46 protein-coding genes and 1 pseudogene (1 of these 47 cut by a window edge) are annotated in these 57,084 nt (G+C 75.3%); 19 read left to right on the plus strand and 28 right to left on the minus strand.

Translation table 11 applies throughout. The features are described from left to right. Positions 1-636: 636 nt before the first annotated feature. Entirely contained in the window at positions 637-2,415 is a 1,779-nt protein-coding gene (locus ABZ452_RS06655) for a hypothetical protein (RefSeq protein WP_357939639.1), read from the minus strand. 45 nt (positions 2,416-2,460) lie between these two features. On the opposite strand from ABZ452_RS06655, the gene mptB (ABZ452_RS06660) reads away from it, so the two are divergent. The 4 genes from mptB (ABZ452_RS06660) (at position 2,461) to ABZ452_RS06675 (ending at position 6,278) form a co-directional block, all read left to right on the plus strand. Then, a complete protein-coding gene (gene mptB / locus ABZ452_RS06660; RefSeq protein WP_357939641.1) occupies positions 2,461-3,876 on the plus strand; it encodes a polyprenol phosphomannose-dependent alpha 1,6 mannosyltransferase MptB in 1,416 nt (471 codons plus the stop codon). Between the two features lie 11 nt (positions 3,877-3,887). Beyond that, positions 3,888-5,378: a polyprenol phosphomannose-dependent alpha 1,6 mannosyltransferase MptB gene (mptB, locus tag ABZ452_RS06665; protein ID WP_357939643.1), complete on the plus strand. Its 1,491-nt coding sequence runs from the start codon at positions 3,888-3,890 to the stop codon at positions 5,376-5,378. A 76-nt stretch (positions 5,379-5,454) separates the two neighbouring features. After that, on the plus strand, positions 5,455-5,799 hold the full coding sequence (locus ABZ452_RS06670; RefSeq protein WP_357939645.1) for a metalloregulator ArsR/SmtB family transcription factor: 345 nt from the start codon (positions 5,455-5,457) through the stop codon (positions 5,797-5,799). A 14-nt stretch (positions 5,800-5,813) separates the two neighbouring features. Beyond that, positions 5,814-6,278, plus strand: a complete 465-nt coding sequence (locus tag ABZ452_RS06675) for an SRPBCC domain-containing protein (RefSeq protein WP_357939647.1) — start codon at positions 5,814-5,816, stop codon at positions 6,276-6,278. 86 nt (positions 6,279-6,364) lie between these two features. Here ABZ452_RS06675 and glnA read toward each other — a convergent pair whose 3' ends face one another. Continuing rightward, entirely contained in the window at positions 6,365-7,789 is a 1,425-nt protein-coding gene (gene glnA, locus ABZ452_RS06680) for a type I glutamate--ammonia ligase (protein ID WP_357939649.1), read from the minus strand. A gap of 324 nt (positions 7,790-8,113) precedes the next feature. Here glnA and ABZ452_RS06685 point away from each other — a divergent pair, with 324 nt between their 5' ends. Then, positions 8,114-8,500: an RDD family protein gene (locus ABZ452_RS06685; RefSeq protein WP_357940054.1), complete on the plus strand. Its 387-nt coding sequence runs from the start codon at positions 8,114-8,116 to the stop codon at positions 8,498-8,500. 66 nt (positions 8,501-8,566) lie between these two features. Here the strand turns inward: ABZ452_RS06685 and ABZ452_RS06690 are convergent, their stop codons facing one another. Further along, entirely contained in the window at positions 8,567-9,256 is a 690-nt protein-coding gene (locus ABZ452_RS06690; protein WP_151460953.1) for a DUF4191 domain-containing protein, read from the minus strand. Between the two features lie 214 nt (positions 9,257-9,470). Between ABZ452_RS06690 and ABZ452_RS06695 the strand changes: the two genes are divergently transcribed. Both ABZ452_RS06695 and ABZ452_RS06700 read left to right on the plus strand, forming a co-directional pair. Further along, on the plus strand, positions 9,471-9,641 hold the full coding sequence (locus tag ABZ452_RS06695; RefSeq protein WP_357939651.1) for a hypothetical protein: 171 nt from the start codon (positions 9,471-9,473) through the stop codon (positions 9,639-9,641). Positions 9,642-9,958: 317 nt separating this feature from the next. Continuing rightward, positions 9,959-12,919, plus strand: a complete 2,961-nt coding sequence (locus ABZ452_RS06700; RefSeq protein ID WP_357939653.1) for an AAA family ATPase — start codon at positions 9,959-9,961, stop codon at positions 12,917-12,919. Between the two features lie 82 nt (positions 12,920-13,001). Here the strand turns inward: ABZ452_RS06700 and ABZ452_RS06705 are convergent, their stop codons facing one another. Both ABZ452_RS06705 and lipA read right to left on the minus strand, forming a co-directional pair. After that, positions 13,002-14,948 (minus strand): DUF423 domain-containing protein, encoded by a 1,947-nt coding sequence (locus ABZ452_RS06705; protein ID WP_357939655.1) that lies wholly within the window; start codon positions 14,946-14,948, stop codon positions 13,002-13,004. A gap of 60 nt (positions 14,949-15,008) precedes the next feature. Then, positions 15,009-16,055 carry a lipoyl synthase gene (lipA, locus tag ABZ452_RS06710; RefSeq protein ID WP_357939657.1) on the minus strand — a complete coding sequence of 349 codons (1,047 nt, stop codon included), beginning with the start codon at positions 16,053-16,055 and terminating at the stop codon, positions 15,009-15,011. 357 nt (positions 16,056-16,412) lie between these two features. On the opposite strand from lipA, the gene aspS reads away from it, so the two are divergent. Both aspS and ABZ452_RS06720 read left to right on the plus strand, forming a co-directional pair. Further along, complete coding sequence (aspS, locus tag ABZ452_RS06715; protein ID WP_357939660.1) at positions 16,413-17,699, plus strand: aspartate--tRNA(Asn) ligase; 1,287 nt, start codon at positions 16,413-16,415, stop codon at positions 17,697-17,699. A 65-nt stretch (positions 17,700-17,764) separates the two neighbouring features. Beyond that, positions 17,765-18,805: an FUSC family protein gene (locus ABZ452_RS06720; protein WP_357939662.1), complete on the plus strand. Its 1,041-nt coding sequence runs from the start codon at positions 17,765-17,767 to the stop codon at positions 18,803-18,805. Here ABZ452_RS06720 and nadE read toward each other — a convergent pair. From nadE to ABZ452_RS06745, 5 genes are all read right to left on the minus strand, one after another. Then, entirely contained in the window at positions 18,802-19,626 is an 825-nt protein-coding gene (gene nadE / locus ABZ452_RS06725) for an ammonia-dependent NAD(+) synthetase (protein WP_357939664.1), read from the minus strand. The two genes, ABZ452_RS06720 and nadE, sit on opposite strands and share 4 nt — an antisense overlap. Positions 19,627-19,643: 17 nt before the next feature. Next, positions 19,644-20,036: a VOC family protein gene (locus ABZ452_RS06730; RefSeq protein ID WP_357939666.1), complete on the minus strand. Its 393-nt coding sequence runs from the start codon at positions 20,034-20,036 to the stop codon at positions 19,644-19,646. Positions 20,037-20,040: 4 nt separating this feature from the next. Next, entirely contained in the window at positions 20,041-20,688 is a 648-nt protein-coding gene (gene lipB, locus ABZ452_RS06735) for a lipoyl(octanoyl) transferase LipB (protein ID WP_357939668.1), read from the minus strand. 28 nt (positions 20,689-20,716) lie between these two features. After that, positions 20,717-21,949 carry a hypothetical protein gene (locus tag ABZ452_RS06740; protein WP_357939670.1) on the minus strand — a complete coding sequence of 411 codons (1,233 nt, stop codon included), beginning with the start codon at positions 21,947-21,949 and terminating at the stop codon, positions 20,717-20,719. Between the two features lie 61 nt (positions 21,950-22,010). Next, a complete protein-coding gene (locus ABZ452_RS06745) occupies positions 22,011-23,822 on the minus strand; it encodes a DUF2079 domain-containing protein (RefSeq protein WP_357939672.1) in 1,812 nt (603 codons plus the stop codon). 187 nt (positions 23,823-24,009) lie between these two features. On the opposite strand from ABZ452_RS06745, the gene ABZ452_RS06750 reads away from it, so the two are divergent. Then, entirely contained in the window at positions 24,010-25,227 is a 1,218-nt protein-coding gene (locus tag ABZ452_RS06750) for a PHB depolymerase family esterase (protein WP_357939674.1), read from the plus strand. 25 nt (positions 25,228-25,252) lie between these two features. On the opposite strand, the gene ABZ452_RS06755 is transcribed toward ABZ452_RS06750, so the two are convergent. The 3 genes from ABZ452_RS06755 to ABZ452_RS06765 form a co-directional block, all read right to left on the minus strand. After that, positions 25,253-26,152, minus strand: a complete 900-nt coding sequence (locus tag ABZ452_RS06755) for a TIGR01777 family oxidoreductase (protein WP_357939676.1) — start codon at positions 26,150-26,152, stop codon at positions 25,253-25,255. A gap of 116 nt (positions 26,153-26,268) precedes the next feature. Continuing rightward, positions 26,269-26,775 carry a DinB family protein gene (locus ABZ452_RS06760; protein WP_357939678.1) on the minus strand — a complete coding sequence of 169 codons (507 nt, stop codon included), beginning with the start codon at positions 26,773-26,775 and terminating at the stop codon, positions 26,269-26,271. A gap of 49 nt (positions 26,776-26,824) precedes the next feature. Further along, positions 26,825-27,610, minus strand: coding sequence for an alpha/beta hydrolase (locus ABZ452_RS06765; protein ID WP_357939680.1), 786 nt, complete (start codon positions 27,608-27,610; stop codon positions 26,825-26,827). Between the two features lie 72 nt (positions 27,611-27,682). On the opposite strand from ABZ452_RS06765, the gene ABZ452_RS06770 reads away from it, so the two are divergent. After that, on the plus strand, positions 27,683-28,207 hold the full coding sequence (locus ABZ452_RS06770; protein ID WP_357939682.1) for a PadR family transcriptional regulator: 525 nt from the start codon (positions 27,683-27,685) through the stop codon (positions 28,205-28,207). A 23-nt stretch (positions 28,208-28,230) separates the two neighbouring features. Here the strand turns inward: ABZ452_RS06770 and ABZ452_RS06775 are convergent, their stop codons facing one another. The 5 genes and pseudogenes from ABZ452_RS06775 to ABZ452_RS06795 all read right to left on the minus strand — a co-directional run. Then, positions 28,231-29,154: an LLM class flavin-dependent oxidoreductase gene (locus tag ABZ452_RS06775; protein WP_357939684.1), complete on the minus strand. Its 924-nt coding sequence runs from the start codon at positions 29,152-29,154 to the stop codon at positions 28,231-28,233. Positions 29,155-29,241: 87 nt separating this feature from the next. Further along, on the minus strand, positions 29,242-30,135 hold the full coding sequence (locus ABZ452_RS06780) for an oxidoreductase (RefSeq protein WP_357939686.1): 894 nt from the start codon (positions 30,133-30,135) through the stop codon (positions 29,242-29,244). After that, entirely contained in the window at positions 30,132-30,647 is a 516-nt protein-coding gene (locus ABZ452_RS06785) for a hemerythrin domain-containing protein (protein WP_357939688.1), read from the minus strand. The genes ABZ452_RS06780 and ABZ452_RS06785 overlap by 4 nt, the downstream gene beginning before the upstream one ends. A 166-nt stretch (positions 30,648-30,813) precedes the next feature. Continuing rightward, entirely contained in the window at positions 30,814-31,284 is a 471-nt protein-coding gene (locus ABZ452_RS06790; protein ID WP_357939690.1) for a low temperature requirement protein A, read from the minus strand. A 73-nt stretch (positions 31,285-31,357) separates the two neighbouring features. Continuing rightward, positions 31,358-32,146: pseudogene (locus tag ABZ452_RS06795) on the minus strand (low temperature requirement protein A); the annotation flags it as partial. Between the two features lie 139 nt (positions 32,147-32,285). On the opposite strand from ABZ452_RS06795, the gene ABZ452_RS06800 reads away from it, so the two are divergent. Next, complete coding sequence (locus ABZ452_RS06800; RefSeq protein ID WP_357939692.1) at positions 32,286-33,233, plus strand: SDR family NAD(P)-dependent oxidoreductase; 948 nt, start codon at positions 32,286-32,288, stop codon at positions 33,231-33,233. A 60-nt stretch (positions 33,234-33,293) separates the two neighbouring features. Here ABZ452_RS06800 and sucB read toward each other — a convergent pair whose 3' ends face one another. Continuing rightward, positions 33,294-35,096 (minus strand): 2-oxoglutarate dehydrogenase, E2 component, dihydrolipoamide succinyltransferase, encoded by a 1,803-nt coding sequence (gene sucB, locus ABZ452_RS06805; RefSeq protein WP_357939694.1) that lies wholly within the window; start codon positions 35,094-35,096, stop codon positions 33,294-33,296. A gap of 66 nt (positions 35,097-35,162) precedes the next feature. Further along, on the minus strand, positions 35,163-36,554 hold the full coding sequence (lpdA, locus tag ABZ452_RS06810) for a dihydrolipoyl dehydrogenase (RefSeq protein WP_357939696.1): 1,392 nt from the start codon (positions 36,552-36,554) through the stop codon (positions 35,163-35,165). Positions 36,555-36,732: 178 nt separating this feature from the next. On the opposite strand from lpdA, the gene ABZ452_RS06815 reads away from it, so the two are divergent. After that, entirely contained in the window at positions 36,733-37,062 is a 330-nt protein-coding gene (locus ABZ452_RS06815) for a hypothetical protein (RefSeq protein ID WP_357939698.1), read from the plus strand. Positions 37,063-37,126: 64 nt separating this feature from the next. On the opposite strand, the gene ABZ452_RS06820 is transcribed toward ABZ452_RS06815, so the two are convergent. After that, positions 37,127-38,695, minus strand: a complete 1,569-nt coding sequence (locus ABZ452_RS06820) for a leucyl aminopeptidase (protein WP_357939700.1) — start codon at positions 38,693-38,695, stop codon at positions 37,127-37,129. Positions 38,696-38,891: 196 nt separating this feature from the next. Here ABZ452_RS06820 and gcvT point away from each other — a divergent pair, with 196 nt between their 5' ends. Further along, positions 38,892-40,022, plus strand: a complete 1,131-nt coding sequence (gene gcvT / locus ABZ452_RS06825) for a glycine cleavage system aminomethyltransferase GcvT (protein ID WP_357939702.1) — start codon at positions 38,892-38,894, stop codon at positions 40,020-40,022. Between the two features lie 85 nt (positions 40,023-40,107). Here gcvT and ABZ452_RS06830 read toward each other — a convergent pair whose 3' ends face one another. The 4 genes from ABZ452_RS06830 to ABZ452_RS06845 all read right to left on the minus strand — a co-directional run bounded on the left by ABZ452_RS06830 (position 40,108) and on the right by ABZ452_RS06845 (position 46,554). Next, the gene (locus tag ABZ452_RS06830; protein WP_357939704.1) at positions 40,108-41,397 is read right to left on the minus strand and encodes a DUF2314 domain-containing protein; all 1,290 of its coding nucleotides are present in this window, start codon (positions 41,395-41,397) and stop codon (positions 40,108-40,110) included. Between the two features lie 65 nt (positions 41,398-41,462). Continuing rightward, a complete protein-coding gene (locus ABZ452_RS06835) occupies positions 41,463-42,236 on the minus strand; it encodes an adenosylcobinamide-GDP ribazoletransferase (RefSeq protein WP_357939706.1) in 774 nt (257 codons plus the stop codon). Then, on the minus strand, positions 42,226-44,340 hold the full coding sequence (locus ABZ452_RS06840; RefSeq protein WP_357939708.1) for a bifunctional adenosylcobinamide kinase/adenosylcobinamide-phosphate guanylyltransferase: 2,115 nt from the start codon (positions 44,338-44,340) through the stop codon (positions 42,226-42,228). Before ABZ452_RS06840 ends, ABZ452_RS06835 begins: the two co-directional genes overlap by 11 nt. A 48-nt stretch (positions 44,341-44,388) precedes the next feature. Then, complete coding sequence (locus ABZ452_RS06845; RefSeq protein ID WP_357939710.1) at positions 44,389-46,554, minus strand: protein kinase; 2,166 nt, start codon at positions 46,552-46,554, stop codon at positions 44,389-44,391. A gap of 124 nt (positions 46,555-46,678) precedes the next feature. Between ABZ452_RS06845 and ABZ452_RS06850 the strand changes: the two genes are divergently transcribed. Beyond that, positions 46,679-46,879: a hypothetical protein gene (locus ABZ452_RS06850; RefSeq protein ID WP_357939713.1), complete on the plus strand. Its 201-nt coding sequence runs from the start codon at positions 46,679-46,681 to the stop codon at positions 46,877-46,879. Beyond that, positions 46,876-47,673 carry a site-2 protease family protein gene (locus tag ABZ452_RS06855; RefSeq protein ID WP_357939715.1) on the plus strand — a complete coding sequence of 266 codons (798 nt, stop codon included), beginning with the start codon at positions 46,876-46,878 and terminating at the stop codon, positions 47,671-47,673. The genes ABZ452_RS06850 and ABZ452_RS06855 overlap by 4 nt, the downstream gene beginning before the upstream one ends. A gap of 105 nt (positions 47,674-47,778) precedes the next feature. Here ABZ452_RS06855 and ABZ452_RS06860 read toward each other — a convergent pair whose 3' ends face one another. The 3 genes from ABZ452_RS06860 to ABZ452_RS06870 form a co-directional block, all read right to left on the minus strand. Then, positions 47,779-48,777 carry an aldo/keto reductase family protein gene (locus ABZ452_RS06860; RefSeq protein WP_357939717.1) on the minus strand — a complete coding sequence of 333 codons (999 nt, stop codon included), beginning with the start codon at positions 48,775-48,777 and terminating at the stop codon, positions 47,779-47,781. A 77-nt stretch (positions 48,778-48,854) separates the two neighbouring features. Further along, positions 48,855-50,651 (minus strand): WG repeat-containing protein, encoded by a 1,797-nt coding sequence (locus ABZ452_RS06865; RefSeq protein WP_357940056.1) that lies wholly within the window; start codon positions 50,649-50,651, stop codon positions 48,855-48,857. A 1,000-nt stretch (positions 50,652-51,651) separates the two neighbouring features. Further along, entirely contained in the window at positions 51,652-52,911 is a 1,260-nt protein-coding gene (locus tag ABZ452_RS06870) for a pentapeptide repeat-containing protein (protein WP_357940058.1), read from the minus strand. Positions 52,912-55,141: 2,230 nt separating this feature from the next. Here ABZ452_RS06870 and ABZ452_RS06875 point away from each other — a divergent pair. The 3 genes in view from ABZ452_RS06875 to ABZ452_RS06885 are tightly spaced (each overlapping or abutting the next) and all read left to right on the plus strand, a layout consistent with a single transcriptional unit that may run on beyond the window. Next, positions 55,142-55,870, plus strand: a complete 729-nt coding sequence (locus tag ABZ452_RS06875; RefSeq protein ID WP_357939719.1) for an ABC-2 family transporter protein — start codon at positions 55,142-55,144, stop codon at positions 55,868-55,870. Beyond that, a complete protein-coding gene (locus tag ABZ452_RS06880; RefSeq protein ID WP_357939721.1) occupies positions 55,863-56,672 on the plus strand; it encodes an ABC-2 family transporter protein in 810 nt (269 codons plus the stop codon). Before ABZ452_RS06875 ends, ABZ452_RS06880 begins: the two co-directional genes overlap by 8 nt. Beyond that, positions 56,669-57,084, plus strand: the start of a protein-coding gene (locus ABZ452_RS06885) for an ATP-binding cassette domain-containing protein (protein ID WP_357939723.1). 553 nt of this gene lie beyond the right edge of the window; only the first 416 of its 969 coding nucleotides appear in the window; the start codon lies at positions 56,669-56,671; its stop codon lies off the right edge, out of view. The genes ABZ452_RS06880 and ABZ452_RS06885 overlap by 4 nt, the downstream gene beginning before the upstream one ends.

The raw sequence follows: 57,084 nt of genomic DNA on the forward strand, positions 1-57,084 counted from the left end.
CGGTCGGCGGTGAGTGGTCGGCGACGTCAGCTCGAAGGGCGCTTCCACGGCCTGGGCGGGTCGTCTGCTTCCTCGCCGGCGCCTACGAGCTTGATGACGTGGGTGGGTCAGTCGCGTGCCCGTCGGCCCTGTGGGGCGGTCGGCGGTGAGTGGTCGGCGACGTCAGCTCGAAGGGCGCTTCCACGGCCTGGGCGGGTCGTCTGCTTCCTCGCCGGCGCCTACGAGCTTGATGACCTAGGTGGGTCAGTCGCGTGCCCGTCGGCCCTGTGGTCGGTCGGCGGTGAACCGTCGGCGGCATCAGCTCGAAGCGTGCTCTCCACGGCCTGGGCGGGTCTCCGCTTCCCCGCCGGCGCCTACAAACTTGATGACGTGGACGACTCAGTCCGGGCAGGCACCCGACCCAGGCGCGAGTGATCCACCTACGTCATCAAGTTTGTAGCGGCTCGCGGCTCTTCAGCGGCCGGCCGGTGTGGGTGCGCGTGATGGCGTGCGGCGTGGTCAGGGGCGTCCACGTCATCACGGTCGTAGCGGCTCGCGACCCTTCGCCGGCCGGCGGGGGTGTGCCTGGTGGCGTGCCGGGGCGGTCGGGGGCGTCCACGTCGTCGCGGTCGTAGCGGCGCGCGGGCCCCGAGCCGGTCAGCCGCCGACGGTGTACGTGCCGGCGTGCGGGACGGTCACGGTCGTCCACTCGCCGGAGGGGGCGAGCGTGGCGCCGCCGGAGACGGTCAGCCAGCGATCGTGGCGTACCCGCAGCGGCACCGGGCCGGGGCCGGGCGCGCGGAAGGTCACCGTGGCGGCGTCCTGACGGATCAGCTCGCCGGGCGCGCCGACCAGCGGGGTCGGGTCGGCCACCGCGTAGAGCCGCCAGTGCGGGTCCGACCAGACCTCGGTGAGGTACGGCAGGCCGGCCCGGACCAGTTCCGCCTCGGGCCGCCCCACCCAGGACAGCTCGACGCCGGGTACGGCGACGTACTGCACCGCGTTCTCCGCCAGCCAGGCGCGGTAGGTGTCCGCCGTCAGCGGGACCCCGGTGCCGGGTGCGCCGGGAACGGTAGTGAAGAAGAGCGGGTTGCGGGCGATGTCGGCCTGGCGCAGCCAGCCCCGTGCCAGCGGCACCTCGCCGAGGTGGGCGGCCTCCCAGTAGTTGCGGGTCGGCGGCACCTCCACCCGCCCGGTGAGCCCGCGCCGGTCCAGCTCGGCCCGCAGCGGCGCGAAGTACGCCGGCTCGGCCGTGGGATCGTCCGCGCTGGTCAGGTCGGCGGTGACCACGGGCGGCTGCCATACGCAGACCGCCGCCAGCAGCGCGGCCAGCCCCACCGCCGCCGCCGTCCGCCGCCACCGTGCCGGCACCGCCGGCGTCGGTCCGCTCGTCGGCGCCGCCAGCGTCGGTCCGCCCGCCGGCACTGCCGGGGTCGGTCCGCTCGTCGGCGTCGCCGGTGTCGGTCCGCTCGTCGGCACTGCGGGCGTCGGTGCGCCCGCCGCCGGTGTCGGCTCGGTGGCGGGCGTCGGCTCACCCGCTGGGCCGGCGTGGTTACGTCCGGCCCGCCGGTTCGTCAGGCGGCGGGGGAGCGTCGCGGCGGCGGCCAGCACGGGCAGCGCGAACATCACCACGAGGCGGGTGGCGTTCAACCCGACCGGGGTGTGCAGGAGCGCCGCGGCCAGCACCCCGGCCGCCGACAGCAGCGCGCCCACCCGCACCGGCCGGTACGCCACCAGCGCGGCCACCACCAGGCTCGTCACCACGGCGTGCACGGTGTCGGTGCGGCTGATGTTCATCCAGCCGCCCTCGCCGAAGAACAGCCCGGTCACGGCCAGGGGCGCGGCGGCGGGCACGGCGAGCAGCAGGCCGTCGGCGTACCGGCGGGTGAACAGCAGCGCGACACCGGCCAGGCCGACGAAGAGCCCGGCCACCGGGCTGGCCGCCGAGGCGAGCAGGGCGGCCAGGCCGGCCAGCACGGGACGCCACCACCGGGCGCGGGCGGCGCCCCCGGTGGGCAGGGTCAGCGCGAGCAGCGCGGCCAGGCCGAAGGCGACCCCGAGGGCGTACGTGACCCGGCCCGAGACCAGGTTGCCGGCGATCGTGAGCACCCCGACGAGGCTGCCCAGCAGCGGCCGGGGCACCCGGGTCCGGACCAGCAGGGCGGCGAACGCGGTGGCCGAGGCGAGCAGGGCGAGCGCGCCGGTGGGGCGGACCCCGAGCAGAGCCATCAGCGGCGGCGAGACGAGGCTGTAGCCCCACGGGTGAACCCCGCCGTACCAGCGCAGGTCGATCAGTGCGGGCCCGTGTGCGGCGAAGAAGCCGGCCCGCGCCACCTGGGCCGACAGGTCCGAGCCGGTGGCCGGCAGGGTGAGATACAGCACGGCGAGGACCAGCGCGGACGCGGCGGACACCGCCACCACACGACCGCCCCGCATGCCCACCTCCTGATCGCGACCCACCGTACTGGCAGCATGTCCGGCGTGCCTCACCACCTCTCGCGCTGGATCGGCCTGGCGGGCTCGGTGCTGCTCGCCGTGGCCGCGTATCTCGGCGGCGCGCTGCCGCACGGAGAGCTGCGCCCCACCCCGGTCAGCATCTGGCAGGGCCCGAACGGGCCCCTGATCATCGCGCTCTGGCTGGTCGGCACCGCCCTGCTGGCCGGGGCCTGGTGGTCGCTGCGCGACCAGGCGCCGTCGACCCGCTGGGTGCTCGTCACGGTCGCTCTCTGGCTGCTGCCGATGCTGTTCACCCCGCCGCTGGGCAGCCGGGACGCGTACGCCTACGCCTGCCAGGGTGCCAGTTACTCGGCCGGGATCAACCCGTACGAGCAGGGCGTGTCGGCGCTGCCCTGCCCCTGGCTGGACACCATCTCCTACATCTGGCGGGACACTCCGGCGCCCTACGGGCCGCTGTTCGTGGTGCTCTCCGGGGCCGTGGTGTCGGCGGCCGGGTCGCTGGCCGGCAGCGTGGCGCTGTTCCGGCTGCTCGCGGTGGCCGGGGTGGCGCTGACCGCGTGGGCGCTGCCGGTGCTGGCCCGCCGCTGCGGGGTGCCGCCGCAGCGGGCGCTCTGGCTGGCGCTGGCCTGCCCGCTGGTCCCCGTGCACCTGGTCTCCGGGGCGCACAACGACGCGCTCATGGTGGGCCTGCTCGTCGCCGGGCTGGCCGTGGTGGCGGCCCGGCCGGGCCGGCCGCTGCCGCTGCTCGCCGGTGGGCTGCTCCTGGGCCTGGCCGCCGCCGTCAAGGTCACCGCGCTGGTCGTGGTGCCGTTCGCCGCGCTGGCCGCGATCGTCGGGCCGTACCGGATCCGGGCGCTGGTCCGCGACGGGGCGTGGGTGGTCGGCGCGGCGGTGGCCACGGTGGTCGCCGTGACCCTTGCCGCGGGCCTGAACTTCGGCTTCATCAGCGGCCTGGAACAGGGCGGGCTCGTGGTGGCCTGGACCTCGCCGCCCACCGCGGTCGGGCAGACCGCCGGGTACGTGGCGGCGCTCTTCGGCGCGCACATCGACGCCCTCCCGGTCACCCGGGGGATCGCCGTGGTGGTGCTGGTGGCGGTGCTGGTCTGGCTCTGGTTCCGGGCGCTGCGCCGCGGGGAACCGTTCTGGCACGCCGGCCTGGCGCTGGCCGCGACAGTCGCGCTCTCCCCGCTGTTCCACCCCTGGTACTGGATGTGGCCCCTCACCGTGCTCGCCGCCACCGCCCGCCGGACCGGCTGGTTCGCGCTGGTGGCGCTCGTGTCGGCGTTCCTGGTCCTGGCCGACGGCACCGGCCTGCCCCGGTGGAGCAAGATGCCGGGCGCGCCCCTCATGACGCTGTTGGTGATCGTGGTGGTGGTCCGGTTGGTACGTTCGGCTCGGGCGGCCCGCCGGCCGGTCCCCGCCGACCGAGGAGCCGACTGAGAGAGGTGCCGGTGAGCGAGCCCGGCGCGCTGCCCGACGGACCGGTCCGGCCGGTGGCCGCCGCGCTCGCCCGGTACGCCGGACTCGCCGGCGCCGTGCTGCTGACCGCCGCCGGCTGGCTCGGCGGCGCGCTGCCCGACACCCCCGCCGTGACCAGCCTCGGCGACGCCTGGCGCGCCCCGCACGGGCCGGTGGTGCTCGGCTGGTGGCTGGTCGGCACGGTGCTGCTGGTCGGGGCCTGGTGGTCGCTGCGGTGGGGCGCCCCGTCGGGCCGGTGGGCGTACGTGACCGCCGGGCTCTGGCTGCTCCCGCTGCTGGCCGCGCCGCCGCTGGGCAGCCGGGACGTCTACTCGTACGCCTGCCAGGGCTGGTCCTGGTCGCACGGCGTGGATCCGTACCGGGTCGGCGTGGTGGCGGCCGGCTGCCCGTGGGCGGACAGCGTGTCGCCGATCTGGCGGGACACCCCGGCCCCGTACGGGCCGTTCTTCGTGCTGCTCGCCGGCCTGGCCGTGCTGCTGGGGGGCGGCCTGGTCGGCGCGATCGTGGTGCTGCGCGTGGTGGCCCTGGCCGGGGTGCTGCTGGTCGCGTTCTGCCTGCCCGGGCTGGCCCGGGCCGCGGGGGTGCCGACCCGGCGGGCGGCCTGGCTGGCGCTGGCCTGCCCGCTGGTCGGGGTGCACCTGGTGGCGGGCGCGCACAGCGACGCGGTGGGCCTCGGGCTGCTGCTGTTCGGCCTGCTGGTGCTCGTCCGCGGGCCCGACCGGCGGCGGGCGCTGGTCGTCGCCGGGGTGCTGCTCGGGCTGGCCGTGGCGGTGAAGGCGGTCGCCGTGGTGGTGCTCCCGTTCGCGGTGCTGGCCGCCGTGCTCGGCCGCTACACATGGCGGGCGCTGCTGCGCGACGGCGGTTGGCTGGCCGGTGGAGTGCTGGCCGCGCTGGTGGTCACCAGCCTCGCCACCGGCCTGGGCCTGGGGTGGGTACGCGGCCTGGCCCGCAGTGGCGACTCCGAGCAGTGGACGTCCCCGCCGACCGCCGTCGGGCAGGTGATCGACTACGCGGGCGCCCTGGCCGGCCGGGATCCGCAGGCCGTGCCGGTGATCCGGGCGGTCGCGCTCGCGGTGCTCGCGGTGCTGCTGGTGGTCCTCTGGTGGCGAGCGTGGGCGGCGCTGCGCCGGCTGGGCGACGCCCGGCAGCGCCCGGTTCACTCCGCCGCCGCCCGGCCGCGGGTGGCCCTGGTCGGAGCCGGCCTGGCGCTGGCCGCCACCGTGCTGCTCGCCCCGGTCTTCCACCCCTGGTACGCGATCTGGCCCCTCGCTCTGCTCGCGGTGGCGACGGTCGCGGTGGCCCGGACGGTGTGGTTCGTGGCGCCCTGCGCGGTGGCCTCGGTGCTCACCCTGCCGGACGGCACCAATCTGGCCCGGTTCACCAAGGCGCCGGGGGCCATCCTCATGACGCTGCTGGTGGTGGCGGTCGTGGTGGCCGCGGTCCGGGCCCGCCGCGCCCACTGAAATCCGCGAAGTGGTTGACGCCGCCCGTCCCGCCTCTATGTTCAACGCATCCGTTAATTAACGAGGTGGTTAAGCAGTGGCCGAGGACCGACTCAGCGTCATCTTCGCGGCGCTGGCCGACCCGACCCGCCGGGGGATCCTCGCCCGGCTGGCGGAGGGAGACGCCACCGTCTCGGAGCTCGCCGAGCCGTTCGCGATCAGCCTCCCGGCGATCTCCCGCCACCTGAAGGTGCTGGAGCACGCCGGTCTGATCACGCGCAGCCGGAGCGCGCAGTGGCGCTCCAGCAGCCTCAACCCGGAGCCGCTGCGGGAGGCGACGGCCTGGATGGAGCGCTACCGGCAGTTCTGGGACGCCAACTTCGACCGGCTCGACGCGCACCTCCGGCGGATCCAGGCGCAGACCGAACGGAAAGACCAATGAGAGAGGACAGCAGCATGACCGACACGCAGGCGACCCAGGAACTCGTCATGACCCGGGTCTTCGACGCCCCGCGGGAGCTGGTCTGGCGCGCCTTCACCGACCCGGACCAGTTCGCCGAGTGGTTCGCCCCGGTCGGCTGGTCCGTGCCGCGCGACACCGTCGACATGGACGTCCGGGTCGGCGGCCACCAGCGCTTCGTCATGGTCAACGACGAGGACCCGGCGATGACCTCGCCGGCCGACGGCACCTTCGGTGAGGTGGTGGAGCACGAGCTGCTGGTGGGTTACGAGGAGGCGCACGGTGTGCCGGGCGTGCCCGACGGCACCCGGTTCACGCTGCGGCTGGAGTTCCACGCCGAGCCCGGCGACCGGACCCGGCTGGTGCTGCGCCAGGGCCCGTTCGCGCCGGAGATGCGGTCCGGCGCCGAGCAGGGCTGGGGCAGCTCCTTCACCAAGCTGGACGCGCTGCTCGCCCGCTGACGGCGGACACACGAACCGGCCGGGCCGGCCCCGCTGTCGCGGAGCCGGGCCGGCCGGTGCTGTGGAGTGTGTCGCGCCGAGAAGGCTCAGCAGTCGAAGTACATGGCGAACTCGTGCGGGGTCGGGCGCAGGCGCACCGGGTCGACCTCGTTGGCCCGCTTCCAGGACACCCAGGTGGAGATGAGGTCGGGGGTGAACACGCCTCCGTCGAGCAGGTAGTCGTGGTCGGCTTCCAGGGCGTCGAGGACGGCGGGCAGCGAGCCCGGGACCTGCTTGACGTCGCCCCACTCCTCCGGGGGCAGGTCGTAGAGGTCCTTGTCGATCGGCGCCGGGGGCTCGATCTTGTTCTTGATGCCGTCGAGGCCGGCCATCATCATCGCCGAGAACGCGAGGTACGGGTTGCTGGACGGGTCCGGCACCCGGAACTCGACCCGCTTGGCCTTCGGGTTGCTGCCCGTGACCGGGATCCGCGTGCAGGCGGAGCGGTTGCGCTGCGAGTACACCAGGTTGACCGGCGCCTCGAAGCCCGGCACCAGCCGCCGGTAGGAGTTCACCGTCGGGTTGGTGAACGCGAGCAGGGACGGCGCGTGGTGCAGCAGGCCGCCGATGTACCAGCGGGCGGTGTCGGAGAGGCCGGCGTAGCCGGTCTCGTCGTAGAACAGCGGCTCACCGTTGAGCCACAGGCTCTGGTGGGTGTGCATGCCGGAGCCGTTGTCCCCGAACAGCGGCTTGGGCATGAACGTGGCGGTCTTCCCGGCGGCCCACGCCTCGTTCTTGATCAGGTATTTGAACAGCTGCAGCTGGTCGGCGGAGTGCAGCAGCGTGGAGAACTTGTAGTTGATCTCCGACTGGCCCGCGGTGCCGACCTCGTGGTGCGAGCGCTCGACGGTGAACCCGGCGTCGATGAGCCGGCGGACCATGCTGTCACGCAGGTCGGCGTAGTGGTCCACCGGCGGGACGGGGAAGTAGCCGCCCTTGTACGCGGTCTTGTAACCCCGGTTGCCGCCCTCCTCCTCGCGGCCGGAGTTCCAGGCGCCCTCGATCGAGTCGATGTAGTAGAACGACTGGTGGGCGGAGGTTTCGTGGCGGATGGAGTCGAAGATGTAGAACTCCGCCTCCGCCCCGAAGTAGGCGGTGTCGGCGATCCCGCTGGCCGCCAGGAACGCCTCGGCCTTCTTGGCCACGTTGCGCGGGTCGCGGGAGTACGCCTCGCGGGTGAACGGGTCGTGGATGAAGAAGTTCAACGCCAGGGTCTTCTGCGCCCGGAACGGGTCGATGAAGGCGCTCGCCACGTCGGGCAGCAGCAGCATGTCCGACTCGTGGATCGCCTGGAAGCCGCGGATCGACGAACCGTCGAAGGCGAGGCCGTCGGTGAAGACGCTGTCGTCGAATGACTCCACCGGCAGGTTGAAGTGCTGCATCACGCCGGGCAGGTCACAGAAACGAACGTCGACGAACTTCACGTCCTCGTTCTTGAGGTAACGCAGCAGTTCCTCGGGATTGGCGAACACAGGTCCTCCTGGCGGGTCCACTCCGGTCGCTGTCTACCTGGCGACGCTATGGCCGCGGGGTTGCCCGGCCGTGTCTCCTCTGTTTCCGCCGTGTTACGTCCCTCGCGGAGCGTCATCCTGGCCGCTCAACCGCCCCCGGCTCGCCGTTCGACCGTACCCGCTGCGCCGGTCTGGCGCTGTTTGATGGGTTTGGTCCCGTTCCCCGCTTCGTGTCGAACCGGCGTACCCGGGCAGTGACCGGCGCCCCTGACCGCCGCGGCGCTCCCGACCGCGGGCCGCGCGCTGGCTACCCTGGCCGCTGTGACCGATACCGCCGCCGCGCCGGTGCCGCCCGCCGCGGACCCGACCTTCACGCCCCCGAGCCTCGGCCGGCGCTTCGGCGCCCTGCTCATCGACTGGGTGCTGTGCCTGCTGATCGCCAACCTCTTCGCCGACCCGGTCCGGGACGGCTGGGCCCCGGTCCTGGTGCTGATCCTGGAGTACGGCTTCTTCCTCGGCCTCTTCGCCCAGACCCCCGGCATGTACGTCACCCGGATCCGCTGCGTGTCCTGGGCCGACGGCGGCCGGATCGGGCCGGTCCGGGCGCTGCTGCGCGGCGTGCTGCTGGCCCTCGTGGTGCCGGCCCTGATCATGGACGGGCACCGGCGCGGCCTGCACGACCGGCTGACCGGGTCGGTCATCGCCGACGCCCCGCGCCCGGCCCGCCGCTGACCCCGGCCCACACGACGAAGGAGCCGGCCCCGCACGGGACCGGCTCCTTCTCGCGTACGACGGGGGTCAGCGACCCCGGGTCTGGCGGAACGCGCCCCGCGGCGGCCGCATGTTCTTCGGGACCGCGCCCTTGGGCATCTGCGGGCGGGCGGTGAGCGCCTTGAGCCGCTTGTCGAGGGCGTTGACGTCCTTCGGGGCGAGGCTGCGGGGCAGCCGCATCAGCGTCATCCGCAGCTTGCGGATCGGCAGTTCGCCCTCGCCCTGGCCGATCACGTAGTCGTGCAGCGGCGCCGAGCCGATCACCTTGGCCAGCCGGCGCTTCTCCTGGCCGAGCAGGCCGCGCACCCGCTGCGGGTTGCCCTCGGCCAGCAGGATCACGCCCGGCCGGCCGATCACCAGGTGCACCATGTCCATCTGGGTGGTGGAGCTGACCGCCGGCGTGACCCGCCAGTCGCCGCGCATGCTCTCCATGATCTGGGCCGCCGCGCCGGGCTGCCCCTCGGCGGCGTTCATCATCGCCTTGTTGGACCGCAGGTTGAGCACGATCAGCACGGCGAGCAGGATGAACAGGATGCCGATCGGCAGCCAGATCCAGCCCCAGAGGAGCACCGCGACCACGGTGAGCGCGAGCGGAATCAGCACCGCCGCCGCGGTCAGCGGCGCGAACCACCGGTCCTGCTTGGCGGTGAACTGGAACACCATCCCGATCTGCTTCAGCCGCTGGCCGAACGAGACCTTCTCCTGGGGCTTTGCCATGCCGCAGAGTCTAGTGGTCGGCGCGCAGCCCGTTGATCCGTGGCCGCCCCTCCGCCGTGCGGCTGAGTACCTTACGTCGCGGCCGGGCCGCTGAGGCCCCCGAGTAAGGAGGCGGAGCGGCCGAAGATCAGGCGGCGAACCCATGCCCCGGGGGCACCTTCGCGCGGAAAGTCAGTGTCGACAGCGACAGACACCGCACGACAGGAGAACCGAGATGTTCGGCAACGACGCAGACCTGCTTCTCACCATCCACCGCAGCCACGCCTCCGAGCTGCAGGCCGAGGCGGCCCGCGACCGGCTCGCCCGGTCCCTGCCCCGCCGCCACCCGCGCGGCTGGCTGGGCCGCCGGCAGCACGCCGCCCGCGTCTCCGACGCCCGCCGGTGACCGCCCCGGCGCTGCCGGCGCGCCCGACCGCCGCGCCACCCGCCCCGGACCCGACCGGTCCACCCGGTCCGCCCGGGGCGGGACGCACGGACGCCGGCTCGAACAACGGCTCGAACGCCGGTCCGGCCGCCTCCGCCGGGGCTGGTGCGGCCGGGTTGGGTTCCGGGAACGTCGGTCCGGCCGCCTCCGCTGGGGCTGGTGCGGCCGGGTTGGGTTCCGGGAACGTCGGTCCGGCCGCCACGGGGGCGGCCGGGCCGGCGGGGAACCGGCCGGTCGGCCGGGACGGCGCCGGCGTACGCCATGGCATGCTCGACGGCGTGACCGCACGCGCCGCCAGCACCGTCCTCGTCGGGCGCCAGTCCGAGCTGACCGGGCTGCGCGAGGCCCTCGCCCGGGCCCGGGCCGGGGACCCGGCGACCGTCCTGGTGGGCGGCGAGGCCGGGGTCGGCAAGACCCGGCTGCTGGAGGAGTTCGGCGCGCACGCCACCGCGACCGGGGCGCGGCTGCTCGTCGGCCAGTGCCTGGAGCTCGGCGAGGCCGGCCTGCCCTTCGCGCCGTTCGCCGCCGCGCTGCGCGACGTGCTGCGCCACGACGGCCCGGCCGCCTTCGCCGGCTACGAGGCGGAGTTCGCCCGGCTGCTGCCCGAGCTGGCCCGGGTGCCGGCCGCGGCCGCCGCGCCGACCGGGCTGCCGGTCTCCGACACCCCACGTGGCTACCTGTTCGACCTGGTCGCCGACCTGTTCCGGCGGCTCGCCGAGGAGCGGCCGCTGGTGCTGTTGATCGAGGACCTGCACTGGGCGGACCGGTCCACCCGGGACCTGATCGACTTCCTGGTCCGGGCCGCCCGGTCCACCCGCCTGCTGCTGGTCTGCACCTACCGCACCGACGAGCTGCACCGCGGGCACCCGCTGCGCCCCTTCCTCGCCGAGCTGGACCGGGCCCGGGGCGTGGGCCGGGTCGAGCTGGGCCGGCTGGACCGCGACGGCACCGCCGCCATCCTCGGCGACCTGCTCGGCGCCGAGCCGGCGCCCCGCGCCGTCGACGACGTGCACGGGCGTACCCAGGGCAATCCGTTCTTCATCGAGGAGCTGGCCGCGGCCGGCGACCCGGTCGGCTGCGCGGTGCTGCCGGAGACGCTGCGGGACCTGCTGCTGGCCCGGGTGGACCGGCTGCCTGAGCCGGCCCAGCGGGTGCTGCGGATCGCCGCCGCCGGCGGCACCCGCTTCGCCCACCAGCTCCTCGCCGAGGTGGCCGGCCTTCCCGAGCACGAGCTGGAGGACGCGCTGCGCGCCGCCGTGGCCGGCCAGCTCGTCGTGGCCGACCCGGACGGCGACTACGAGTTCCGGCACGCGCTGTTCCGCGAGGCCGTCCACGACGACCTGCTCCCCGGCGAGCACGCCCGGCTGCACGCCCGGTACGCCGCCGCCATCGAGGCGCAGCCGCACCTGGTGGCCGCCGGCCGCGCCCCGGCCGAGATCGCCCACCACTGGTACGCCGCACACGACCACCCGCGCGCCCTGATCGCCGCCCGGGTGGCCGCCGGCGCCGCCGGTGACCGTTACGCGTACGCCGAGCAGAGCCGGCTGCTGGAACGGGTCCTCGAACTGTGGGAGCTGGTGCCCGACGCCGCCGACCGGCTCGACATGGACCACCTGCGGGTGCTGGAGGAAACCCTGGCCGCGGCGACCACGGCCGGCGACTACAAGCGGGCCCTCACCCTGACCCGGGCCGGGCTGGCCGAGGTGGACACCGCCGCCGAGCCGCTGCGCGCCGCCCACCTGCTCTACCGGCGCGGCCGGCTGCTCGCCCTGCTCGGCAAGAGCGACGGCACCGCCGAGGTACGCGAGGCGTACCGGCTGGCCGGGGAGGTGGCGGACGCGCCGGAGCGGGTGCGGCTGCTCGCCGACATCGCCGCGCACCTGGTCAAGATCGACCCCGAGCAGGCCGCCTCGGTGGCCGCCGAGGCGATGGCCGCGGCCGAGGTGGTCGGCGCGGACGTGGCCCTGCTGCCCACCCGGATCGCCCTGCTCGGCCGCACCGACAAGGCCCCCGACCTGGGGCTGGCCGAGCTGCGCCGGGCCGAGGCGCTGGCCCGGGCGACCGGCAACGCGCCGGCGCTGGTCAGCGCCCTCGTGCACCTCTCCGACGTGCTCTACGAGCTGGGCCGGTACGCCGAGTCCGAGGAGGCCGCCGCGTCGGGCGTGAGCGAGGCGCGCCGGGTGGGGATCAGCCGTTCCACCGGGGCGTACCTGCTGTCGAACCGGGCCGAGGCGCTGATCGCGCTGGGCCGCTGGGACGAGGCGGACGCGGCCTGCGCGGAGGCGGCCCGGATCGACCCGCCCGGCGTCTCCGGGCTGCTCCAGCTCCAGCTCCGGGCCGGGCTGCGGCTGGCCCGGGCGCACCCCGCGGCCGACGAGCTGGTCGGCCGGGCACTGGCCTTCCTGGCCCGGCCCTACCTCTGGCCGAACCACCGGCTGCCGCTGCGCGAACTGCGCATCGAGGCCGCCCTGGCCGCGGACGACAAGGTGGACGCGCTCGCCGCGAGCCGGGCCGCCCTGGCCGACGAACGGCTGGTCGACCTGCCCCGGGAGGGCTGGCCGGTGCTCAGCGCGGTGGCCCGCGCCGCCGCGCTGGTCGGCGACGCCGCGCTGGCCGCCGAGGCGTCCGCCGTGGCCGCCGTGCTGCCCGCGCGCTATCCGGCGGAGCACGCCCACGCCGCCCAGGTCACCGCGATCCTCACCGGCGTCGGTGCAGGTGGTGGCGCTCCCGTCGCGATCCAGCAGCACGACGTGCCGGCTGGTCGGGACGGCGCGGTGCTGCCGGCGTGGCGGGCGGCGGTCGTCGCGTGGCGGGCGGTCGGGCAGCCCTACCCGCTGGGCCGGGCGCTGCTCGCGCTGGCCGAGGCCGCCGCGGCGGCCGGCGAGCGGGACGAGGTCGCCGGCGCCGTTCGCGAGGCCGCGGACATCGCGACCCGGCTCGGCGCCGCCCCGCTGGGCGAGCAGGCCGCCACCCTGGCCCGCCGGGTCGGGCTGCGCGGGGCCGGCCGGCCCGGCCCGGACCTGCTGACCAGCCGGGAGCAGGAGGTGCTCCGGCTGGTCGCCGAGGGGCACAGCAACAGCCGGATCGCCGAGCGGCTCTTCATCTCCCCGAAGACGGCGAGCGTGCACGTGTCCCGGATCATCGCCAAGCTGGACGTGACGAACCGGGTGGAGGCCGCCGCACTGGCCCACCGCCTCGGCCTGCTCGACCCGGCGCCGCCGGCTCAGCGGCGGGGATAGCCGAGGCGGCGTCGGCGCAGCCGGCCGGCCCACGCGTGGCGTCGGCTCGTGGCGGGCGGGGAAGACGCGCCCGCCGGTCGGTTCAGCGCCGGGGCAGGTAGATCCGCCAGCCGGCGGCGGCGACCACGTCGAGCGCCCCCGGGTCGGGTCCGAGCCGCCCGTCCAGCCGCGCCGCCAGCGGCGATCCGGCCGGGGCCACCCAGGCCACGCTTGGGTCGGCGTCCACCGCCCGCCGGTACACCGGCAGCCGGTCGAACCCGGGGCGCAGCTCGTCGTCGACCACGGCGCAACGCACGTCCTCACCCGTGGCGAAGGTGAGCCGGTTGCACGTCCAGTAGCCGGCGCGCACGTGCCGCACGCCCAGCGCGCCGAGCGCGTCGACGAGCGCCCGGTGCCGGTCGGCCTCGGCGTGGGTGGCCGGCACCGCACCGACCGCCTCCGCCGTCGCGACCGCTCCGGTGCCGAGTATCCCCGCGAGGACGGCGACCGCCGCCACCCCGGCCACCCGGACCCGCCCCCGACCGCTCGCCGCGCGGTTGATCGACTCCGGCTCGCCGGCCTGGCGGTCTCCCGGCCGGTCGGATCCCGCCAGCTCCCCGAGGTGGTGACCGGGCCGGCCAGCCAGGTCGGCGGGCCGGTGGTCGGGCTGGCCGGGTTCCGTCAGGTCGGTGGGCTGGTGGTCGGGCTGGCCGGGTTCCGTCAGGTCGGCGGGGTGGTGGTCGGGCTCGTCGGGTTCCGTCAGGTCGGCGGGGTGGTGGGGCGGCCCGGAGGGCCGGGGCGGGGGCGGCCACAGGCCGGCCCGGCGGGCGGCGGACCGGAGCGGCCAGAGCAGGGCGGGCGTTGCGACCGCCAGGACGGACAGGTAGCGGGCGCTCTCGATCGGGCTCCGCCCGGCCGCGTTGCTCGCCGCGTAGGCCGCCAGCACGCCGGCGGCCCCGGCGAGCAGCGCCAGCCGCACGGCCGCCGACACCCTCCGGGCGTCGCCGGATCTTGGCGACCTACCGTTCACCTCGAACGGCAACTCGCCAAGATCTGCGCCCGAGGCGGGCGCGGAAGCCGGAGGAGCGGGCGCGGGGCGGAGGGTGCGCCAGGCGGTGGCCGTGGCGAGGGCGAGCAGGACGAGGAAGACCGGGGCCCACCAGAGTTGCCACCCGGCGCAGTGGCCGGGGGAGCAGAAGCCCATGGCCAGTGACGGGCCGAGCACCAGGCCGCCGGACAGCCGCTCGCCCCAGCTCGCCGCCGCGTCGGCGCCGCCGGCCGCCAGCACCGCCGCGAGCGGGTTGCGGCCGTGCCGGAGGCTGTCCAGCAGCATCGGCGCCGCGCCCAGCAGCACGGTGCCGGCCACGACCGGCCCCGCCCGGCCGGCCAGCTCGCGCCGGCGCCACGCGACCAGCACCGCGCCGGTCCCGAGGACGTACGGCAGCACCAGCGGGTCCACCCAGAGCATCAGCCCGGACACGAGCCCCCAGGCCGCCCAGCGGGGCAGCCGCGCGCCCGGCCCGGCCGCGCAGAGTCCCACGGTGAGCAGCGCCAGCGCCGCGGCGGCCGGGTTCAGCTCGGGGTAGCCGCCGCCGGCGATGAGCTGGTTCTTGACCACCCGGTCGGAGCCGAGCGCCAGGACGGCGACGACCAGCAGGGCGTACCAGCGGTCGCCGCCGAGGCGGCGGGTGAGCCGCCAGGACAGGGCGAGGAAGAGGGCGTACAGGGCCAGGGTGGGCAGCCGCAGGGCCAGCACCGACGGCCCGGCCAGGGCCACCAGCGGCGCGGCCAGGTACGCCTCCAGCGTGCCCATGTACGCCTGGCCGTAGAACCAGACCGGGAAGTCCTCGCCGCGGGCGATGTGCAGGGCGGCCAGCCCCATGGTCGCCTCGTCGCTGTTGGTGGGCGGCGCGTCGGCGAGCAGCAGCGCCAGCCGGTAGCCGACCCCGGCCAGCCCGACCAGCAGGGCGAGCAGCGCCGGCAGCCGGGGACGCCGGGGCGTGCGCGGGCGGGTGGCCTCGCGCGGCTCCTGGCGTACCCCGACGGTCATCCCTGGGATCATGGCATCCGGCGGGCGGCCGGCGGTGGGTGACGCGGTGGACGGCCGGCCTCAGCCGGCGGCCACGACCTCGTCGCGGGCGGCGAGCGCCTGCTGGTAGAGCCGCCCGGCCCGGTACGACGAGCGGACCAGCGGGCCGCTCATCACGCCGGCGAAGCCGATCTCCTCGGCCTCCTCGCGCAGCTCGACGAACTCCTCCGGCTTGACCCAGCGGGTGACCGGGTGGTGCCGGGGGGAGGGGCGCAGGTACTGCGTGATGGTGATCAGCTCGCAGCCGGCCTCGTGCAGGTCGCGCAGCGCCTGGGAGACCTCGGCCCGCTCCTCGCCCATGCCGAGGATCAGGTTGCTCTTGGTGACCAGGCCGTCGGCGCGGGCCTGGCGGATCACGTCGAGGGAGCGCTCGTAGCGGAACGCCGGGCGGATCCGCTTGAAGATCCGCGGCACGGTCTCGACGTTGTGCGCCAGCACCTCGGGCCGGGCCCCGAACACCTCGGCGAGCTGCTCGGGCACCGCGTTGAAGTCGGGGATCAGCAGCTCGACGCCGCAGCCGGACTGGAGGGCGTGGATCTGCCGGACCGTCTCGGCGTAGAGCCAGGCGCCGCCGTCGGGCAGGTCGTCGCGGGCCACGCCGGTGATGGTGGCGTAGCGCAGGCCCATGGCGGCGACGGACTCGGCGACCCGGCGGGGCTCGTCGGCGTCGAACTCGGCCGGCTTGCCGGTGTCGATCTGGCAGAAGTCGCAGCGCCGGGTGCACTGGTCGCCACCGATGAGGAAGGTGGCCTCCCGGTCCTCCCAGCACTCGTAGATGTTGGGGCAGCCGGCCTCCTGGCAGACGGTGTGCAGCCCCTCGCGCGAGACGAGCCCGCGCAGCTGGGTGTACTCCGGGCCCATCTTGGCCTTGACCTTGATCCACGGCGGCTTGCGCTCGATCGGCGTCTCGGCGTTGCGCGCCTCGATCCGCAGCATGCGCCGCCCCTCAGGTGCGACAGTCGCGGTTGGCGCTGCCTGCTCGGTCGTCGGCGCGGAGTGCTCGATCGTCACAAAACCGAGCCTACGCCGGTCGGTGGCGGTCGATGAACGGCGGGCGACGGCCGTCACGCCCGAATCGTTGTGACACCGGACACCAGTGGCGAAAAATCGGCGTCACACGGGCCGGGCCGGGGTGCTAGCGTGCCGGGCAGAGCTGCGACGGAGCCGAGTAGCGGGCCGATCCGCCAGCGCAGAGAGCCGCCGGTTGCTGGAAGGCGGTCTGGCGCCGGACCGCGAAGACCCTCCCGAGCTGCGGGAAGAACGGCGGCCTGGCCGCTCAGTAGACCCCGCCGGCTGGCCCCCGTCACGGGCGACGAACGAGGCCCCCCGCCGAGGCGGAGGGCGAAGGTGTGGTGGCACCGCGAGGTTCCCGCTCGCCCACACCTCCCGGGGATCGCGTTGCGATTGACCAAGGAGGTAACCGCCGTGCAACGCATCCTGTCCTCCCAGCTCACCCACCATGTCGGCGCGACCGTGCGGATCGCCGGCTGGGTGCACCGCCGCCGGCTGCTCAAGTCGGTGGCGTTCCTGATCGTCCGGGACGCCGCCGGCCTGGCCCAGGTGGTGGTCGCCGACGCCGCCGTGCGCGCGGCCGTCGAGTCGCTGCCCGAGGAGACCGTCGTCGAGGTCACCGGCACGGTGGTCGCGAACGCCACGGCGCCCGCCGGGGTCGAGCTGGCCGAGCCGGCGGTACGCCCGCTCGGGCCGCCCGCCGTCCCGCCGCCGTTCGACCTGTACCGGCCGGCGCTCACCGCCACCCTGCCCACCCAGCTCGACCACGCGCCGACCGCGCTGCGCCACCCGACCCGGTCGGCGGCGCTGCGGATCTCGGCGGCGGCGGTGGCCGGCTTCCGGGCCGCCCTGGACGCCCGCGCGTTCGTGGAGATCCACACCCCGAAGGTGGTCGCCTCGTCCACCGAGAGCGGGGCGAACGTGTTCGCGCTGGACTGGTTCGGCCGGCCCGCGTACCTGGCCCAGTCGCCGCAGTTCTACAAGCAGCTCATGGTCGGGGTCTTCGAGCGCGTGTACGAGGTCGGGCCGGTGTTCCGCGCCGAGCCGCACGACACCGTCCGGCACCTGGCGCAGTACACCTCGCTCGACGTCGAGCTGGGCTTCCTGACCGACCACCGCGACGTGATGGCCGTGCTGCGGGAGACCCTGGCCGGGATGCTGGCCGAGGTCGCGGCGCGGGCCGGCGGGCCACTCGCCACCCTCGGGCTCACCCTGCCCGAGGTGCCCGCCGAGATCCCGGCCGTGCACTTCACCGAGGCGCTGAAGATCGCCGGGGCGCCGGCCGACGAGCCGGACCTCGCCCCGGCGCACGAGCGGGCGCTGGGGGAGTGGGCGCTGCGCGAACACGGTTCGGACTTCCTGTTCGTCACCGGGTACCCGATGGCGAAGCGGCCGTTCTACACCCATCCGGACCCGGCGCGGCCGGCGTACTCCAACGGCTTCGACCTGCTCTTCCGGGGGATGGAGCTGGTCACCGGCGGGCAGCGGCTGCACCGGCACGAGGACTACCTGGCCGCCCTGGCGGCCCGCGGCGAGCCGGTCGAGCCGTACGCCGGGTACGTGGACGCGTTCCGCCACGGCATGCCGCCGCACGGTGGTTTCGCCATCGGGCTGGAACGCTTCGTCGCCCGGCTCACCGGCGCGGCCAACGTCCGGGAGGTGACCGCCTTCCCCCGGGACCTGCACCGGCTCACCCCCTGACCGGGGATCACGCCGCCGCGATCCGGGTACCCCGGGTCGCGGCGGCGACCGGAGGGTGAGGGCGGATGGGCGAGCAGGTACGGGCGACGCTGCGCGGCCTGCTGCACGTGCGGCCCGCGCCGGGCGCGCACCGGGTCGCGCTGCGGGCCGGCGTCAGTGTCCTCGTGCCGCTGCTCGCGGTGCTCGCCGCCGGCCGCCCGGCCTGGTCCGTGTACGCGGTCTTCGGCGCGTTCACCTCGCTCTACGGCCGCAACCACGTGCACCTGTCCCGGGCCGCCATGCAGGCCAGCGCCGGGGCGGCCCTCACCGGGACGGTCGTCCTCGGCGTGCTGGTCGGGGCGCTGCCGTCCCGGGCGTGGGTCGCGGTGCCGGTCGCGGCGGCCGTCGCGGCGCTGGGCGCGGTGCTGGCCGCCGCGCAGGACTGGCACCCGCCGGGGCCCCTGTTCCTGGTGTTCGCGTTCGGCGCGGTCGCCTCGGCGCCGCACGCGGTGTCGGACGTGCCGGTGGCCGCCGCGCTGGCCGGGTCGAGCGCGCTGTTCGCCCTGCTGGTCGGGAACGTGGGCAGCGTGCTGCGGCGGGAGCGGAGCCGGCCGGCCCGGCTCGCGCACGTGTGGACCTGGCAGCCGGTGCGCTACGCGCTGGCCGTGGTGCTGGCCGGCGGCGTGGCGACCGCGGTCGGGATCGGCCACCCGTACTGGGCGATGGTGGCGGCGGTCGCCCCGCTCAGCGCCGCCGGGGTCACCGCCCAGCTGGTCCGCGCCGCGCACCGGATCCTCGGCACGCTGCTCGGGCTGCTGACCAGCGCGGTGCTGCTCGCCCCGGCGCTGTCGCCGTACGCCACCGTGCTGGTGGTCGCGGTGCTGCAGATCGTCACCGAGCTGCTGGTGGGCCGCAACTACGGGCTGGCGCTGCTGTTCATCACCCCGATGGCGCTGCTCATGGGTCAGCTCGCGGTGGCCCGCCCGGCCGGGCAGCTGCTCTACGACCGGGGCGTGGAGACGGTGATCGGCGGCATCGTCGGTGGCGCGATCGTGCTCTGCGAGCCGTGGTTGCGGGCGCGGTTCGCCGCCGGCCCGCTCGACGACGGTGCCGGTCCCGACACCTAGGGCGCGATCGGGAGCTGGCGCTTGTGCTCGGTGGCGCGGTAGCGGGCCACCAGCGCCTCCTCCACCTCCGCCGGCACGGGCCGGCCCTCCAGGTAGTCGTCGATGTGCTCGTAGGCCAGGCCGAGCGCGTCCTCGTCGAGCTTGCCCGGGGCCAGGGTCTCCAGGTCGGCCGTGGGCGCCTTGCCGACCAGCTCGGCGGGGGCGCCGAGCGCCGCGGCCAGCGCCCGGACCCGCCGCTTGGTCAGCCCGGTCAGCGGGACCAGGTCCGCCGCCCCGTCGCCGTGCTTGGTGAAGAAACCGGTGACCGCCTCGGCGGCGTGGTCGGTGCCGACCACCAGCCCGCCCGCCGCGCCGGCCACCGCGTACTGGGCGATCATGCGCTGTCGGGCCTTGACGTTGCCGAGCACGAAGTCCTGCTGGGCGGCGTCGCGGAAGGTCAGCCCGCCGGCGACCAGCGCGTCCAGGGCGGCGTCGGCGGCCGGCTTGACGTCGACCGTGAGCACCCGGTCCGGGCGGATGAACTCCAGCGCGGCCTGGGCGTGGTGCTCGTCGGCCTGCACCCCGTAGGGCAGGCGCATGGCGACGAAGGTGGCCGGGTGGCCGGCGGCGCGGGCCCGTTCGGCGGCGAGCTGGCAGAGCCGGCCGGCGGTGGTCGAGTCGACGCCACCGCTGATGCCCAGGACCAGCGTGGTCAGGCCGGTGTCGACCAGGCGGTCGGCGAGGAAGACGACCCGGCGCTCGATCTCCTCGGCGGCGTCGAAGGTCGCGGGAATCCGCAGCTCCTCGGCGATCCGTTGCTGGGTCGACAGCACGTCGGTCATCGGGGGTTCTCTCCTCGTCAGGCGGGACCGAGCAGGTCCCAGGGGTTGCCGGCGAGGTCGCGGAACACGGCGACCCGCCCGTACGGCTCGGTGCGCGGGGGCTCCACGAACTCGACCTTCGCCTCGACCATCCGCCGGTAGGTGGCGTCGAAGTCGTCGACCTGGAGGAAGAAGCCGACCCGGCCGTGGGTCTGGTCGCCCACCGCCGCCGCCTGCCGCTCCCCGTCGGCGCGGGCCAGCAACAGCCCGGTCCCGCCGCCCGGCGGGCGGACCACCACCCAGCGCTTCGGCCGGCCGTCGTTCGTCAGCGAGGGCTTGTCCTCCACCAGCTCGAAGCCGAGCACCTCGGTGAAGAAGGCGATGGCCGGCTCGTAGTCGGCGACGACGAGGGTGACGAGGTCGATCCGCACCCGCTCAGCCCTGGACCGCGACCAGCGTGGGCAGGTGGCGCTCGACCACCGGCAGCACGTCGGCGACGGTGATCGGGCGGCCCAGCTCGGCGGTGAGCGAGGTGACCCCGGCGTCGCGGATGCCGCACGGCACGATCCGGTCGTAGTGGCCGAGGTCGCAGTCGCAGTTGATCGCGAAGCCGTGCAGGGTCACGCCCCGGGCCACCCGGATGCCGATGGCGGCGACCTTGCGGGCCGGCCCCCGGTCGTCCTCCGGCACCCAGACCCCGCTGCGCCCCTCGACCCGGCCGGCGGCCAGCCCGAACTCGGCGCACACGTCGATCAGCAGCTGCTCGGTGCGCCGGACGTACGCCACCACGTCGACCGGATCGGGCAGCGTGACGATCGGGTAGCCCACGAGCTGACCCGGACCGTGCCAGGTGATCTTGCCGCCGCGGTCCACGTCGACCACCGGGGTGCCGTCCATCGGCCGGTCCCACGGCTCGGTCCGCTTGCCGGCGGTGTAGACGCTGGGGTGCTCCAGGAGCAGCACGGTGTCGCCCTGCTCGCCGGCCACCACGGCCTCGTGCACCCGGCGCTGCTCGTCCCAGGCGGCCCGGTAGTCGATCAGGCCGGCACGGACGGCGGTCAGCCCGGAAGTCGTCACGCTCACCCGTCCAGCCTAGTCGTGCCCGGCGGCGTCAGGCCGGTGAGGCTCGTCGCTCCCGGCGGCGGCGCAGAGCGCGTGCGAGCAGGACGGCGAGCAGCAGAGCCGGTAGGGCGACCACCGGGTAGAGCCACCACGGAGCCGCCCACGGGGAGGGCCGGGGGGCGGAGCCGGCGAAGACGGCGTCGGCCAGCCGGTCCGCCGGCACGTCGAAGCCCGAGACGCCCGGGGGCCCCGTCACCAGCACCTGCTCACGGCCGCCCGCCGCCACGGCGACGAGCGACGCGTGCCGGTCCTGGAGGGTCGTCTCCCGCGACAGCCGGTTCAGCACCGCTTCGCCGTTTCGCCAACCGACCAGCTCCGTCGCCCAGCCAGCGACCGGGACGGGGGTGCCGAGCGGTTGACCGGTCGCGGCGTCGAGGAACTCGAGCCGCCAGGACCGGGCGGCCGCCTCCTCGAGGGTGCAGGCGGGGCCGGCGCAGCCGTCGAAGGCGAGCAGCGCGATCCGCGCGCCGTCGGGGCTCCAGGCGCCCCGCCCGGCGAGCAGGTGGCGTTCGTCGAGGTCGCGCTGCCAACGCACACCGCCCCCGGCCGCATCGGTGACCGTCAGCCGCTGCCGCTCGACCGCCGGATCCGTCGGACCGGCGACCACGATCAGGCTGCCGTCCGGTGACCAGGCCCCGGTGGTGTGACTGGCGAACGTGTCGGCCGCGAGCACCCGCTCCGCCCCGTCGTACGGGTCGACCACGAGCAGGTCGTCCGGTTTCGCGGGGTCGTTGAGCTGCTGGTTGTCCGGTCCGTACGTGATCACCGCGTCGTCGTTGTCCCGCGTGCCGAGCAGCGTCCTGCCGTCCGGCGACCAGGCCAGCGCCCGGATGCCCGGCCGGTGGGTGCGGTCTTCCGCACCGGTGGTCAGGTCGACCAGCACCCCTCGGTGGGGCCGCACATAGTGCCGCCCGTCCGGAGAGAGCAGCCCGTGATCTTCACCGACCTGCAGCGGAATCAGTCGGTAGGCGCCGTCGCGCCCCACCAGCACGCCGGTCGACTCGAAGTAGCGGGTGTTCGAGGTGAAGAAGACCACCGAGGCCGGACCGGCGGGACGCTGGCCGACCGTCGCCTGCCAGAGCCACGGGTCGTAGACCCGGCCCGGCGCCGGGTCGGAAGCGGCCGCCGCGGCGAACGAGCCGGCAGCCAGTGCCGCGATGGCGACGGTCGACAGGGCTGCGGCGCGCAGCGCGGCCCGTCGGCTGATCCGGAGGAACCTCATCCGCACCATTAGACGCCGTCGTCCGGCTTCCGGTGACCCCGTGCCGGCCCGGGCCGACAGGTCAGGCCGGCGGCACCCGCCAGACCCAGACGTCCTCGACCCGTTCGGGCGGGCCGAGCAGGGCCGTGGCCGTACGCCGCACGGCTTCCTCGTCGACGTCGAACTTCGCCCCGTGCACCCGGTCGGCCAGCACGACCGTCTCGACCCCCCAGTAGTGCAGGTCCGCCCGGGACTCGCGGATGCTGCCCTCGGTGATGATCGGCACGAGCCCGGTCCGCCCGGCCTGGTCGACCAGCGCGCTGAAGGTGCGCGGGACCGGCCCGATCCGGCCCCGGCCGTCCGGTCCGCCCGGGCCGAGGAAGAAGCCGGCCGGGATGCGGAACTCGCCCTGCCGGTGCGCCAGGGCGTACGCCTGCCAGCGTTGGCCGTCCGGATAGAGGTCCACGGTGAGCGGCAGCGGGGTGAGCACCCCGCCGGGGGAGACGTAGCGCTGCCAGGCGCCGCTGGTGATGAACGCCGGGATCGGCTCTCGGACGCTGGTCAGCAGCGGGGTGGGCAGCAGCGGCAGCAGCGCGGCGGCGAAGCCGATGGCCCAGGCCAGCTGGCTCGAGCGGTGCCGGGGCGGCCGGGCGCGCAGCGAGTCGACCGCGTACGCCAGCAGCAGGCCGATCACCGGCGCCACCACCAGGGCGAGCCGGGAGGGCAGCGCGGCGTTGACCACCGGCAGGTTGTCCAGCACCCCGAACGGCAGCAGTTGGTCGGTGCGCCGGCCGTTCCACTTGGCCGTGGGGCCCCAGGAGAGCACCGCGAAGACCAGCGCGGTCACGCCGAGCGCCGTGAGCGTGGCCCGGAAGGCCCGGTCGGCGCGCCGCCGGAGCAGGACGAAGCAGGCCACGGCGAGCAGCAGCAGCGGGATGCCGAAGAAGGAGTTCTCCTCGGTCGGGTTCGGCGCGAGCGAGGTGCCCAGCCCGGCCCAGCCGGCCAGCGACCGCCGGGGGTACGACCCGTACGCGGCGATGTCCTCGGAGTGGATGAGCGGGTCGAAGCCGGTGCCGTGGAACCGCTGCGGCCCGGCGAAGTGCAGCCACAGCGGGTACGCCAGCAGCACCCCGGAGACGAGCGCGGTCACGCCGAGCCCGCGCAGGAAGGTCGGCAGGGCGGCCCGGGCCTCGGCCCGGCGGGCCGGGTGCAGGGCCCACACCAGCAGGAACAGGGCGAGCGCGAGTGCCGTGAAGAAGAGCCCCTCGGCGGCGATCGAGAAGGCGAGCGCCACCAGCAGGCCGAGCACGACGCCGCCGGTGATCGCGCGGCCGGGGCGGCGCAGCCGGAGCACGCCCCAGACGAGCAGCGGCACCAGCCAGCCGGCGGTCCAGTTCAGGTGCGCGTTGGCGTGCGACACCATGGCCGGGCAGTAGGCGATGAAGAGGGCGCCCACCCCGGCGGCCAGCCGGCTGGCGACCAGGTGCCGGCTGAGCAGCCAGTACCAGGCCACCGCGGTGGCGGCGAGGTTGAGCGTGAGGATCACCAGGAACGTCGCCGGCGGTCCGACGAGGTACGTCAGCGGCGCGAAGACCACCGCGTACGCGGTGATCGAGGTGTTGACCGCCAGGTTCACCCCGTCCGGGACGTTGATCAGGTGGGTGAAGAACGGGTTCTCCCCGTGGGTCACCGCGTGCCCGCCGAAGGCCAGCAACCACTCGAAGAGGGCCTGGTCGCTGGAGTTGACGGTGATCATGCGGGTGTTCGGGTCCCACCACATCCCGCTGGTCACCCAGAGGGCAAGGGCCACCGCGGCAAGCAGAAGCAGCAGGTCGGCGCGCCGGTTCCGGAAGGTGGTCGACGGGCCGGTGGCCAGGGACGGGGAGGACGGCACGCAGCGGACGTTACCAACCGGAACTGGACACGCCGGTCAGACACGGAACCTGGGGCGCGCCCGCACCCGCACACTTCGGCGTTCGTGAATGTGTGAGCGGCGGCCATTCCGGGAGCGTGAAACAGGGACGTAACGTCGCGGCAACTCGAAGGTGACCCAGTTCACAATTCGCCGTCAGGAGGTCGCCGTGCGCCGCTCCTCATCCCTTCTCACCCGCCTGGCCGGGGTGGCAGCCGGGGTCGTGCTCGCCGCGGCCGCGGTCCTCGTCGCCGCGCTGCCCGCGCAGGCCGCCACCCTCTCCCAGGTCACCGGCTTCGGCTCGAACCCCGGCAACCTGGCCATGTACGCCTACCGCCCGGACGGCCTGCCCGCCAACGCCCCGGCCGTGGTGCTGCTGCACGGCTGCACCCAGAACGCCTCGACCTACTTCACCAACTCCGGCTGGCAGAAGTACGCCGACCAGTGGAAGTTCGCGCTGATCGTGCCGCAGCAACCCTCGGCCAACAACGCCAACTCCTGCTTCAACTGGTTCGAGACCGGGGACACCGCCCGGGGCCAGGGCGAGGCGCTGTCGGTCAAGCAGATGGTGGACTACGCGAAGTCCACCTACGGCACCGACGGGAGCCGGGTCTACGTCAGCGGGCTGTCGGGCGGCGGGGCGATGAGCGCCGTCATGCTCGCCACCTACCCGGACACGTTCGCCGCCGGGTCGGTGATCGCCGGTATCCCCTACCGCTGCGCCACCAGCATGGTCAATGCGTTCACCTGCATGAACCCGGGCGTCGACAAGACGCCGGCGCAGTGGGGCGACCTGGTCCGCAACGCCTACGCCGGCTACACCGGCAAGCGCCCCCGGGTGGCCATCTGGCACGGCACCTCGGACACCACGGTCGCCCCGCTGAACGCCACCGAGTCCCGGGACCAGTGGACCAACGTGCTGGGCGTGTCGCAGACCCCGACCAGCACCGCCTCGCTGCCGGCCGGCACGAGCCTGGAGGTCTACGGCAGCGACCAGGTGCGGCTCTACCGGGTCTCCGGCATGGGCCACGGCACCCCGGTCGACCCGGGCTCGGCGACCGAGCAGTGCGGCACCGCCGGGGCGTACTTCCTCGACACCATCTGCTCGACCTACCGCGACGCGCTCTTCTTCGGCCTGAACGGCGGGGGCGGCACGCCCAGCCCGACGCCGACGGCGACCGCGTCACCGACCCCGAGCCCGACCCCGACCACCGCGCCGGTCTGCGTCACCGCGAGCAACTACGCGCACGTCACGGCCGGCCGCGCCTACCAGTCCGGCGGCTACGCCTACGCCCTGGGCAGCAACCAGCGAATGGGCCTCTACAACACCTTCTACACCAGCACCCTCAAGCAGACCGGCCCCGCCTACTGGGTCATCGGCTGCTGACCGCGTCGGCGCCGCCCTCGCCGGCTCAGTCGGTGAGGGCGGCGTGCAGCGCGCCCGGCAGGTCCGGGTGGGTCCAGGCGAAGCCCGCCCTGCCCAGCACGCCGGGCAGGACCCGGGCGCTGGTGAGCGCCTCGTGGGCGAAGCCGCCCAGGGCGACCTTCAGGGCCAGCGCCGGGATCGGCATGATCGCCGGCCGGTGCAGTTGGCGGGCCAGCTCCCGGGTGAACTCGGCGTTCGTGACCGGGGCCGGACCCACCACGTTGACCGGACCGGCGACGTCTTCGCGGGCCAGCAGGAAGGTCAACGCGTCCAGCCAGTCCCGCATCGAGATCCACGGCAGCCACTGCCGGCCGTTGCCCAGCTTGCCGCCGACCCCCAGCCGGAACGGCAGGAGCTGCGGCTTGAGCATGCCGCCGTCGCGGTGCAGCGGCAGCCCGGTGCGCAGCCGCACCACCCGGGTCCCGGCGTCCTCGGCCGGGCGGGTGGCGGCCTCCCACACCCGGCAGACGTCGGCCAGGAAGCCCTCGCCGGCCGGCGAGTCCTCCTCGACCGTCCGGTCGCCGGTGTTGCCGTACCAGCCGACGGCCGAGGCGTTGAGCAGCACCGCCGGCCGGTCGACGGCGGGCAGCCCCGCGATGGTGATCGCCAGCGTGGTGGTGCTGTCCACCCGGCTGGACCGGATCAACCCCTTGTACGCGTCGTCCCAGCGCTTGTCGCCCACCCCGGCGCCGGCCAGGTTCACCACCGCGTCGGCGTCGGCCACGACCTGCGGGTCGAGCTGCGCGGCGGACGGATTCCACCGCCGCTCGTCAGGGGTGCGCGGCGCGCGGCGGACCAGGCGGGTGACCTGGTGCCCGTCCGCGGTGAGTCGGTCGACCAGTCGGGTGCCGAGGAAGCCGGACACTCCGGCCATGAGGATCCGCATGCGCATATCTTCGGGTACGGACGCCGGCCCGGATGCGTTGAGCGAAATCACTCACTCGTCGTTCCCGACTCCTGCCCGCTGACCTACCGACCTGACTCCCGTGAGTGATTCGCGATTCACTCCCCGGTCCGGCCGTCGATCGCCTCACGCAGGATGTCGGCGTGCCCGAGGTGGCGGGCGTACTCGTCGGTCATGTGCGCGAGGATCCAGCGCAGGGAGACCGTGCTTCCGGTGCCCGGGTGGCGACCGACCGCGTCCAGCGGGCGCTCGGCGGTGAGCTGCCGCGAGGTGGCCACCTCCGCCCGCCAGAGCGCGAAGGTCTCCGCGCCGGTGGCCCCGGCCACGTCGGTGAACGGGGCGTCCGGGTCGTCGGTGAGGTCGAAGAGGTCGCCGGGGAAGGCGTCGGCGAGCACCGCCTGGAAGTACCACCGCTCCACGGTGGCCAGGTGCCGGACCAGGCCGATCAGGGACAGGCCGGACGAGGGCACCGGCCGCAGCCGCAGTTGCGCGTCGGTGAGCCCGGCGCACTTGCGGACCAGGGCGTCCCGCTGGAAGTCCAGGAAGGTCTCGAGCAACGTCCGTTCGTCCACGGTGGCCGGCAACATGAATCGTTCATCGATCATCGTTCGCATCGTACAGGCGTTCGACGCCTGGTGGTGGACCCCGGCCCGGTCAACCCGGATGGCCGGCCAGTGCGGCCGTCACGGCCAGGGCGAACCGCGCCGGGTTGTCGACCATGATGTTGTGGCCGCAGTCCGGAATCGCCACCGCGGCGACACCCGCGGCCGCCAGGCGGTCCGCGTCGAACCGCGGCCCGTCGGCCGCCGGATACAGCACCGTGCACGGCGCGGCGAGCCGCTCCATCTCCTCGCGCACGCCCGGGGTCGTGCCGCGGAGCAGGCTCATCGCCGTGCGGTAGAGCGCCTCCCTGCCGGCCAGGCGCATGGTGGCCGCCCACTCCGGCCCGACGAATGCCATCGTCTCGTCCCAGCCGTGGTCCAGGAACTCCTGCTCGGTGTGGTAGACGCCGATGCCCGAGCTGCCCGGCCGCTTCGTCGTCGGCAACGTCTCCAGCGCGTCGAGGGCGGGGTCGACGAGCACGAGCCGGCGTACCAGCCCGGGGTGGCGCGCCGCCAGCAGGACCGCGACGGCGCCGCCCGCACTGTGCGCGATCACGTCGGCGTCCTTCACCGCCGCCTGGTCCAGCGCGTGGGCCAGCAGGTCCGCGTGCATGTCCAGGGTGTACGCCACGTGCGCCGGCCGGTCGCTGATCCCGAAGCCCAGCAGGTCCATGAGCAGCGAGCGGTGCCCGGTCAGGGCGGGATGTGCGATGGCCTCGGTGTAGTAGGGCGCGGAGCTGGCGCCGAGTCCGTGCAGGTAGACGCGGGCGGGTTCGGTGCCGGGGATCTCGACCCAGCGAATGCGGGAGCCGTCCGGGGTCACGCTGGCGCTATGCATAGCGCAGAAGATACCTTGCTACCGAGGTATCAAAGCAAGAGGGTATCTCGACAGGAAGGTATGATCTGGATCATGTTGGAGCTCGCGACCCTCGGATTCCTCTATGACGAACGGCTGCACGGCTATGACCTGCGTAAACGCATCGCCGCCCTGACCGGGCACGTGCGCCCGATCGCCGACGGCACCCTCTACCCGCTGCTCAAACGCATGGAGGCGGCCGGACTGCTGACCCGTGAGCTCCAGCCCGGCCAGGTGGCGGCGCCGCGACACGTGCTCTCGCTGACCGCCACCGGCCGCCAGGCCCTGCTCGACCGGCTCCGCGAGCCCGACGAACTGTTCGTCACGGACGAGAACCGCTGGTTCACCCTGCTCGCGTTCCTGCGGCACCTCGACGACCCGGCAGCCCAGGCGGCGGTCCTGCGGCGGCGCCTGACATTCCTCACCCAGCCGGCCAGCTTCTTCTGGGACGGCGACCGGCCGATGCGCGCCGCCGACTTCGACGACCCGTTCCGGCAGGGGCTGTTCACGATCGCGACGGCAACGTCGCGTACCGAGCTGAAATGGCTGCGGGAGACCCTCGCGGATCTCGACGGCTGAGCGCCTCGACGAGCCGGAGTCGGTCAGGCGACGGCGGTCAGGCGGGGCAGCAGCGGGGCCAGCTGGTCGACGCCGTCGGGGCGTACCACGAAGCGGGTGATCCCCCAGCGGCGCCGGTGCTCCGCGACGGCAGCGACGATCTCGTCGGCCGTGCCGATCAGCGCGAACGGGGTGGCGAGCAGGTCGGCGGCCGTCAGCCCGGTCTCGGCGGCGATCGGGGCGGCGGCGGCCTCCGCGTCGTCGGTCACGGTCACCTGCTGGACCAGGGCCTCCAGCGCGGGCGGCGCGTCCCGGCCGGCCGCGCCGGCCGCCACGAGCGCGAGCTGCGCCTCGATCTGGTCGGCCCGCCACCGCACGTCGTGGTTGTGGCCGTCGGCGAGGGTACGCCCGAAGCCGGTCAGGCCGACCACGTCGGCGTGCGCGCCGGCCCAGCGCAGCAGCGTCGAGTTGGCCGTACCCATGGTGAGCGGGACCCGGGCCTGCACCGGCCGCAGCTCGGTGAGCCGGGCGCCCCGGGCGGCCAGCTCGGCGGTGTCCACGGTGACCTCGTTCCCGGCCAGCAGGTCACGGACGGCCTCGGCGACCGCGACGCAGCGGCGGACCCGGGCGGCGACGTCGGGGCGCTCGCGCCCGACGGCCCGCCACTCGGCCGGCGTGTGCCCGGCGCCGAGACCGAGCCGGGCCCGGCCGCCGGACACCACGTCGAGGGTGGCCACGTCGGTGGCGAGCAGGATCGGCTCCCGCACGCCGGCGTTCGACACGTACGAGCCGAGGCCGAGCGTCGACGTCACCGCCGCCGCGGCGGCGAGCGCCACGAACGGCGACGCGCCGTGACCCGGGTGGTCGGCGGCCAGCAGCGCGTCGAAGCCGGCGGCCTCGACCCGCCGGGCCAGGCCGGTCCAGCCGGCCGCGTCGGTGGGCCGGGCCTGCACGGAAAAGATCACCATCGGCCCAGCATCCCCGGCGTACGCCCGCCCCGGCCAGCCCGGACCCGCCGATTCTGCTGACCGGCGAATCCGGGCCCGACCATGGCGTCAGCCGGCGGTCTCGTGCACCGCGTCGAGGCGGGACAGGTCGTCGTCGGTGAGCCGCAGCGCGCCGGCCGCGACGTTCTGCTCCAGGTGCGCCGGGTTGCCGGTGCCGGGGATGGCGAGCACGTTCGGGCTCCGGTGCAGCGTCCAGGCCAACCGGACCTGGGCCGGAGTCACCCCGTGCGCCCGGGCCACCGCGCGCACCTCGTCGTGCTCCACGCCGCTCGCGCCGGCCTCGCGGCCGCTGGTGGCGAGGGCGAAGAACGGCACGAACGCGGTCCCGTGCGCGGCGCAGTCCCGGATCAGCGCGTCGTTGCTCAGGCGGTAGCCGAGGCTCCACGAGTTCTGTACGCAGACCACGGGGGCGATCGTGCGCGCCTCGGCGATCTGGTGCGGCTTCACGGCGGAGACGCCGAGGTGCCGGATCAGGCCGGCGTCGCGCAGCTCGGCGAGCGCGCCGAAGTGCTCGGCCAGCGGCTCCGGGCCGTACACCCGGAGGTTGACCACGTCGAGGTGGTCCCGGCCGAGCTGGCGCAGGTTCTCCTCGACCTGGCCGCGGAGCTGGTCCGGCCGGGCCATCGGCAGCCACGCACCGGACGGATCCTTGCCCGGCCCGACCTTGGTGACGATGACCAGATCCTCCGGGTACGGCGACAGCGCCCGGTTGATCAGTTCGTTGGCCGAGCGCAGCGGCGAGAAGTAGAACGCCGCGGTGTCGATGTGGTTGACGCCCAGCTCGACCGCGCGGCGCAGCACCGTCACCGCCCGGTCCCGGTCGCTGGGGCTGCCGTCCGCGTTCGCGGTCAGCCGCATCGCGCCGAAGCCGATCCGGTTGACCGTGCGGTCGCCGAGCTGCCAGGTGCCCGCCGCGGCGGCGTCGACGGTGTCGATGGTCATGCGGTCTCCGTCCGTTCGAAAGGGTCCCCGTTGCCGGGTGGCGTGATGCCGAGCAGTTCCACGGGGTCGCCGCCGAGCCGGTTCAACGCGGCGACGATCTTCCGCTCCTCGTAGCCGAAGTGCGACTCCAGCAGCGCCGCCAGCCCGTCCAGCTCGGCCCGGACGCTCCGGCCGTCGCCCGCCTCGGCGAGCAGGGCGTCGATCCGGCGCAGCAGATCGGCGACGATCCGGTGGTCCGCGCTCAGCTCGGCGAGCACGGGGCGCAGCTCGGGCGCCTGCTCGGCCAGGGCCTGGAACGCGCCGCCGTCCTCACCGGTGTGGTGCCGGTCGAGGGCGGCGCAGAAACCGGCGCAGTGCGCGCGCAGCTCCCGGGTGAGGGCGACGCTGCCGCCGTCGGGGGTGTCGAGGCTCGCGCGGAGCCGGGCCAGCTCCTCGCGGAGCCAGTGGTGGATCTCGATCAACTGGGTGCCGAGGGCGGTCAGCCGCCCGCTCGGTGGGTGGGATGGGTGCACATGGTTCCCTGCTGTCCCGCGCCTCCGTGCCCACGGCGGCCTTCGTGCCGGATGCACCGCGACGCTGCCGGGAGTCTACGCGCCACCGGGTCACCCGTGGTGGTCGTGGCCGCCCACCGCAGGTGCGCTCGCGCCGCCGGGCTGCGCCGCCGGGTCCGCGGCGGGCTCACTCGCCCTCGTCGCGCTCGTGCGGCTCGTGCCAGCGCGCCCGATAGGCCGCCTCGTGGGCCTCGTGGCTGGTGCGTTCCTCGAAGACCAGGCCCCGCAGCGCCCGCCGGCCCTCGTCGAAGACGACCACCTCGGCGGCCACCATGCCGATGGTGATCGCGGTCAGCAGCGCCAGGGCGGCCAGCGCGGGCAGGTGTGCGGCCACCGGGATGCTCACGGCGAGCAGCAGCACCGCGGCGACGCGGGTCCAGCTCAGGGTGCGCAGGGTGCGGAACTGGAAGAGCATGTTGCCGCAGATGTAGCAGATCACCCCGCCGAAGAGCAGCGGTACGCCGGGGCCCAGCGCCGGCAGGTGCTGCGGCACGTGCGGGTCGGCGACCTGGTGCACGATCATCTCCGCGCCCAGCGCGAACAGGATGATGCCCGCGATCATCGGCAGGAACAGGTACCCGTAGGCGTCCCGGGCCAATGGCCACGCGGGGGCCGTCCTCGGCGGCGTGCAGGGCGATCCGGGCGGCCGGCCCGACCATGTCGTAGTGCGCCCACCACAGGGCGGCGGTGAAGAAGATGCCGAGCACGGCCGCCGTCACGGCCGGCCAGGTCGGCGGCTGGCCGAGCAGGTTGCTGCCGACGCCCACCGAGATGACCGACTCGCCCAGCGCGATGATGAGGATGAGGTCGTACCGCTCGGTCCAGTGCTCGGCGGACGCGACGCCCCAGCCCCAGGTGCCCGCCACGAGGCCGGTGGAGTACTGGAGCAGCACGACGAAGGCCCACAGCCCGTCCCGGACCGCCGCCGCGGAGAAGAGGTCGTCGATCTTCGGCGGGATCAACGCGGCGACCCCCAACAGCAGGGTGCTGCCCACCAGCTCGGGGGTGAACCGGAGGAGCTGGCGGCGCTCCTTCGGGCTGTCCCGCACCGCGTGCAGGTAGAGCAGCAGGTGCACCCCCCGGATGACGGTGTAGCTGATCGCCGCGACGATCGGTCCGGCCGCGTTGCCGCGCGGGTCCCGGAACGCGTTGGGCAGGGACAGCGCGAAGGTGAACAGGGCCGCCATGCCGACCGTCATGAGGACCGGGACGAAGCCCTCGCCCAGCCGGATCCGGGTGGCCACGATGCTGTGCACCACCCACGACCACCACAGCACGGCGAGGACCAGCAGCGCGTGCAGCAGCGCACCGCCGTTGACCTGGAGCGCGGTGGCCCGGGTGATGATGAAGAACGAGAACACGAAGACCAGGTCGAAGAAGACCTCGAACCGGTCCACCCGGGCCCCGGGCGCCACCGGCACCGCCGGCCCGAGGCGTCCCCGCCACCCGAAGCCGCTCACCGACCGAGTCTGTCAGCGCCGGGTCGGCGGCGGGCCGGATTGCGCCCAGCCCGGGCGGTGGCGCGGGCCGTCCCGCGTTACGTCGCCGCCGCCCTGGGAAGACGCGGGGACCACGGGCCGCCGCCGAGAGGGATGAATCATGACCGCCAGCACACCCGTCAGCACCCCGTTCTCCCGGGAGACCACCGCCCTGGAGGTGGCCCGTGACCTCGACCTGACCGGCCGGCGGGCCGTCGTCACCGGCGGCGCCTCGGGGATCGGCGTCGAGACGGCCCGCGCGCTCGCCGCCGCCGGGGCCGACGTCACCATCGCGGTCCGCAACACGGAGGCCGGCCAGCGCGCCGTCGCCGACATCACGGGCACCACCGGCAACGACCGGGTCCTGGTCGCCCCGCTCGACCTGGCCGACCTCGGCTCGGTGGCCACCTTCGTCCGCACCTGGGACGGGCCGTTGCACATGCTGGTCAACAACGCGGGGATCATGGCCTCGCCCGAGATGCGCACCGAGCAGGGCTGGGAGATGCAGTTCGCGACCAACCACCTCGGGCACTTCGCGCTGGCCACCGGGTTGTACCGGTCCCTGGCCGCCGCGGGCGGCGCGCGGATCGTCTCGGTCAGTTCCTCGGCGCACCTGCGCTCGCCGGTGGTGTTCGACGACATCCACTTCCGCGAGCGGCCGTACGACCCGTGGGCGGCGTACGGGCAGTCCAAGACCGCGAACGTGCTCTTCGCGGTCGACGCCACCCGGCGGTGGGCCGGCGACGGGATCTACACCAACGCGCTCATGCCGGGCGCGATCCGGACCAACCTCCAGCGGTACGTGAGCGACGAGGACCTGGCCCGGCTGCGTGCGGAGAGCGGCGGCGGCGACTCGCCGAGCTGGAAGAACACCGAGCAGGGAGCGGCCACCTCGGTGCTGGTCGCCGCCTCGCCGCTGGTCGCCGGGGTCGGCGGCCGGTACTTCGAGGACTGCCAGGAGGCCGGGCCGAACCAGCCGGGCACCCGCACCGGCTACGCCCCCTACGCGCGGGACCCGGAGGCCGCCGAGCGGCTGTGGGAGGTCTCCGAGGAGCACCTGCGCGGCTGACCCGGAAACGACGAAGGGTCGCGCGGCGTACGCCGCGCGACCCCTCGTGTCGTCAGAGGGTCAGAGCCCCAGCTCGGCCTCGAAGTTGCCGGCCTCCAGCCGCTCCTTGACCGCGACGAGGAAGCGGGCCGCGTCCGCACCGTCGATCAGCCGGTGGTCGTACGACATGGCCAGGTAGACCATCGACCGGACCGCGACGACCTCGCCCAGCTCCGGGTCGTTGACCACGACCGGGCGCTTCACCACGGCGCCGGTGCCGAGCATCGCCGACTGCGGCGACGGCACGATCGGGGTGTCGAAGAGCGCACCCCGGCTGCCGGTGTTGGTCAGCGTGAAGGTCGCGTTGGCGAGCTCGTCCGGGCTGATCTTGTTGGTCCGGGTGCGCTCGGCCAGGTCGGCGACCCGCTTGGCGATCCCGCCCAGGTTGAGGTCACCGGCGTTGTGGATGACCGGCACCAGCAGGCCCCGCTCGGTGTCCACGGCGATGCCGAGGTGCTCCGCGTCCGGGTAGGTGATCGTGCCGCCCTCGAGGTCCAGCTGGGCGTTGACGATCGGGTAGGACTGGAGCGCCTCGACGGCGGCCAGGGCGAAGAACGGCAGGAAGGACAGCTTCACGCCGTGCCGCTGCTGGAAGGAGTCCTTGGCCTGGGCCCGCAGCTTGGCGATCCGGGTGACGTCCACCTCGATCACCGTGGTCAGCTGCGCCATCTCGTGCAGCGACTCGTGCATCCGGTTGGCGATGGCCTTGCGGATCCGCGGCAGCTTCTCGACGGTGCCCCGCTTGTTGCTCGGCTGCGGCTTCGCGGCCGGCTTGGCCGGGGCCGCCGCGGCGGCCGGAGCGGGCTGCGCGGCCGGCGCGGCCTGGGCGGCCTTCGCCTTCTCGGCCGCCTCCAGCACGTCCTGCTTGCGGATGCGCCCGCCGACGCCGGTGCCGTTGACCGAGGAGAGGTTCACCCCGTGCTCGGCGGCCAGCTTGCGGACCAGCGGGGTCACGTAGCCGGCGCCCTCCTCGCCACCGGCCTGGGCCGGCACGGTCGGCCGCTGCGGGGTGGCGGTCGGCGCGGCCGGCTGGGCGGCCTGCTCGACCTTGGCCGGCTGCGCGGCCTGCTCCGCCTCGGCGGCCGGCTCGTTGTACGACATGCCCGGGGTCGGCTCCTCGACCTTGGGCTCCGGCTTGGGCTCCGGCTTCGGCTCGGGCTTCGCCTCGGCCTTGGGCTCGGGCTTCGGCTCCGGCTTCGCCGCCGGCGCGGCGCCGGCCGCGCCCACGATTGCCAGGACGCCGCCGACCTCGGCGGTCTCGTCCTCGGGAACCTTGATCTCCAGCAGCGTGCCGGCGACCGGCGACGGGATCTCGGTGTCGACCTTGTCGGTGGAGACCTCCAGCAGCGGCTCGTCCACCTCGACGGTCTCGCCGACCTGCTTGAGCCAGCGGGTGACCGTACCCTCGGTGACGCTCTCGCCCAGGGCCGGCATCTTCACCGGGGTGCCCTCGCCCGACGGCGCGGCGGCCGGGGCCGGCTCCTCGACGGCCGGCTGCTCCGCCTCGGCCTGCGGCTCGGCGGCGGCCTGCTCGGCCTGCTCCGCCGGGGCCTCCTGCTGCGGGGCGGCCCCGCCGGGCGCCTCGCCCTCACCGGCGATGACCGCCAGCTCGCTGCCGACTTCGGCGGTCTCGTCCTCGCCGACCACGATCCGGCTCAGCACGCCCGCCGCGGGCGACGGGATCTCGGTGTCCACCTTGTCGGTGGACACCTCAAGCAGCGGCTCGTCGACCTCGACGGTGTCGCCCTCCTGCTTGAGCCAGCGCGTGACGGTGCCCTCGGTGACGCTCTCGCCGAGCCGGGGCATGGTGACCGATACCGGCATGTTCTCCAGACTCCTTCATTCCCCTGGTGGGATCATCGCCCGTCGCCGGACGCCGCGGTTGTCGTGTCAGGCGTGCGAGTGCAGCGGCTTGCCGGCCAGGGCCAGGTGCGCCTCGCCCAGGGCCTCGGTCTGGGTCGGGTGGGCGTGCACGAGCTGCGCCACCTCGGCCGGGTAGGCCTCCCAGTTGTAGATGAGCTGCGCCTCGCCGATCAGCTCGCCGACCCGGGCGCCGACCATGTGCACGCCGACCACCGGGCCGTCGTCCACCCGGACCAGCTTCACGTGGCCGGCGGTCTTGAGGATCTGGCTCTTGCCGTTGCCGCCCAGGTTGTAGTTGTAGGTCTTGATCTTGTCGGCGCCGTACTGCTCCTTGGCCTTCGCCTCGGTCAGGCCGACCGACGCCAGCTCCGGGTCGCAGTAGGTGACCCGCGGGATGCCGGCCTCGTCGATCACGGCCGGGTTCTTGCCGGCGATCTCCTCGGCGACGAAGATGCCCTGCTGGAAGCCACGGTGGGCGAGCTGGAGGCCGGGCACGATGTCGCCGACCGCGTAGACGTTCGGCACGCTGGTGCGCAGCCGCTCGTCGGTCAGCACGTAGCCGCGGTCCATCTTGACGCCCTGCTCCTCGTAGCCGAGGTTGGCGGTGTTCGGGCCGCGGCCGACGGCGACCAGCAGCAGCTCCGCCTCGACCGTGTCGCCGCCCTGGATGGTCAGCTTGACGCCGTTCTCGGTCTTCTCGACCTTCTCGAACGGCTTGCCGACCTTGAAGTTGATCTTCCGCTTGCGGAACGCCCGCTCCAGCGCCTTCGAGGACTCCTCGTCCTCGGCCGCGACCAGCCGGGGGAGCGCCTCGACGATGGTCACGTCCACGCCGAAGGACTTCCAGACGCTGGCGAACTCGACGCCGATCACGCCGCCGCCCAGCACGATCGCCGAGGAGGGGACGCGGTCCAGGGTCAGCGCGTGGTCGCTGGTGATGATCCGCTCGCCGTCGACCTCCAGGCCGGGCAGGCTCTTCGCGTACGAGCCGGAGGCCAGGATGAGGTTGCGGCCGGTGTAGCGCTTGCCGTCGACCTCGACGACGTTCTTCCCGACCAGCTTGCCGGCGCCGGCCACGAAGGTGATCTTCTTGGAGCTGCCCACCAGGCCCTGCAGGCCCTTGTAGAGGCGGGAGATCACGCCGTCCTTGTACGAGTTGACCGCCGCCATGTCGATGCCGACCAGCTCGGCCTTGACGCCGAACTGCTCCGACTCGCGGGTCTGGTCGGCGATCTCGGCGGCGTGCAGGAGCGCCTTGGTGGGGATGCAGCCGTTGTGCAGGCAGGTGCCCCCGAGCTTGCCCTTCTCGATCAGGGCGACGGAGAGGTCCAGCTGGGCGGCACGCAGCGCCGCCGCGTAGCCGCCGCTACCACCTCCGAGGATGACGATGTCGAAGGTTGCGTCGTTCGGCTCGCTCACGTCCAACTCCCAGGTCGCGTCGCTGCATTCGGGGGTTACGGGGGAGTAACAGGCACACCCCACCTCGGTCATCTTGTCACCACCGGGGACGGGGCGCGTAGTGAGGTGCCCAACGACACGTCGGTGACACGTACGCTTGGCACCGTCTTCGATGACGACCGGGGGAGGAGTGGGTTCGGTGGGGCTGTTCCGACGACGCAAGCGGGCGGGCGCGGTGAGTCGCGACCGGGTCGCGGACCGCGCCGATCTGGATCATCTTGAGAGCTTCGTCCGCACCCGGCGGGGCGTCGAGGCCTACGTGGAACCTCGGACCACGGTCACCGAAACAACGATCATGCTGATCGCCGGCGACGGCGAGTGGACGCGGCGGCGGGTCGGCGGGCCGGAGGAGGCCCGCCGGTTCGCCCACCGGCTGGCCATCCCGATCTACGACGTCCGGCTCATGGGCTACCCGCAGCGGATGCGCGACTACAACGAGCGCCGCAAGCGCCGCCCCGAGCTGTTCTGATCCGGAGACGCGGACGGGGCGCCCCCCGGCGAGGGGAGCGCCCCGTTGCGGCGCGGCGGAAGCGTCAGCCGTTGGCGGCGACGTCGTCGACCAGGTGCAGCAGGGTGCGCACCGGGACGCCGGTGCCGCCCTTGGTCCAGTAGCCGGTGGCCTCGCCCGAGTGGTAGCCGGGGCCGGCGATGTCGATGTGCGCCCAGGCCACGTCGTCGGTGACGAACTCGCGCAGGAACACACCGCCCTGGAGCATGTGGCCCGCCCGGTCCATGCCGGCGTTGACCTGCGAGATGTCGGCGACCTCAGAGTCCATGCCCTTGCGCACGTCGTCCGGCAGCGGCATCGGCCACGCCGGCTCGCCGGTCGCGTCACCGGCGGTCCGGACCCGCTCGCACAGCTCCGGGGTGCCCATCACGCCGGCGATCCGCTTGCCCAGCGCGATGACCTGGCCGCCGGTCAGCGTCGAGGTCTCGAACAGGTAGTCGGCGCCGTCCTCGCAGGCCCGGGCGATGGCGTCGGCCAGGATCATCCGGCCCTCGGCGTCGGTGTTGAGCACCTCGACCCGCTTGCCGCTGTACATGGTGATCACGTCGCCCGGCCGGTAGCTGGTGCCCGACGGCATGTTCTCCGCCATCGGCAGGTAGCCGGTGACCGCGACCGACGGCTTGAGCGCCGCGACGGCCAGCATGGCCGCGCCGACCGCCGCCGCGCCCGCCATGTCGGACTTCATCTCCCACATGCCCTGGGCCGGCTTGATCGAGATGCCGCCGGTGTCGAAGGTGATGCCCTTGCCGACCAGCGCGACCCGCTTGCCGTTGCCGCCGCCCTCCGGGGTGTAGGTCAGCTTGACCAGCCGCGGCGGGGCCTCGGAGCCCTGGCCGACGGCGAGGATGCCGCCGTAGCCACCGGCGGCGAGCGCCGCCTCGTCGAGCACCTCGACGCCGAGCCCGGCCTCGCGGGCGGCGGCGGCCACGGCCTCCGCGAACGACGGCGGGCGCAGCTCGTTCGGGGCGGTGTTGACCCAGTCCCGGCTGGTCAGCACCGCGCCGGCCACGGCCTGGGCGCGGGTGACCTCGGCCTGGGCGGTCGCGTCGGCGGCGTCCGGCACCGCGACCAGCACCTCGGCCACGGGCTCGCGCCGGGCCGGCTGCGGCTTGGTCTTGTAGCCGGCGAACCGGTAGCCGCCGAGCAGCGCGCCCTCGGTGACCGCGCGGAGCGCGGCCGGGGCGTCGGCGTCGTCGGGCAGCGGCAGGGCGAGCGCGACGCGGGGCGCGCCGGCCAGGGCCCGGACGGCCGCACCGGCCGCCCGGCGGAGGGTCTCCGGGGCCGGTGCGGCGCCGGACGGCTCGGCGCCGAGGCCGACGGCGACGACCACCGGGGCGGTGACCGTGCCCAGCGTGGCCAGCTTGATCACCTCACCGGGGCCGCCGGTGGCGCCGAGCAGGGCCAGCGTCTCGGTCAGCTTGCCGTCGAACGCGGCGGCGATGCTCTCCGCGCCGCTGGCCAGCAGCAGGGCGCCGGCTGGTGAGCCGGCCTCCTGCTCGGTGGTCTGGCTGTGCACGCCGATCACGATCGCGTCGACGGCGAGTTCGGCGGGGTCGGTGTCGACCAGGCTGAGGGTGGTGCGGGGCGATGTCACGAAAGCTACTCCGGGCGGGCCGGGCCGGCCGCGGCGTCGCGTACCGGCGATGAAGGTCTCCGGCGGCGAACCTACCCGCCGGATGCGTGGCTGTCCCGCCGATGGGCGCAGGCGGGACGTCCCGCCTGCACCCGATGGCGAACAGGCGGTCCCGCCGATGCTAACCAGCCGGTCACGGGCCGGTAAGTTCGCACCCATGACCGAGGTGACCTCCGACGCCGCCGCGACCCGGCTGCGCCGTTCCCCGTTGCACGAGCGGCACACCGCGCTCGGCGCCAAGTTCGCCCCCTTCGGGGGATGGGAGATGCCGCTGGAGTACGCCGGCGGCGGGGTGCTCAAGGAGCACACCGCCGTGCGTACCGGGGTGGGCGTCTTCGACGTCTCGCACCTCGGCAAGGCCCGTGTCACCGGGCCGGGCGCCGCGGACTTCGTCAACTCCTGCCTGTCCAACGACCTCGGTCGGATCGCCCCCGGCAAGGCCCAGTACACGCTCTGCTGTGACGACGCCACCGGCGGCGTGGTGGACGACATCATCGCCTACCTGTACGCCGGCGACCACGTCTTCCTGGTGCCGAACGCGGCGAACACCGCCGAGGTGGTCGCCCGGTTGCGCGCCGCCGCGCCCGACGGCGTGATCGTCACCGACGAGCACGAGGCGTACGCGGTGCTCGCGGTCCAGGGGCCGCGCTCGGCGGAGCTGTTGGACGCGCTCGGCCTGCCCACCGGGCACGACTACATGAGCTTCTCGGCCGCCTCGCTGAACGGCGTCGACCTGACCGTCTGCCGCACCGGCTACACGGGCGAACTCGGCTACGAGCTGGTCGTGCCGGCCGGCGACGCGCTCGCCGTCTGGGACGCGCTGTTCGCCGCCGGCGAGGCGGAGGAGCTGCGCGCCTGCGGCCTGGCCGCCCGGGACACGCTGCGCACCGAGATGGGGTACCCGCTGCACGGGCAGGACCTCTCCCTGGACATCACGCCGGTGCAGGCCCGCTCGGGCTGGGCGGTGGGCTGGGACAAGCCGGCCTTCTGGGGCCGCGACGTGCTGCGGGCCGAGAAGGCCGCCGGCCCCGCCCGCACCCTGCGCGGTCTGGAGGCGGTCGACCGGGCCATCCCGCGCCCCGGCATGGCCGTCTACGCCGGCGACAAGCAGGTCGGCACGGTCACCAGCGGCACGTTCAGCCCGACGAAGAAGCAGGGCATCGCCCTGGCCCTGGTCGACACCGACCCGAAACTCCCGGACGGCGAGGTGCTGGAGGTCGACATCCGCGGCCGCCGCGCCCAGATGCGCCTGACCCGCCCACCCTTCGTGGAGCCTTCGGTCCGCTGACCGCTCCTCGAACGATCATGAAGTTGGCGGCACTCAGGGAGATCGAGATCGCCGCCAACTTCATGATCGACGGGGACGGGACGGCTCAGTCCGTGGGGGGTTCGCCGGCGTCGAGGACGGCCTGGGTCCAGCCGCCCTCGATGACGCCGGTGCCGTCCAGCACGGCCCAGTCGACGACGTCGGAGGCCTCCACCACGACGGGGGCGCCGATCCGGACCGTGGGGTCGCCGGCGGCGTCGCTGGCGCTCGCGCCCACGATCCGCTCCGGGGTGTCCCACGAGGTCACCCCGGCCCAGACGTACTCCGGGCCGTCGTCGCCCGGCAGCCCGTACTTGACCACGAGCTGGCTCTCGGTGGGGAGCAGGCCGGCCAGGAAGCGGGCCCGGATGTCGTCGAGCGCGGCCCGGGCGGTGGCGACGGCCCGGCTCATCGCGTCGCCGGAGCGCGCGTACCGGACGTCGGGCTGGATGCCGTTGAACAGGGTCGCGCAGGCGGCGGCGAAGTAACGGCCGGGCGGGCCCGGGTGCCCCGGCGGCGGGTTGAGGGTGAGGAACGAGTCGGCGTCCGGGTCGGTCGCCGGGTCCAGCTCCAGCCGCAGCAGCACGGGTGCCGTCGCGCCGTGCTGCTCCGGATTGCCGTACGCCACCGCGATGTCGTGCCCGGTCACCGTGGCCAGCACCGGGAGCTGCACGAACGCCGGCACCTCCTCGCCGGACAGCCCGTCGGTCCAGTCCCGCAGGAGACGGCGGGCGGCCCCGGTCATCACCGCGCCCCACGCCCGGGTGAGGTGATCCGGCACACCCTGCGCCTGCAGCTCCAGCAGCCCGAAGCGGCGCAGCCCCTTGGTGGTGAACCAGAGCCCGTCGGCGTCCGACGAGTAGGGCACCAGCACCCAGTCGACCAGCCGGATCCGGCCCTGGGCGTCGGGGAGGGACCGCAGCGCGGCGGCCGGGTCGAGGAACTGGAGCCCGAAGACGTCCACGACGTCCCCGTCGACCGTCTCGGCGACCGCCGCGGCCACCGCCCGGGCCGCCCACTCGTGCGCCGGCGGCCAGCCCGGCCGGTATTCGGCCTGCACCACCACGAGGTGCGTGGCGGCGGCCAGCCGGGCCAGCTGCGGCTCGGTCGCCCCGAACGCGGTGAGCAGGTCCGGCGGAAGCTCCGGGAACTCGCTGACCGGCCGGGTGTCCACGGTCATCAGCGGGCTGTCCAGCATCTGCCGGGCCAGCCCGTGCACCGGCTCGGCGAGCCGGCCGGCCAGCCGCTCCACGGCGGTCTTCGGGCTCACCTTCGGCAGGCCGACGATCGGCACCAGGTAGGTCGCGTCCAGCGACTCGGGCACCGGTACGGGCAGAAAATCGTCCGTGATGAGCATGCCGTCCCCCTCGACCGCGCCGGTGCACCTCGCCTCAGAACGCTACCCGCCCGGACGGGTGGCGCTCAGGCGGACAGCACCAGTCCCAGGTAGGACAGCGTGGTGACGATCTCCACGAGGGCGCCGAGCACGTCGCCGGTGATCCCGCCGAGCCGGCGTACCAGGTGCCGGAGCAGCCCGGCCGCGACGGCGAGCGCGGCCAGCACGGCGAGCGGCCCCTGCCACGGGCGGCCGGGCACCGCCGGCACGGCCAGCAGCGCCACGGCGGCCGTGCCGGCCACCAGCGCGACCGGCCCCACCGTGCCGGCCACCAGCGCGCCCAGGCCCTCCGGGCGGGCGGCGGGCACCCCGCGCCGGCAGGCCAGCGCGACACCCAGCCGGCCGGCCGCCGTGGCGGCGACCACCGCCGCGAGCGCCGCCGGCCGGGACCGCCCGGCCAGGTCCGCGAGCACGGCGGTCTGGAGCAGGAGTACGAGCACCAGGGCGACCACGCCGAACGGTCCGACGTCCGGCTTCTTCATGATCTCCAGCGCGGCCGGCCCACGGCGGTAGGAGCCGACCGCGTCCACCGTGTCGGCCAGCCCGTCCAGGTGCAGCCCCCGCGTGAGCAGCGCGCCCAGCCCGACGGTCACCCCGGCGGCGACCAGCGGGGGAGCGACCGCCGCGGCGAGCAGCAGCACCGCCCCGAGGAGCGCCCCGAGCAGCGCACCGACCACCGGGGCCAGCGCCATGGCGACGCCGGCCGCGGCCCGGTCCACCCGACCGGCGCGCACCGGCGCCGTGGTGAAGGTGGTGAGCGCCAGCCGGATCCCGTCGCCGAACCGGACCTCAGTCGGCACGTCGGCCGGGCGCGACCGGCTCGTCCGGCCCGATCGTGGTGGGGCCCGGTCCGGCCGGCTCCGGCTCGCTGAAGTCCGGTTCGGGCTCCGTGCTGGCCGGTCCGGGGCCGGCGGGCTCGGGCTCGGTGAAGTCCGGTTCGGGCTCGGCGCTGGCCGGTCCGGGGCCGCCGGGCACCGGCTCGGTGACGTCCAGCTCGGGCTCCGTGCTGGCCGGTCCGGGGCCGGCCGGCCCCGGCTCGGTGAAGTCCGGTTCGGGCTCCGTGCTGGCCGGTCCAGGGCCGGCCGGCTCCGGCTCGGTGAAGTCCTCGTCGTCCCCGCCGCCGAGGGCCGGGTGCACGGGCAGGCCGGCGGCGAGCGACAGGGCCGAGCGCAGCAGCGGCAGGGCGGCCAGCGCGGTCGCTCCCTCGCCAAGGTCGAGCCGGAGGTCCAGCAGCGGGGTCAGGCCCAGCACGTCGGCGGCGAGCCGCACACCGGGCCGGCCGCCGTGGTCGGGCAGCAGGCACCAGTGCCGGGCCTGCCCGGCCAGGTCGCGGCTGACCATGCCGGCGGCCACCCCGACCGGACCGTCCAGCAGCACCGGGACGCGCCGGGCGGTCGCGCCGAGCAGCACGCCGGTGGCCACCGCCACGTCGCCGCCGCCCAGCTCGGCGAGCACGTCCTTGGCCTCCCGGGCGGAGCGCCGGGTGCGGTGCAGCGCGTCCCGGACGGCGGCGCAGCGGACCATCCAGGCGGCGTCGTCGAACTCGCCGTGCTCCGTCACCACCCGGCCGAGCACCGCCGGGGGTTCCGCGCCGGCCGTGGCCGCCAGCACCGCCGCGGCGGCCGTCTCGGTGCCGGCCCCGCACGCCGCGAGCACCAGCAGTTGTACGCCCGCGTCGGCGGCCTGCTCGGCGAGCCGCCAGCCGTAGCGCAGGGCCGCCTCGACCTCCTCGCCGGTGAGCGCCGGCCCCTCCTCGATGGGTGCGGAGGTGGGCGTCTCCACCACCTGGAGGCTCGCGCCGTTCTCGGCGGCCAGCCGGGCGAGGGGTCCCTTGCCGGCGCGCGCCTGCCGGGCGCGGCGGGCCGACTCGCCGGGCACCGCGCCGGCCGACGCCCCGCCCTCGTGGTCGCCGTGCAGCAGCAGCACCCGCACCGCACCCCACGGCGTCGGGGTCGCGGTGCCCTGGGTGGCGGCGGCGAAGCCGACCACCCGCTCCAGCACGCCGAGGCCGGCGCCGGGGATGTCCAGGGTGGCGAGCCGGTCGACCGCCTGCGGGCCGGTGTAGTCGTCGGGCATCGGCAGTTCCATGCCGGGCTGGATGACCAGGCCGGTCGCGACCATCGGCAGCGCCATGGTGGGCGCGGCCCAGTCGGCCGGGCCGGCCGCCGCGGCCGGGGCCGGAGCCGGGGTGGGCGCCACGGTCGGGGTGAGCACCTCGGGCAGCGCCTCGTCGGGCACGTCCGTCACCGGCCGGGCGCTCGCCGCCGTCAACTCCGGCGCGCCCGCCTGTGCGGGGCCGCCCTGTGCGGGAACGGCGTGTGCGGGAACGGCGTGCGCCGGGACGGTCGCGGGTGCGGCGGCCGGCTTCAGCCAGGCGGTCTGCCCGGCCACCACCAGGGCGACGGCGTCGCACGCCTCGGCCACCGCGCGGTTGGTCGCGCCCAGCGCGTCGGTGAACGCCCGGCCCAGCGGCGTGGTGGGCACCAGGGACAGCCCCACCTCCGGGCTGACCAGCACCAACCGGGCGGCGCTGGCCCGGACCGCCGCGGCCAGCTCCGCGATGGTGGCCGTGTCGTCCGCCGGCTGGTGCGCCGGATCGAGCAGCACGGTCACCCAGCCGCCCAGGTCGTCCACGAGCAGCGTCTCGTTCGGCCCGGCCGCCGCGATCACCGCGGCCAGGCGGCCGGGGTCGGCGGCGGTCTCCTCGGTGGTCCAGCTACCCGGCCGGCGGGCGCGGTGCGCCGCGAGGCGGGTCGCCCACTCGGTGTCCTCCGGGTCCCCTGCGGGTGCGGTGGCCACATACCGGACCGTGGGCGCGTCGGCGACCACCGACTCGGCGAACTCCGACTTGCCCGAGCGGATACCGCCGAGCACCAGGAGGGTGTTCCACCCGTCTACGGACATGCCCGTACCTTAAGGCCGCCCGGCGGGTCGCCGCCCGCCGCCCCGGTGTCAGTCGCAGTGCTCGAACGGGCTGGCGTAGCTGGCCCCGCCCGCCGACCCGCCCCACTTCACGCAGACCCCGGCGGCGGTGGCCCGCACCGGCCCGGCGTAGTACTGGTAGGCCCCGCTCTCGGTGTGCCGCGCCTTGCCCTTCACCTCCAGGTACGCGGTCACCGTGGTGGCCCGCCCGACATCGGTGTCCTTGAGGGTGACCACGCAGTTGGCGCTGCTCGCGGTGCTGTAGAGCAGGTAGACCCGCCCCTTGCGCACCCCGCCGGCGGTCAGGGTCGCCGAGTCGATCACCTGGTAGCCGCTGCCGCACGCCTGCGCCGCCGTGTACGGGTTGGGTTTCTGCGGGGCGGCCGTGCTCCCGGTCGGCCCGGGCGCGCCGGTGGTCGGCGCCGGGTCACCGGCCGACGGGCTGCCGCCGCCCGCCGCCGGGCGGCTCGGCGTGGCCGACGGCGACCGGCTCGGCCGCCCGGTACGGCTCGGCGTCGGCTCCGCACCGACGCTGGCGCCGGCCTCGGCCGACGCCTCCGACTGCCCGGGGTCGGCGACCGCGGACTCCCCGGTCAGCGCGGCCGGGCGCTGCCCCGGGTCCGTGTCGTCGGGGTAGCGCAGCACCGCCACGACCACGGCGGTCACCACGGCGACCAGCACCACGCCGGCCGCACCGGCCAGCGCCAGTGCCCGGCCGCGGCCCCGCCGCTCCGCCGGCTCCTCCAGCGTCGGCGGCACGCCCGAACCGGCGTGCCGGTCCCGCAGCGACCCGTGGCCGGGCTGTCCGCCCGGGTGCGCTACACCGACCGACCACACCGGCCCCGGCGCGGAACCCTGCCCGGGAGCGCCGAGGCCCGGACCGGGAGCGCCGGGGACGGGCCCGGGGGCGCCGGGGACGGGCCCAGGGGCGCCGGGAACGGGACCAGGGGTGCCTGGGACGGGCCTGGAAGCGCCGAAGCCCGGACTGGGAGCGGCGGAGGCGTGCCCGGGGGCCGGAAACGGACCGGGCGGCGTGGTGGGCGCGGCCGGGACAGAGCCGGCGGGGGACAGCGGCGCGGCCGGGACAGGGCCGGCGGGGGACAGCGGCGCGGCGGCGACTGGGCCGGCGGGGGACAGCGGCGCCGCCGGGAACGCCGCGGGCGACTGACCGGCCGGCGGCTGGGCGGCCGACGGCTGGCTGGCAGGGGACTGGCCGGCGGGCGAGTGACCGGCCGGCGGCTGGCCGGCGGAGGGCGTTGCCCCGGGCGGGCCCGGGGTGGGCGCGGGCGCCGGCAGGACGGCCGCGCCCGGCACGGCGGGACCCGCGACCGCCCACGGCGGGCGGGGCGGGGCGGGGAGCCGGGCCAGGGTGGCGTCCCGGGCGTCCTGGGCGGCCTCGGCCAGGGCGAGCGCGCTCGGGAACCGGTCGGCCGGACGCTTCGCCAGCGCGCGGCCGACCACCTCGACCACCGCCGGCGGCGTGCCCACCAGCGGCGGTGGCTCGTCCTGGACGTGCCGCATGGCCACCTGGAGCGGGTTGTCGCCCTCGAAGGGCGGCCGCCCGGCCAGGCAGTAGTAGGCGACGGCGCCGAGCGCGTAGACGTCGGTCACCGGCGACACCGGCTGGCCGGCGGCCTGCTCCGGCGACATGTACGAGGCGGTGCCCAGCACCATGTGCGCGGCCGTGATGCCCGCCATGGTGGTGGCGCGGGCGATGCCGAAGTCGACCAGCACCACGGTGCCGTCCCGCTTGACCAGCAGGTTCCCGGGCTTCACGTCCCGGTGGACGATCCCGGCGAGGTGGGCGGCGTGCAGCGCGTGCGCGGCCTGCCCCACCACGGACATGGTGGACGCCGGGTCGAGCCGGCCGGCGCGCCGGATCCAGGTGACCAGCGGCTCGCCGTCGACGTACTCCATCACGAGGTAGCTGACCTGGCTGCCGTCGGCGAGGGTCGCCGAGCCGAAGTCGTGGACCTGCACGATGCCGGGGTGCCGCAGCGCGGCCAGCATCCGGGCCTCGGCGTGGAAGCGGGTGGTGAACTCGGGATCGGCGACCAGCGAAGGCAGCAGCACCTTCACCGCGACCTCGCGGCCCAGCAGGGTGTCGGTGCACTTCCAGACGGCCCCCATGCCGCCCGTCGCGATGCGTTCGCCCAGCCGATAGCGATCGCTGAGCACCACTCCTTGAGTCAGCACCGAGCCACCGTACCGGTCGGGGCGTTGGGCATGATCCATGTGGCGGCCGGGCCGTCCCGCGTCCGGCCGACTAGGCTTGCGGGGGTTTCCGTCCCAGGGCGACGGCGGCGAGGGGAGACGCGGCATGGCGTGGAGCTGGCGGTACGAGGGCACGAACGGCACTTCGGTCGACGGGCCGGGTGAGTCGTTCCCCAGCCAGGCGGACGCCGAGTCGTGGATCGGCCAGGCCTGGCGGGAGCTCGCGGCGTCCGGCGTCACCTCCGTCGCGCTCCTGGAGGACGACCGGGTGGAATACCGGATGAGCCTGCTGCCCCCGGCCGAATGACCGGCTACGACCGCCCGCGCGACCCGCTGGTGCTCGGGGTGCCCCGGGCGGCGTTCCGGCCCAGCGCGATCTTCCTCGCCCTGGTCGCGATCTTCGTGGCCAGCGGGGTGATGACCTGGAACGGGTTCGGCAGCGTCCGGTTCGACGTCTTCCTCTTCGTGGTCTCCGGCTGGCTGATCTCGCTCTGCCTGCACGAGTACGCGCACGCCGTGGTCGCGTACCGGGCCGGGGACCGGGACATCGCGCACCGCGGCTACCTGACGTTGAACCCGCTGAAGTACACGCACCCGCTGCTGTCCATCGTGCTGCCGGTGGTCGTGGTGCTGCTCGGCGGCATCGGCCTGCCCGGCGGCGCGGTGTGGGTCGACCGGCACGCCATCCCGGGCCGGCTGCGGCACACCCTGGTCAGCCTGGCCGGGCCGGCCACCAACGTGCTGTTCACCCTGGTGCTGGTGCTGGCCGTGCGGGTCGGCAGCGAGATCGGCGGCCCGCTGGAGTTCTGGGCCGGCGTGGGGCTGCTCGCGTTCCTCCAGCTCACCGCCAGCGTGCTCAACCTGCTGCCGGTGCCGGGCCTGGACGGCGGCAACATGATCGAGCCGTGGCTGTCCCCGCAGTACCGGCGGATGTACGGCCTGTTCGCCCCGTACGGCTTCATCCTGCTGTTCGCGCTGCTGTGGAGCCCGCGGATCAACGGGTGGTTCTTCAGCGCCGTCTTCTCCGTCGGCGACCTGCTCGGCCTGCCGCCCCAGCTCTACGGCCTCGGGTGGCACCTCATCCGGTTCTGGGAGGGCTGATCCTCCGCCGCCGGGAGCCGCCGCGCAGCGGCGGGGTGCTCCCGGCCGTGCGTACCTCCGCGGGGTCCCGGGCCGGCGCGGAGGCCGCGCCGGCCCGGGAGAGCGTCACGGACGCTGCGCCGGGCTCTCGGTCTTCGCCGGGTCCCGCTCGGTGACCGGCTCGACGATCTCGTCGATCGCCTTGAGCAGGTCGGCGTCGAGCTTCACGCCCGCCGCCTTCACGTTGTCGTGCACCTGCTCCGGCCGGGACGCGCCGACGATCGCCGAGGCCACGTTCGGGTTCTGGAGCACCCAGGCGACGGCGAGCTGCGGCATGGTCAGCCCGGCCTGCTCGGCCAGGGGCTTGAGCCGCTGCACCCGGGTGAGCACGTCGTCGGTCATGAACCGGGCGATGAACCCGGCGCCCGACTTTTCGTCGGTGGCGCGGGAACCGGCCGGCGGCGGCTGGCCCGGCAGGTACTTGCCGGAGAGCACGCCCTGGGCCATCGGCGACCAGACGATCTGGCCGACGCCCAGCTCCTCGCTGGTGGGGATGACCTCGGCCTCGATGACCCGCCACAGCATCGAGTACTGCGGCTGGTTGGAGACCAGGGGGACGCGCAGCTCGCGGGCGAGCCCGTGCGCCTCCCGGATCTGGGACGCCTTCCACTCGGAGACGCCGATGTAGTGCGCCTTGCCGGAGTGCACGATGTCGGCGAACGCCTCCATCGTCTCCTCCAGAGGGGTGCTGTAGTCGTAGCGGTGGGCCTGGTAGAGGTCGACGTAGTCGGTCTGCAGGCGGCGCAGCGAGCCGTTGATCGACTCCATGATGTGCTTGCGGGACAGGCCCCGGTCGTTGCGGCCCGGCCCGGTCGGCCAGAACACCTTGGTGAAGATCTCCAGCCCCTCGCGCCGCTCGCCCTTGAGCGCGCGGCCGAGCACCTCCTCGGCCTTCGTGCCGGCGTAGACGTCGGCGGTGTCGAAGGTGGTGATGCCGGTGTCCAGGGCGGCCCGCACGCAGCCGGTCGCCGCCTCCTCCTCGACCTGCGACCCGTGGGTGATCCAGTTGCCGTACGAGATCTCGCTGACCAGTAGGCCCGAGCGGCCTAGGTGTCGGAATTCCATGCCCCGACCCTAGACCTGCCCGATCATGGTCGGCGTGCGGCGCGACGGGGTGTGACGCTCAGCCGGGCGGCAGTGTCTCAGAGCACCGGGCTGGTGTCGGCGAGCAGCCGTTCGATCTCCACGACCACGGCGGCCCGGCCCGGGTGCACCAGGTCGATCAGCAGATCACCCCGCCGGTCCAGCGCACCCCACCGGCCCGACTCGTCGCCCACCAGGAAGGCCACCGGGTGCACCACCAGCGACGGGTACGCCGGCGACACCAGCACCCGCCCGGTCCGGTCCACCACACCCCGGCGACCGGCCAGCTCCACCACGGCCAGACCGTCCTCGGTGAAGCCGTCCACGTGCCGGCCGTCGGCCAGCGACGTGGTGAGACCGTGGTACCGGGTCGGCACCACCACCTGGCCGGTCCGGTCCACCGCGCCCCAGCCGCCGTTCTGCCGCACCGCCGCCAGGCCGCCCCGGAACGCCCGGACGTCCTCGTAGCCCGGCGGGATCTTCACGATGTTGGTCCGGTCCACCGCCATCCACCGGCCCTTGCCGTCCATCGACACCCAGGCCAGCCCCTCCGAGAACGAGCCCACCGCCCGGTAGCCGTTGTTCGCCTCGATCAGCGCCGCGCCGGCCGTGTCGATCAGCGCCCAGCGGGACGCCTCCGGGCGGCGTACCCACGCCAGGCCCTCGCGGAACGGCTGCACCTCGGCGTACCGGTGGCCGATGACCAGCTCACCCTCGGCGTCCGCGTACCCCCAGAGCTCCTGCTCCTCGTCGAACGTGGGCACCGGGTGCCGCTCGCCGCCGAGCAGCGTCTCCCGGCTGCGCGGCTTCGGCCCGAAGCCGCCGGTCGCGGCCCGCTCAGCGACCGCGTCCAACGCCAGCGTGGTCCGCGCGTTCAGCTCACCGTCGTCACCCTGGCGCAGGTCCAGCGCCCGCTCGAAGTGCAGGCACGCCTCGGTCAGCCGGCCCTGGTCGTAGCAGGAGCGGCCGGCGTGCTCGTGCAGCACCGCGCGCAGCCGGTCCGGCAGCTCCGGCGAGTTGGCCTCCGCGAAGAGCCGGTCCGCCTCCGCGTGCTCGCCCCGCCAGCGCAACGCCTCGGCCAGCCGGGCGCGGGCCAGCGCGGTCCGCCGCAACTCACCGGTGGCCTCCGCGTACGTGAGGGCGAGCCGCGCGTCGGCCACGGCGTCGTCCAGCTCGCCGAGGATCCGGGACGCCACCGACCGCAGGCTGAGCAGCCGGGCGCGGCTGCGGTTGTCCAGCGCGCTGCCGAGCTTGGTCGTGAGCCCGTCCCGGATCTCCCGCAGCGCCGCCGGGTCGGGGGCCTCCTCGCGGAGGGTCTCCGGGTGCAGCCGCCAGCGGACGGCGGACAGCGCCTGCTCCGGGTCGGCCGGGCGGGCCTCCCGCCGTTCGATGTCGGCGGCCGCCTCCTCGTCGGGCGCCTCCTGGTCGGGCTCTTCCTCGTCAGGCCCTTCCTCGGCGGTCGAGCCGGCGGTCGGGGCGAGTGGAGCATCCTCGGCCGGGACGGGATCGGGGGACGTCCCGGCGGGGGTGGCCTGCGCCGGTACCTGCGCCTCCGGCGCACCCGGGACGGGATCTGGCCGGTCGGTGGTGGGGCTCGGCTCCTGCGGTGTCGCGGCGGCCTCCCGCGACGCGGCTGCCGGTGCCGCGCCCTCCTCCGCCGGTTCCGCCTGTGCCGGGACCCCGGTCTGCTCCGGTGCGCGCGGTGCGGGTGTCCCCTGTGCCGGCACGCCGGTCTGCTCCGGTGCGCGCGGCGCGGGTGCCGCCTGTGCCGGCGCCCCGGTCTGCTCCGGAGTCCGCGGTGACGGAGCCGGGGTGACGCTGGAGGGCGTGGCCTCCTGGAGGGTCTCCGCCGGCATGGCGGCGTCGATCGGCGGACGCGGTGCGGGGGCCGCCGACGTGCCTTCGCTGGCCGTCCGTGCCGGTGTTGCGGCGCCGGTGGGCTGCCCGGACGGTACTGCCGGGGCGGACGGGCCGGCGGCGGGCGTGGCGTCGTGTGGCGCGGGCGCTGCCGAGACAGGTGCGGCGGTGCTTGGCGTGGGCGTTGCCGGGGCCGTGTCGGGGTTCGCCGCAGGCGTTGCCGAGATGGGCGCGGCGTCGTGTGGCGCGGGCGTCGCCGAGACGGGTGCGGCGGTGCTTGGCGTGGGCGTTGCCGGGGCTGGCGTGCCGGGGTTCGCCGCAGGCGTTGCCGGGACGGGCCCGGGCGGGGCCGGTGTGGGTCTGGCGGCGAGCCGTGCGTCGGTGCCGGACTGCTCGGCAACCGGTGGCGTCCACGGCGCCGGAGCGGGTCGGTCCGGGGCGGTGGCTGTGGACGGTGCCGCGGTGGTGGTGGACCCGGGCGCGCCGGACCGAGGCGCGGCGGGCGCCGGTTCCGGCTGCGCCGGGACGTCGGTCACCGGCTCGGGCGGGCCGGAGACGGGCCGGGCGTCGGATGTACGGCCGGCGGTGCCCGAGCCGACCGGGGCGGGGGCGGGTTCCGTCGACCGCTCGACCGCCGGATCCGAATCGGCCCGGACGTCGAGAGCGGGGGCCGACCGCTCGCTGCGGGGTGCGGCTGCCTCTGGGCGGAGCGCCACCCGAGGCTCGGGCGCGGCGCTGACTGGCTGCCGGTCCGCCGGGTCGGCGGCGTGGCTGTGGTCGACGGGGAGACCGGTCGGTGGCGCGCTGACCGGCCCTACGACCGGCGGATCGATCGGACCGGCCGCGGGGGACGACGCCGGCGCATCCGCGTGCGCGGGATCGGACGCCCCCGCCGGAGCGGCCGGCGACACCGGCTCGCTCCCCCGGAACCAGGCCTCCGCGTCGCCGTCCGCCGGTTCGGCCGGCCGCGTCGCCGCCCGGTCGGCGACCTCGCTGAATTCACCGTTCGCGTCGGGAGCGTCCGGCGTGGACGCGAGGTCGCCCGCGTGCGGCGAACCCGGGCCGGTCGGCGTCGTCTCGGGGCGCTCGTCCGTCGGCCGGCCGGCCCGAGCGGGCGTGGTCGGACCGGCGGTGCTGCCCGGCCGGGTGCCCTCGGCGGGCAGGGTCGGGCTGACGGCCGTGCCCTCGGCGGGCCGGGTCGGGCTGACGGGGTGCTCCGGCCGGCCGACTCCCGGCCCCGGGTAGGCGGGTGGGGCGGGCCGGGCCGCGGTGGCCGCTGCCGGCGCGTCGAGAGGCCGAGCCTGCGGTGAGGTGGCGGTCCCGGCACCGTCCGCTGCCGGCTGCTTCGTGGGATAGCTGGGTGGGGCCGACACCGGCCGGTCGAACCGATCGCCCGGTCGCTCGCCCGGGCCGGTGGGCCGGCCCGAGCCGGGCGCACCTGAGGTGGGCGCGCCGGAGGTGGGCGCGCCGGAGGTGGGCGCGCCGGAGGTGGGCGCGCCGGAGGTGGGCGCGCCGGACGTGGGAGCCCCTGAGACCGGTGCCCCGGAAACGGGTGGGCCCGACACGGGCGGCCCGGACACCGGCCGTCCAGACCCGGGCGTCCCGAAGGCCGGCGGCGCGGAGACGGGTACTCCCGACGCGGGCATGCCGGAGACCGGTGCGCCGGCAACCGGTGTGCCCGAGACCGGCGTGGCCGGCAGGGGTGCGTCCGAGACCGGCGTGGCCGGCAGGGGTGTCTGAGAGACCGGCATGGCCGGCAGCGGCGCGTCCGAGATCGGCGTGGCGGGCAGCGGTGCGCCGGAGATCGGCGTGGCGGGTAGCGGCGCGTCCGAGATCGGCGTGGCGGGCAACGGTGCGCCCGAAATGGGCTCCGCCCGGCGTGGATCCGGTCGGGCCGCCGGCTCCACCGGCGGGCGCCGGACGTCGTCCGGCCGGGTCGGTGGGGCCGGCATGGCCGGCTGGCGCCGCTCGTCCGGCCGCGCCGGTGGCAGGGGCCGCTCGCGGGCATCGTCGGGGCGCGGCGGAGGCGGCGCCATCGGCCGGTCCGTCCGCTCCCCGGGGCGGGCCGGGGCGGCCGGCATGGCCGCCTCGCGTGGCTGGTCCGGTCGGGCACCGGGCTGGGGCTGCGGCCTGATCTCGTCGGGGCGCACCGGCCGGTCCCGCAGGTCCTCGGGACGAGCACGCGCGGCCGGCTCGACCGGCGGTCGCCAACCGTCGCCCGGGCGGGCCGGCCCGGGCTCGCCCGGCCGCCCCTGCCACCCGTCCGGCCGCGGCCGGAACTCCGGCCGGGGTCCGGCCGAGTCAGGCCGGGGTCCGACCGAGTCAGGCCGGGATCCGACCGACTCCGGTCGAGGTCCGACCGGGTCAGGCCGGTTTCCGACCGAGTCAGGTCGAGGCCCGACCGCATCCGGCCGAGGACCGATGGATTCCGCTCGCGGCCCGACCGACTCGGGCCGGGGCCCGACCGACTCGGGCCGGGGCCCGACGGACTCGGGTCGGGGCCCGACGGACTCGGGGCGCGGACCGGTGAATTCCGGCCGGGGACGAACCGGCCCGGGCCGGCCGTCCACCGGTTCCGGGCGACGACGGGCCGGCTGCGGCCGGGCGCCGACGCCGTCGGGCAGCGGGCTGCCCGACTCGGGGCGGCGACCGTCGTAGCGGGCCGCCTCGTCCACCGGGCGGCCGGGGCGGCCGTCCGGGCCGGGCCGGTCGACCGTCGGGCGGTGCCGCTCGTCGGGCCGGTACGCGGCCGGCTCGGTGCGCGGTCGCCGCTCGACGACCGGCCACTCTCCGTGGTGCGGGCGGGCGCGGTCGCCCGGAGGGCGCTGACCCTCCCGGCGCTCCTCCGGCCGGAAGGCGGCGGGACGCGACTCGCCGTACCGGCCCGGCTCGGCGCGGTACGGGTCCGCCGGCCGGCGCCCGGCCTCGGGCGCCTCCCGGTACGTCTCGGCCCGCGCGGCCGCCTCCCGGCGCGGCGGTCCGTCATGAGCCCGGTCCGGCTCCCGCCGCGGCGGTCCGTCGTAGCCCCGACCCGGCTCGCCACGCGGCGGCCCGTCGAGACGAGGATCGCCCGGCTGGCGGAAGTCCGGGCTCCGGTCCGGGCGGGCCGCACCGGCGTCGCGGCGGCCGGCGAATCCCTCGTCCCCCCGACCGCGCATGTCCTGGTCGCGCCGCTCCGGACGCCCGGGGTCGGTCTCCCGCCGGCCCGCCCGCCCGTCGAACGCCGGATCCCGCGGCCCGTCGAACGCCGGATCACGCCGCCCGTCGAACGCCGGATCCCGCCGGCCCTCGAAGGCCGCCTCACGGCGGTCGTCGTACCCCGCCTCACGGCGGTCGTCGAATCCCGGCTCGCGTCGGCCCTCGAACGCCCGGTCCCGCCGGCCGTCGAACGCCGGTTCGCGGCGGTCCACCGGGCCGGCCGCGGGTGCGCGACGCTGCTCCGGTCGGCCCGATCGCGGCGGCGCGTGGTGCGGGTGCTCCTCCGGCTCCGGCATCCAGCCGGGCTCCGCGGCGGGGGAGACCGGCCGGTGCGGCGCCGTCCCGCGCGCCGACTCGGGCCGCACCCACCGCTGGTCGAACCGGTCGCCCGGCACGACGCGCCGGGGACCGTCCTCCGGCCGCCGCCCGTCCCCGCCCGGCCGCCCGCCGCGCCGACCGTCGAGGTCGTCCGGCCCGGCAGGGCTGACCGGGTACGCGCCGCGTCGCCGATCGAGGTCGTCGGGTGCCGCCGGGCTGACGGGGTACGTGCCGCGGCGCCGGTCGAGGTCGTCGGGCCCGGCGGGGCTGACGGGGTACGTGCCGCGTCGGCGGTCGAGGTCGTCGGGTCCCGCCGGGCTGACCGGGTACGTGCCGCGGCGCCGGTCGAGGTCGTCGGGCGCCGCCGGGCTGACGGGGTACGCGCCGCGGCGCCGGTCGAGGTCGTCGGGTCCGGCGGGGCTGACCGGGTACACGCCGCGTCGGCGGTCGTCGTCCGGTCCCGCCGGGCTGACCGGGTATGCCTCCTCGCCCCCGGGTGCCGGGCTGACCGGGTGCACCTCGGCCCGGCCGACCGCCGAGGCCCGGCCACGCGGCGCGGGCGGGGTCAGGTATTCCAGCCCGATGTCGCCCGGGTAGCGCTGCCCGGGGAACTGCGGACGCCACTCGTGGGTGGGTTCGGCCGCCCAGGAGGGCTCGGCCAGCTCGCGCCAGCGGTCCCAGCCGCTCATCGGGGGACCCTGTCGCCGCCCGCGCGGCGCGGCCCCGGGGCCGGCTCGCGTCGCTCGCTCACGGCGATGTCACCTCGTTGGAAATTGTCGCGCTGGGCGCCCTTCGTGCCGGTAGAGTCGCCCGGTCCAGCACGTCGTGGCTGCGGAAGGAGGGTAGCGGCGTGGGCTCTGTCACCGCCACTGTGGCACCGCCCACGGATCCAAACGTTACCCGATGGTTTCGGACATTCGGCGCGATAGCCGCCGCCGGTTTCCGGCGTCACGCCACCTACCGGCAGGCCGCCGTGGCGGGGGTCGTCACCAACACGGTCTTCGGCTTCCTGCGCTGCTACATCTTCCTCGCGGTGGCCGGTGCGGCCGGCACGGTGGCCGGCTACGACCGCGCCCGGCTCGGCACCTTCGTCTGGGCCGGGCAGGGGCTGCTCGCGGTGATCGCGATCTGGGGCTGGACCGAGCTGGCCGACCGGATCCGGACCGGGGAGATCGCCGCCGACCTGCTCCGCCCGGTGCACCCGGTGACCAGCTACCTCGCCACGGACCTGGGCCGGGCCGGGTACGCCTCGCTGGCCCGGCTGCTGCCGCCGGTGGTGATCGGCCCGTTCTTCTTCGAGGTCTACCTGCCCCGGCACTGGGCCACCCTGCCGCTGTTCGGGCTCTCCGTGCTGCTCGCCGTGGTGGCCTGCTTCGCCTGCCGCTACCTGGTCAACGCCACCGCGTACTGGTTGCAGGACGTCCGCGGGCCGCTGATCCTCTGGACGCTGGGCTCCGGCGTGCTCGCCGGCCTCTACTTCCCGCTCGGCTTCCTCCCGGGCTGGCTGGAGGCCACGCTCCGGTACACCACCCCGTTCCCCAGCCTGTTGCAGATCCCGCTGGACGTGCTGGTCGAGCGGGAGCCGATGCCGACCGAGCTCGGCCTGGTCGGGCTCCAGCTCGGCTGGGCGGTGCTGCTGCTGGCGCTCTGCCGGCTGGTGCAGCGCCGGGCCGAGCACCGGCTGGTGGTCCAGGGTGGCTGAGCCGGGGAGGCTGCGGGCGTACCGGGCGCTGCTCGGGGCGCAGGCCCGGTCGCAGGCGGCGTACCGGACCTCGTTCGTGGTGGACCTGGTCGGCAACATGGGCGCCACCGTGTTCGACGTGATGACCGTGCTGGTGCTCTTCGGGGTCACCCGGGAGCTGGGCGGGTTCACGCTTCGGGAGACGCTGGTGGTCGTCGGCCTGTCGTCGTGTGCGTTCGCCACCGCCGACCTGCTGGTCGGCAACATCGAGCGGCTGCCCCGGTACGTCCGCACCGGGCTCTTCGACGCGGTGCTGGTCCGGCCGCTGGCCGCGCTGCCCCAGCTGCTGCTCATGGACCTGCCGCTGCGCAAGGTCTCCCGGGCGGTCTTCGGGCTGGCGGTGCTGGTGTTCGCGCTCGCCTCGGCCGGCATCGAGTGGACGCCGGGCCGGGTGGCGCTGGCCCTGGTCGCCCCGCCGGCCGCGGTGGTCTTCTTTGCCGCGGTCTTCGTCACCACCGCCACGGTGTCGTTCTACTGGATCGACTCGGGGGAGCTGGCCAACTCGGTCACCTACGGCGGGCGCGACTTCACCTCGTACCCGGTCACCGTCTACGGCGGCTGGTTCCGCGCGCTCTTCGCGTACGGGCTGGGTTTCGCCTTCGTCAGCTACCACCCGGCGCTGGCGCTGCTGGGCCGGGCCGACCCGTTGGGCCTGCCGCCCTGGGTCGGCTGGGCCTCGCCCGGCGTCGCGCTTGTCGCCGCGGCGGTCGCCGCCGTGGCGTGGCGCGTCGGGATCCGTCACTACCGGAGTACGGGGTCATGAACGTCATCGAGATGGACGGGCTGCGCAAGGAGTTCACCGTGCGGGTGAAGGCCGGGCGGCTGCGCCGGGAGAAGCGGACGGTCGCCGCGGTCGACGGGGTGGACCTGCGGGTGGAGCGGGGCGAGATGCTCGGCTACATCGGCCCGAACGGCGCCGGCAAGTCCACGACGCTGAAGATGCTCACCGGGGTGCTGACGCCCTCGGCGGGACGGGCCCGGGTCTGCGGGCTGCGGCCGGTGGCCGACCGGACCCGCCTGGCGCTGCGCATCGGCGTGGTCTTCGGGCAGCGTTCGCAGCTCTGGTGGGACCTGCCGCTGCGGGACTCGTTCGCGCTGCTGCGGCACGTCTACCGGGTGGCGCCCGGCGAGCACGCGGCCCGGCTGGCCCGCTGCCGGAGCCTGCTCGACCTGGA

It is taken from the genome of Micromonospora sp. NPDC005707, assembly GCF_040631005.1.
In the GTDB taxonomy this organism is placed as follows: domain Bacteria; phylum Actinomycetota; class Actinomycetes; order Mycobacteriales; family Micromonosporaceae; genus Micromonospora.

Bases quoted from the DNA above. Each gene is read 5' to 3' on its own strand.
- nadE (WP_357939664.1), bottom strand. From the start codon at position 19,626: ATGACCGACGTGCTGTCGACCCAGCAACGGATCGCCGAGGAGCTGCGG.
- ABZ452_RS06690 (WP_151460953.1), bottom strand. From the start codon at position 9,256: ATGGCAAAGCCCCAGGAGAAGGTCTCGTTCGGCCAGCGGCTGAAGCAG.
- ABZ452_RS06830 (WP_357939704.1), bottom strand. From the start codon at position 41,397: ATGCTCATCACGGACGATTTTCTGCCCGTACCGGTGCCCGAGTCGCTG.
- ABZ452_RS06765 (WP_357939680.1), bottom strand. From the start codon at position 27,610: ATGCATAGCGCCAGCGTGACCCCGGACGGCTCCCGCATTCGCTGGGTC.
- ABZ452_RS06865 (WP_357940056.1), bottom strand. From the start codon at position 50,651: ATGCCGGCGGAGACCCTCCAGGAGGCCACGCCCTCCAGCGTCACCCCG.
- ABZ452_RS06775 (WP_357939684.1), bottom strand. From the start codon at position 29,154: ATGGTGATCTTTTCCGTGCAGGCCCGGCCCACCGACGCGGCCGGCTGG.
- ABZ452_RS06770 (WP_357939682.1), top strand. From the start codon at position 27,683: ATGTTGGAGCTCGCGACCCTCGGATTCCTCTATGACGAACGGCTGCAC.
- ABZ452_RS06755 (WP_357939676.1), bottom strand. From the start codon at position 26,152: ATGCGGATCCTCATGGCCGGAGTGTCCGGCTTCCTCGGCACCCGACTG.
- ABZ452_RS06705 (WP_357939655.1), bottom strand. From the start codon at position 14,948: ATGACCGTCGGGGTACGCCAGGAGCCGCGCGAGGCCACCCGCCCGCGC.
- ABZ452_RS06860 (WP_357939717.1), bottom strand. From the start codon at position 48,777: ATGGAATTCCGACACCTAGGCCGCTCGGGCCTACTGGTCAGCGAGATC.
- ABZ452_RS06840 (WP_357939708.1), bottom strand. From the start codon at position 44,340: ATGTCCGTAGACGGGTGGAACACCCTCCTGGTGCTCGGCGGTATCCGC.
- ABZ452_RS06855 (WP_357939715.1), top strand. From the start codon at position 46,876: ATGACCGGCTACGACCGCCCGCGCGACCCGCTGGTGCTCGGGGTGCCC.
- gcvT (WP_357939702.1), top strand. From the start codon at position 38,892: ATGACCGAGGTGACCTCCGACGCCGCCGCGACCCGGCTGCGCCGTTCC.
- ABZ452_RS06720 (WP_357939662.1), top strand. From the start codon at position 17,765: ATGGGCGAGCAGGTACGGGCGACGCTGCGCGGCCTGCTGCACGTGCGG.
- ABZ452_RS06695 (WP_357939651.1), top strand. From the start codon at position 9,471: ATGTTCGGCAACGACGCAGACCTGCTTCTCACCATCCACCGCAGCCAC.
- sucB (WP_357939694.1), bottom strand. From the start codon at position 35,096: ATGCCGGTATCGGTCACCATGCCCCGGCTCGGCGAGAGCGTCACCGAG.
- ABZ452_RS06800 (WP_357939692.1), top strand. From the start codon at position 32,286: ATGACCGCCAGCACACCCGTCAGCACCCCGTTCTCCCGGGAGACCACC.
- ABZ452_RS06760 (WP_357939678.1), bottom strand. From the start codon at position 26,775: ATGATCGATGAACGATTCATGTTGCCGGCCACCGTGGACGAACGGACG.
- ABZ452_RS06675 (WP_357939647.1), top strand. From the start codon at position 5,814: ATGACCGACACGCAGGCGACCCAGGAACTCGTCATGACCCGGGTCTTC.
- ABZ452_RS06740 (WP_357939670.1), bottom strand. From the start codon at position 21,949: ATGAGGTTCCTCCGGATCAGCCGACGGGCCGCGCTGCGCGCCGCAGCC.
- ABZ452_RS06655 (WP_357939639.1), bottom strand. From the start codon at position 2,415: ATGCGGGGCGGTCGTGTGGTGGCGGTGTCCGCCGCGTCCGCGCTGGTC.
- ABZ452_RS06780 (WP_357939686.1), bottom strand. From the start codon at position 30,135: ATGACCATCGACACCGTCGACGCCGCCGCGGCGGGCACCTGGCAGCTC.
- ABZ452_RS06850 (WP_357939713.1), top strand. From the start codon at position 46,679: ATGGCGTGGAGCTGGCGGTACGAGGGCACGAACGGCACTTCGGTCGAC.